This is a genomic window from Streptomyces lomondensis, from assembly GCF_014651035.1.
GTDB lineage: Bacteria > Actinomycetota > Actinomycetes > Streptomycetales > Streptomycetaceae > Streptomyces > Streptomyces lomondensis.
In genome coordinates, this window is record NZ_BMWC01000003.1 from 742,726 (window position 1) to 800,396 (window position 57,671).

Consider the following 57,671-nt stretch of genomic DNA (forward strand, 5'->3'; position numbering starts at 1 on the left):
CTCCTGGAGCTGGGCCGTCCAGGCCGCCGCCGAGGAACTGCGCCGGAGCCTCGTGCCGGGCGCCGACATCCCGCCGGAGGGCATCACCGCACGGTCGAACACGGCCGAGGCCATCGGCGCCCTCGCCCAGAAGGAACGGCACGCCTTCGGGGCGCAGTTCGCCGAGGTCGCCGTCGACCCGGCCACCGGCGAGGTCCGTGTGCGGCGCATGCTGGGCATCTTCGCGGCCGGCCGGATCGTCAACCCGCTCACCGCCCGCAACCAGCTCGTCGGCGGCATGGTCTGGGGCCTGTCCATGGCCCTGCACGAGGAAGCCGTCCGGGACCGGGCCAGCGGCGGCGTCTACGGCGCCGACCTCGCGGGCTACCACGTCGCCGCGCACGCCGACGTACCGCACATCGAGGCCGACTGGGTCGACGACCCCGACCCGGACGACCCGGTCGGCATCAAGGGCATCGGCGAGATCGGCATCGTGGGGGCCGCCGCGGCGGTCGCCAACGCCGTGTGGCACGCGACGGGCGTACGCCACCGGAACCTGCCGATCCGGCCCGACCGCGTCCTCATGGCGGGCGGCGATGCTTGATCTCGCCGGGCCCCTGCACGAGTGGATCGAGGAGGGCCGGGACTTCGCCGTCGCCACGGTCGTCGCCGTCGGTGGCAGCGCCCCGCGCCCTCCCGGCGCCGCCCTGGCCGTCGCCGCCGACGGCACGGCCGTCGGCTCGGTGTCCGGGGGCTGCGTGGAAGGCGCGGTGTACGACCTGTGCGTCCAGGCCCTGCGGGACGGCGAGACGCTGGTCGAGCGGTTCGGCTACAGCGACGAGGACGCCTTCGCGGTCGGGCTGACCTGCGGCGGGACGATCGACGTCATGATCACCCCGGGCATCCCGGGCACCGCGGGGCGTTCGGTCGCGGGGGCGGCGCTGTCGGCCGCCGCCCGTGGCGAACCGGTGGCCCTGGCCCGGGTGGTCCGGGGCCCCGCCCGCCTACTCGGCCGGGCTCTGCTCGTCCGCCCCGACGGCTCGCACGAAGGCGGTCTCGGCGGCGACCCGGGCCTGGACCGCACGGCGGTCGCCGAGGCCGGCGCCCTGCTGGACAGCGGCCGCACCGGCACGGTCGAGCTCTCCGAGGACGGCTCGCACTGCCCGGGCGGTCTCACCCTGCTCGTCGAGTCGGCCGTGCCACCGCCCCGCATGATCGTCTTCGGCGCGATCGACTTCGCGGCGGCTCTCGTCCGGGCGGGCAAGTTCCTCGGCCACCACGTCACCGTGTGCGACGCCCGCCCCGTCTTCGCCACCCGGGCCCGCTTCCCGGAGGCCGACGAGATCGTCGTGGACTGGCCCGACCGCTACCTGCGGCGCACCGAGACCGACGCGCGCACGGTGCTGTGCGTGCTCACCCACGACGCGAAGTTCGACATACCCCTGCTGACGGAAGCGCTGCGGCTGCCGGTCGCGTACGTCGGCGCCATGGGCTCCCGCCGCACCCACCAGGACCGCGAGCGGCGGCTGCGGGAAGCGGGCGTGACCGAGCGGGAGCTGTCCCGGCTCAGGTCGCCGATCGGCCTCGACCTGGGGGCCCGTACGCCCGAGGAGACCGCCGTGTCCATCGCGGCGGAGATCATCGCGGCACGGCACGGCGGGACTGGGACACCCCTCACCGGCTCGGACACACCGATCCACCGGGCCGGACGAGACGCGATGCCCCAGGCGTCCTGAACGCCACGCCCGGCGGGCCGGCCGCACCGGGCGGGCCGGCCGCACCGGGCGGGCCCGCCGCACTGGTCGCGCCCGGCGCACTCGGCGCGCCGGGCGCGCCAGCCGCCTGGCCCACCCGATCCACCGGTGGGCACCGGCGGCACCAAGTCCACCGGCAGTCGCACTCGGCCCACCGGCTACATCGAGACCCCACGGCCGCATCAGGCCCACCGGTGCCCGGCCGCGCAACTGCCCACGGCCGCATCCGGCCCACTGGCCCCATCGGCCCACCGACGGCACCACAACCACCGACGGCACCGGTGGGCACCAGGCCTACTGGCCGCACGCAGGCGCGCCAACCGCACCGCCGCACCTGGCCCACCGGCTACATGAGGCCCCCAGCCGCATCAGGCCCACCGGCAGAGCCCGGCCGCGCAACTGGCCCACGGCCGCATCCGGCCCACTGCCCGCGCATCGGCCCACCGGTGGCATCCGGCCCACCGGCCGCACCGGCCCACCGTTGGCATCCGGCCCACCGGCCGGGCTCGCCCGCCGCACCTGGCCCGCCAGCCGCACCCGGCCCGCCAGCCGCACCGGGCGCGCCCGCCACAATCGGCACGCCCGCCACGGCGACATGCCGGAGGGACCGCACCCATCACGGGCTGCGGTCCCTCCGTGGCATGGGCGGCTGTGGGTCAGGCCGCGGCCGGCTCCGCGGCCTGGCCGTGCAGGCGGGCGATGACCTCGGTCAGCTGCGCGGCGACCTCGGCGTCGTCGGCCGGGTGCGTCTCGGCGAAGCGGGTCATCGAGCCGGGGATGGACAGCTTGACGTCCTCCAGCACCTTGCCGCCGGCCACACCCACGGACTTGCGGGTCTCGTCGTGCGCCCAGACACCGCCGTACTGGCCGAACGCGGTGCCGACCACCGCGACCGGCTTGCCGGTGAGGGCGCCGGCGCCGTACGGGCGGGACAGCCAGTCGATGGCGTTCTTCAGGACGGCCGGGATGGTGCCGTTGTACTCCGGGGTGAACAGGATCAGGCCGTCCGCGGCGTTCGCGGCCTCGCGCAGCCGTGCCGCGGCGGCCGGAACACTGCCCTCGACGTCGATGTCCTCGTTGTAGAACGGAATCTCGGCCAGCCCCTCGAACAGCTCGACCTGGGCGCCCTCGGGGGCGAGCTTGACGGCCGCCTCGGCGAGCTGGCGGTTGTGCGAACCGGCGCGAAGGCTGCCGACGAGGGCAAGGATGCGAACAGACATGCTGACTCCTACGTATGAAGGACCGCAGTGGAAACACTGCCGTCACGATCCGGACCGGGGTCCGTTTAATGTTCTAGCATCCTAAGCGGACCACGGTCCAGTTTTCTTCCCGATGCTTTACGCTGGCTTCATGTCCGCCGCCCCGCCGCCCCTCCCGACGCCCCAGGAGCCCGTCGACCACCCCGAGCTGCTCCAGCTCGGCACCGCCCTGGAGGCCGACGAGCCGTGCCTGCGCGCCGACGCCGCGCGCAACCGGGCCCGGCTGCTGGAGGCCGCCGCGCGCCTGGTGGCGGAGCGCGGCGCGGAGGCCGTCACGATGGAGGCGGTGGCCGCCGCGGCCTGTGTCGGCAAGGGCACCGTCTTCCGCCGGTTCGGCGACCGCACCGGCCTGCTGACGGCGCTGCTCGACCACTCCGAGAAGAAGTTCCAGGCCGCGTTCCTCGGCGGCCCGCCGCCGCTCGGCCCGGGTGCGCCGCCCGTGGAGCGGCTGCGGGCGTTCGGCTGCGCGATGCTGCGCCGGTCGGCCGACGAGCTGGAGCTCCAGCTGGCGGCCGAGCCGGGCGCGAACCGCCGCTTCGTCGTCCCGGCCCGCCGCGTGCTGCGGCACCACGTGGAGATGCTCCTGCGCCAGGCGGTACCCGGCGCGGACTGCGAACTCCTCGCCCACACGCTGATGGGCCAGCTCGACCCCGCCCTGATCCACCACCTGACCCGGCAGTGCGGGATCCCGCTGTCCCGACTGGAGGTCGCGTGGACGGACCTGGTCGACCGGGTGACGGGGGCGCGCCCCGCCGCCTGAGGGTGCCCGCCGCTCGCCCCGCCGCCTGAGGCCGCCCGCGGCTCACCGTGAACGCTCACGGCTTCGTCACAACTCCCCCGCCGGAAGCGCGCATTGAGGCTTCTGCCAAGATGCCGTCGTCATGGTGCAGATACCGAAAACGCCCGCGCTCCCGTCCCCCGCGCCGTCGCGCTCCGTGCCCACGAGCGCCGATGTGGCCCGCCTGGCCGGCGTCTCGCGCGCGACCGTCTCCTACGTCCTCAACAACACCAGCGCCGTACGGATCAGCGAACCCACCCGCCGCCGGGTCCACGCGGCCGCGAAGGAACTCGGGTACGTACCGCACGCGGCGGCCCGCAGCCTGCGCGCCGGGCACAGCCGGATGGTCCTGATCCCCGCGCCGACCTTCCCCGTCGGCCCGCTCTACAGCCGGTTCCTCGCCGACCTCCAGGGCGCGCTCGGCGCCCTGGACTACACGGTCGTGCAGTACGGCACCGGCGGCCCGCACGGCGACGAGGCCGCCCGCGCCTGGGCCGAGCTGCGGCCCGTGGCCGTGCTGGTGCCCGGCTCCGGACTCGGCCCGCGCGGGGTGGCGGTGCTCAAGCGCTCCGGGGCCCGGGCCGTGGTCACCCTCGGCCCCGAGACCATCGAGGGCGCGCACGCCCTGCTCATGGACCACGACGTCGTCGGCCACAGCGCGGGCTCCCACCTCTACGACTGCGGCCGGCGCCGGATCGGCGTCGTCATCCCCCAGGAGCCCGGCCTCGAGGCGTTCTCCGCACCCCGGCTCGACGGCGTGCGCCAGTCCCTGCGGGGCACGGACGCCACCGTGACCGAACTGCCCCTGGCCCACGAGGAACAGGCCGCCGCCCGCCTCGCCGCCCGCTGGCGGACCCTCGGCCTGGACGCCGTGTTCACCTACAACGACGAGTACGCGATGCTGCTGATGCGGGCCCTTCAGGACGAGGGCATCCGCATCCCCGAGGAGACGGCCGTGATCGGCGCGGACGACCTGATGCTCGGCCGGCTGCTGCGGCCCCGGCTGAGCACGGTCCGCCTGGAGCTGCCCTCCGGCCGTGAACTCGCCGAACTGGTCGACCGCGCGGTGCGCAAGCCCGGCACGGAGCCCGAGACGCGCAAGGTGCTGGGCGCGACGGTGCTGCACCGCGAGTCGAGCTGACCCGTCCGCGGGCATTCCTCGCAGAATGGTCGTCATCGCGTGTCCCGGCATGCGGCGGGTGCGTGATCATCCGCTCGCGGCACGGCTAGGATGTTGCATGCTCAACAAAATGGGGGACGCGTCCGTACGGGGGCGCAGCACTGACCGCTGCGCAGACGTCGCGTCCGCCCTGTGACCGCCGAACCGGCCGCGCTCCCACGGGAGTTCCGCTCGTCCCGTACGCCGGTGACCGAATCGATCGGAGAGCCGTCATGCCGTTGCTCGACACCAGTATCTGGCAGTCCCGCGCCCTGACGGGGCCCGGGTACACCGTCACCGAGCCCGCCACCGGCCACGCCCTCGGTACCCTCGCCCTCGCCACCCCCGGGGACGTCGGGGCCGCCGCCGGGAGGGCCGCCGCGGCCCAGCGGGAGTGGGCGCGCGCCCCGCACTTCGCCCGCGCCGCCGTCCTCCGCAAGGCGGGCGACCTGTTCATCGAGCACGCCGACGAACTGCGCGCGTGGCTCGTCCGCGAGTCCGGTTCCGTGCCCGGCAAGGCCGACTTCGAACTGCACGTCGCCGCCCAGGAGTGCTACGAGGCCGCCGCCCTCGCCTCCCGCCCGGCCGGCCAGGTCCTGCCCAGCGAGGCCCCGCGCCTGTCGTACACGCGCCGCGTCCCGGCCGGCGTGGTGGGTGTGATCTCGCCGTTCAACGCCCCACTGATCCTGTCCATCCGCTCCGTCGCCCCCGCCCTGGCGCTGGGCAACGCGGTGCTGCTGAAGCCGGACCCGCGCACGGCCGTCTGCGGCGGGCTGTCCCTCGCCGCGGTCTTCGCCGCCGCGGGGCTGCCGCAGGACCTGCTGCATGTGCTGCCGGGCGGCCCGGACGCCGGACAGGCCCTGGTCGCCGACCCGCGCGTGCCGGTCATCTCCTTCACCGGCTCCACCGCCGCCGGACGGGCCGTCGGCGAGGCGGCCGGCCGTCACCTCAAGCGGGCCCACCTGGAACTCGGCGGCAACTCGGCCATGATCGTGCTGGAGGACGCCGACCTCGACGCGGTGATCTCCACCGCCGCCTGGGGCTCGTTCTTCCACCAGGGCCAGATCTGCATGACGACCGGACGCCACCTGGTGCACGCGTCCCTGTACGACGAGTACGTCGAGCGGCTCGCCGCCAAGGCCGACTCACTCGCCGTCGGCGACCCGTACCGCGACCAGGTCCACCTGGGCCCCATCATCGACTCCGGCCAGCTCGCCAAGATCAGCGGGCTGGTCGAGTCCAGCACGGCCGCGGGCGCCAAGCTCGCCGCGGGCGGCACGTACGACCGGCTGTTCTACCGGCCGACGGTCCTCGCCCACGTCGGCGACCACACCCCCGCCTACACGGAGGAGGTCTTCGGCCCGGTGGCGCCCGTGAGGTCCTTCACCACCGTCGACGAGGCGGCGGCCCTGGCCGCGCAGAGCCCGTACGGCCTGTCCCTGGGCATCGTCACCAGGGACCCGGCCCGCGGCCTGGACCTCGCCGAGCGCATCCCGACCGGCATCGTGCACATCAACGACCAGACCGTGAACGACGAGGCCGTGGCGCCGTTCGGCGGGGTCGCCGCCTCCGGCACCGGCGCACGCTTCGGCGGCGAGGCCAACCTGGAGGCCTTCACCGAACTGCGCTGGACGACGGTGCGCGGGGACGTGGCTCCCTACCCCTTCTAGGGGGCGGCCTCGGGGGGGCGTGTCACGCGCGTGATACGCCCCCGGGGCGGTCACTGGCCCGGCTGCGGCTGCTGGGCCTGCTGCTCCGCGATCGCCTTGCGGACCTCGTCCATGTCCAGGTTCCGGGCCTGCCCGATGACGTCCGTCAGCGCGGCCTCGGGCAGGGCGCCCGGCTGGGCGAACACGGCGACCTGGTCACGGACGATCATCAGCGTCGGGATCGACTGGATACCGAAGGCCGCGGCCAGCTCCGGCTGCGCCTCGGTGTCCACCTTGCCGAACACCAGGTCCGGGTTCTCCTCCGCCGCCTTCTCGTAGACCGGGGCGAACTGCCTGCACGGCCCGCACCAGGACGCCCAGAAGTCGATCAGGACGAACTCGTTGTCCGTGACCGTCTGGTCGAAGTTCTCCTTGGTGAGCTCCACGGTGCTGCTCATGGCGTCAATCCCTCTTCCTGGTGTGGGGTCAAGCCGTCGGCACAACACGGCCGACCGGACACGTATTCCGCGCCCCTACCCATGTGGCCAGGGTGCACACCACCCACCAGACTGACCCCATGACGGAAACGGAAACCAACGCGTACGACGTCGTGGTGCTCGGGGCCGGGCCCGTGGGGGAGAACGTCGCCGACCGCACCCGCGCGGCCGGACTGACCACCGCGGTCGTGGAGAGCGAGCTGGTCGGCGGCGAGTGCTCCTACTGGGCGTGCATGCCCAGCAAGGCCCTGCTGCGACCGGTCATCGCCCGCGCGGACGCCCGCCGCGTGCCCGGCCTGAGCCAGTCGGTGCAGGGCCCCCTCGACGCGTCCGCGGTCCTCGCCCACCGCGACTACTACACCTCCGACTGGAAGGACGACGGCCAGGTCGGGTGGCTGGATTCCATCGACGCCGACCTGTACCGCGGCCACGGGCGGCTCACCGGCCCCCGCACGGTGACGGTCACAGGGCCCGACGGCGCCGAGCGGGTCCTCACCGCGCGGCACGCCGTCGCCGTCTGCACGGGCAGCCGCGCCGCCCTGCCGAAACTGCCCGGACTGGACGAGGTCCGGCCCTGGACCAGCCGGGAGGCCACCAGCTCCAAGTCCGTGCCCGGCCGGCTGATCGTGGTCGGCGGGGGCGTGGTCGCCACCGAGATGGCCACCGTCTGGCAGGCCCTCGGCTCGAAGGTCACCATGCTGGTGCGCGGCAAGGGCCTGCTCGCCCGGATGGAGCCCTTCGCCGGGGAACTGGTCGCCGAGGCCCTCACCGAGGCGGGCGCGGACGTCCGTACCGGCACGTCGGTGGAGTCGGTCGCCCGCGAGAACGGCGCCGTCGTGGCCGTCACCGACAAGGGCGACCGTGTCGAGGCCGACGAGATCCTCTTCGCCACCGGCCGCGCCGCGCGCACCGACGACATCGGCCTGGAGACCATCGGGCTGGAACCCGGCTCCTGGCTCGACGTCGACGACAGCCTCCGCGTCACCGGCCACGACTGGCTGTACGCGGTCGGCGACGTCAACCAGCGCGCCCTGCTCACCCACCAGGGCAAGTACCAGGCCCGCATCGCGGGCGCCGCCATCGCCGCCCGGACCACCGGGGAGACCCTCCTCGCCCAGCCGTGGGGCGCCCACGCCGCGACCGCCGACCACGCCGCCGTCCCCCAGGTGGTGTTCACCGACCCGGAGGCGGCGGCCGTCGGCCTGTCCCTCGCCGAGGCCGAGCAGGCCGGGCACCGGGTGAAGGCCGTCGACGTCGACCTTTCCTCCGTCGCGGGAGCCGGCCTGTACGCCCACGGCTACAAGGGCCGCGCCCGTATGGTCGTCGACCTGGAGGACGAGATCCTGCGCGGCGTCACCCTCGTCGGCCCCGGCGTCGGCGAACTCATCCACTCCGCGACGATCGCCGTGGCCGGCCAGGTCCCGGTCAGCCGCCTGTGGCACGCCGTCCCCTCGTACCCGACGATCAGCGAGGTGTGGCTGCGGCTGCTGGAGGCGTACCGGGACAGCTGAGTCAGGTGGACGACACCAGCTCCAGGTACTCCTCGTCCCACAGGTCCTCGTCCGCGTCCGGGAGCAGCAGGACGCGGTCGGGGCGGAGCGCCTGGATGGCGCCCTCGTCGTGCGTGACCATGACGATCGCGCCCGGGTAGGTGCCCACCGCGGCCAGGACCTCGGCGCGGGAGGCCGGGTCCAGGTTGTTGGTGGGCTCGTCGAGGAGCAGGACGTTCGCGCCCGAGTGCACCAGCCCCGCGAGGGCGAGGCGGGTTTTCTCGCCGCCCGAGAGGACGCCGACGCGCTTGCCGGCGTCGTCTCCGCCGAACAGGAACGCGCCGAGGACCTGGCGGACCTCGCCGTCGGTGAGGTGCGGCGCGGCACCCGCCAGGTGCTCGCGCACCGTCGACTGCGGGTCCAGGGTGTCGTGTTCCTGCGCGAAGTAGCCGAGGCGCAGCCCGTGCCCGTGGACCACCCGGCCGCTGTCGGGCGCGTCCTGCCCGGCGAGGATGCGCAACAGGGTCGTCTTTCCGGCGCCGTTGGGCCCGAGCACCACCAGACGGCTGCCCCGGTCGACGGCGAGATCGACGCCCCGCAGCACCTGCCGCGCCGTACGACCTGGTCAGGCTGACGGCGCCGAGCGGGATCCGGCCGCAGGGCGCCGGCTCCGGCAGCCGGATCCTGGCCGTCTTCTCGGCGCGCCGGGCCGGTTCGAGGTCCGCGAGCATCCGGTCGGCGCGGCGCGCCATGTTCCGCGCGGCCACCGCGGTCGCCACCCGGGCCCGCATCTTGTCGGCCTGGGCGTGCAGCGCCGCCGCCTTGCGCTCGGCGTTCGCCCGCTCACGCGTCCGCCGCCGTTCCTCGGCGTCCCGCCGTTCGAGATACGCGTCCCAGCCGGTGTTGTGGATGTCGAGCGCGGCCCGCGCCGGGTCCAGGTGGAAGACCCGGTTGACGGTGGCGGCCAGCAGGGACGTGTCGTGACTGATCATCACCAGTCCGCCCTGATGGGTCGTCAGGAAGGTGCGCAACCAGGCGATCGAGGCCGCGTCGAGGTGGTTCGTCGGCTCGTCCAGCAGCAGGGTGCCGTGCCCGGCGAACAGGATGCGGGCGAGTTCCACGCGCCGGCGCTGGCCGCCGGACAGCGCGCTGAGCGGCCGGTCCGTCAGCTCCGTCGACAGGCCGAGACCGGCGGCGACCCGGGCGGCCTCCGCCTCGGCCGCGTAGCCGCCGCGCGCCTGGAACTCGGCCTCGGCACGCACATAGGCGTTCATCGAGCGCTCGGTCCCGTCGGCCATGGCGGCCTCTGCACGGCGCAGCGCCCGTACGGCCCGGTCGAGGCCCCGCGCGGACAGGATCCGGTCGGTGACGGTGACCGACTGGTCGGCCGCCCGCGAGTCCTGCGGGAGATGGCCGACGTCGCCGGTGCGCACGACGGTCCCGGCGGCGGGCCGCAGGGTGCCCGCCAGGGTGTGCAACAGAGTCGTCTTTCCCGCGCCGTTGCGGCCGACCAGGCCGATGCGGTCGCCGGGGGAGACGTGGAAGGAGACGCCGGACAGCAGCAGACGCGCGCCCACGCGCACGTCGACGTCACGAACGGTGATCATGAGAAAACGCTCCGAACAAGCAAGAGGACACACGGGTGGCGTGGAAGCGGGTCCTCGGCTAGGAAATTCGGGGCGTAGACATGGACGTCACGGTAACGGAGGCGCCTGGCCGGGCGCCTCCGAATTTCAGTCGCAGCTGGCGTTACGGCAGCTCGAAGCCGAGCGCCCGCGCGGCCTCCTCCGGCGTCGGCTGCGCCCAGCGCTCCGCCACCGCCTGGTGGGACGACAGGGAGCGCGACTCGGCCCGGTCCAGATACAGCACGCCGTCCAGATGGTCCGTCTCGTGCTGCACGATCCGCGCGGGCCAGCCCGTGAACACTTCGTCCAGCGCGCGCCCGTGCTCGTCCTGCCCGGTCAGCCGCACCTCGGCGGGCCGCGCCACCACCGCCTGCCACCCCGGCACACTCAGACAGCCCTCGAAGAACGCGGCCCGCGCGCCACCGACGGGCTCGTAGGCCGGATTGACCAGCACCCGGAACGGCTGCGGCACCCGCCCGCGTACGACACGCACCTCTTCCGGCACCGGCGCCGGATCCTCGAGCACCGCGATCCTGAGCTCCACACCGACCTGCGGCGCCGCCAGGCCGACCCCCGGCGCCGCGCGCATGGTGACCCGCAGGGCCTCGACGAACCGGGCCAGCAGCGCCGGGCCCAGCTGACCGTCGTACGGCTCGGTGCCGCGCCGCAGCACCGGGTCGCCGGCCTCGACGATGGGTAACGGGTAGTCGGCGGCGAGGAGTTCCTCGACCCGCTCGGCCAGGGGTGCGCGGTCGCTCGGAGTTCCCATCGCGTCAGGATGACACGGCACCCTCCCCCCTCACGTGACACAGGTCACACGCCCTCTGCGGGAACTGAACGGCCCTCCGCTCCGACTACTGGACCGCAACGGCCACGAAGACGTCCCCCGGAGAAGCCCGCCGATGACCACCGCTCCCTCGACCGCCACGGACGAGTCCCCGCGACCAGCCACGCCGGCACCGTCGAAGAACAACTGGGCCCCGCTGCGTCCACTCGTCCTCCGCCTGCACTTCTACGCCGGGGTGCTGGTGGCGCCGTTCCTCCTCGTCGCCGCCGTCACCGGCCTGCTGTACGCCGCCTCCTTCCAGGCCGAGAAGATCGTGTACGACCACGAGCTGACCGTCCCCGTCGGCGAGCGGAAGCTGCCGATCGCCGAGCAGGTGGCCGCCGCCCGCAAGGCCCACCCCGAGGGCACGGTCTCGGCCGTACGCCCCTCGCCCGAGGACGACGCGACGACCAGGGTGCTGCTGTCCGGCGTCCCGGGCGTCGACGAGAGCCACACCCTCGCCGTGTTCGTCGACCCGTACACGGCGAAGGTGCGGGGCGCCCTCGAACAGTACGGCGCGACCGGCGCGCTGCCCCTGCGCACCTGGATCGACGAGTTCCACCGGGACCTCCATCTCGGTGAACCGGGGCGGCTGTACAGCGAGTTGGCGGCCAGCTGGCTGTCGGTGATCACGGCCGGCGGGCTGGTGCTGTGGTTCTCCCGCCGCCGTGCCCTGCGCAAGGTGCGCGGGACGAACGGGCGGCGCCGCACGCTCGGACTGCACGGCAGCGTCGGCGTGTGGGCGGCGGCCGGGTTCTTCTTCCTCTCGGCGACCGGGCTGACCTGGTCGGCCTACGCCGGGGCCACCATCGACGAGCTGCGGACCTCGCTGGGCCAGGCGACCCCGTCGGTGTCGGCCGCGGCGGGCGGTGAACACGCCGGTCACGGCTCCGCCGCCGGGCAGGCGGGGGACGCCGCGCACGGCGTGGGCCTGGACAAGGTCCTGGCGGCGGCGCGGGCCGAGGGCCTCGGCGACCCGGTGGAGATCGTGCCGCCCGCCGACGCGAACTCGGCGTACGTCGTCAAGCAGGTCCAGCGCAGCTGGCCCGAGAAGCAGGACTCCGTTGCGATCGACCCGGCCAGTGGCGAGGTCATGGACGTCCTGCGGTTCGCCGACTACCCGGTGCTCGCGAAGCTCACCCGGTGGGGCATCGACCTGCACACGGGCAGCCTGTTCGGCCTGGCCAACCAGATCGCCCTGATGCTGCTCGCGCTCTGTCTGATCCTGCTGATCGTCTGGGGCTACCGCATGTGGTGGCAGCGCGGCCGGGGCACCGCCTTCGGTCGGCCGGTCCCGCGCGGCGCCTGGCAGCAGGTGCCGCCGCAGATCCTGGTACCGCTGCTGGCGGGGATCGCCGTACTCGGGTACTTCCTGCCCCTGTTCGGCATCCCGCTGGCGGCGTTCCTCGCCGTCGACATCCTGCTGGGCGAGATCGCCTACCGGCGGGGGCGGCGGTCGTACGGGACGGGTACCCCCGCGCAGTAGCAGCCCAGCCCAGCCCCCCTTCCGGACAGAGGTGCCCGGCTCCACGCGGAGCCTGGCACCTCGGGGCACAGGGCGGTCAGTCCTGCTCGAAGTCACCCGCGAGCGCCGAGGCGATCCGCAGGTGCGACTCCGCCTCCTCGTGCCGGTTCTGCCGCTGGAGCGTGCGGCCGAGCATCAGCCGGGCGTAGTGCTCGACCGGGTCACGCTCGACGATCGTCCGCAACTCGGCCTCCGCGCGCCGCAGTTGGGCGGAGTGGTAGTAGGAGCGCGCCAGCAGCAGTCGCGGCCCGGTCTGCTCGGGCACCTCATCGACCAGCCCGACCAGGACGCGCGCGGCGGCGGCGTAGTCCTTGGCGTCGAAGAACAGCTGCGCGCGCTCCCAGCGCTCCGCCGCTGTTCCGTGGGCGTAGTACGTGGCTTCGTAGGTCGTGTTCACTGGTGGCCTCCTTCGAGGCCGTCAACCGAACCTGTTGGTTCAATATTCCACTACTTCGCGAGGGCGGCCAGCTCGGCATCGGTGCGCTGGTTGATCAGGTGCAGCACCCGGCCGGCGACGGCCAGGTCCTCCGCCGGAATGCCGTCGTAGATCCGGGCCGTGATGGGCGCCGTCTCACCCGTCGTCGTGGCGTACAGCTCCCGCCCGGCGTCCGTGATCCGCACGCCCGACGCCTCGTCCGGGGTCAGCAGCCGCGCGGCGATCAGTTCGTCGATCACGCCGTGCGCCTGCGCCGCGCCGATCTTCAGCGCGCCGCTGACCCCGTCGACGAGCTGCTCGCGCTCGACCGGCCCGTCGGCGACGGCGGCCAGCCGGAGGGCGACGGACTGCGGGAAGGTGACGCCGTGCCGGGCCAGCACGTTCTCCAGGAGGGCGCGGCCGGCGTAGTGGGCCAGGGCGATGACGCGGGGGCCGAGCGGGCGTGCGGTGGTGGTCATGACTGCTCCGTCTCGTTCTCGCTGAAGGGGTCAAGAGGTGCGTCGAGCAAGGCCGTCAGGTCGCGCCTGAACTCCCGGGTGCGTGCGCTGTCGAGGCCGCCGAGCGGCTCCAGGAGCTGCTGCAGGAGCCTCTCGACGACCTTGATCGCCCGCCCGGTGACCTCGCGGCCCTGCGTGGTGAGCGCGAGCTGCACCGCGCGCGGGTCGCGCGGGTCCCGGGTGCGCTCCAGCAGACCGGCGGCCTCCAGTGTGCGGGCGAGCTTCGACACGTAGAGCGGCTCCAGTCCGGTGTGGTCGGCGAGGCGGCGCTGACTGGGGCGCTCGCCGTTGCGCTGCATGCCGTACAGCGAGGCCACCAGCGAGTACTGCGCGTGGGTGAGCCCCAGCGGCGCCACCGCACGGTCGACCGCGACCCGCCACTTCATCGAAAGCCGCCACACCAGGAAGCCGGGCGTCGCGCCCTCGGAACCTTTGCTCATGGCGGAAACAGTACATGGCTACTATGTACATGACTACTATTTTTCTCGGCACCCTGGTCACGGCCCGGCCGACGGGCGGGCCTCGGCCGGACTAGGTTGTGCGGCATGAGCAATCTTGAGCGCGAGGCGGTTCCCGCCCTGTGCGGTGGCCGCGGCTTCGTGGTGGCGGAGCCGGTGCGTGAACTCCTCAGCCCTCGCCAGGTCAGACTGGGCGAGTCCAGCGAGGTCCGCCGACTGCTGCCCAACCTCGGCCGCCGCATGGTCGGGGCCTGGTGCTTCGTCGACCACTACGGCCCCGACGACATCGCCGACGAGCCCGGCATGCAGGTGCCGCCGCACCCCCACATGGGTCTCCAGACGGTGAGCTGGCTGCACGAGGGCGAGGTACTGCACCGCGACTCCACCGGCAGCCTCCAGACGATCCGCCCGCGCGAACTGGGCCTGATGACCTCCGGCCGGGCGATCAGCCACTCCGAGGAGAGCCCCCGCTCGCACGCCCGTTTCCTGCACGGCGCGCAACTGTGGGTCGCCCTGCCCGACGGCCACCGCCACACCGAGCCGCGCTTCGAGCACCACGCCGACCTGCCGGTCGTCACGGCGCCCGGTATCAAGGCCACCCTGATCCTCGGCGACCTCGACGGCGCGACCTCGCCCGGCACGGCGTACACCCCGATCGTCGGCGCCGACCTGGCCCTGACCCGAGGCGCGGACGTACGCCTGCCCCTGGAACCGGACTTCGAGTACGCCGTCCTGTCCATGTCCGGCGAGGCCCACGTGGACGGCGTCCCGCTCCTGCCCGGCTCGATGCTCTACCTCGGCTGCGGCCGCGCTGAACTGCCCCTGCGCGCGGAGTCGGACGCGGGCCTGATGCTCCTGGGCGGCGAGCCGTTCGAGGAGGAACTGATCATGTTCTGGAACTGGATCGGACGGTCCCAGGAGGAGATCGAGCAGGCCCGCCAGGACTGGATGGAAGGCTCCCGGTTCGGGGAGGTGAAGGGGTACGACGGTGCTCCACTGCCCGCACCGGAACTGCCACCGGTGCCGTTGAAGCCGCGGGGAAGGGTGCGCTGACCTGCGGAAACGCTTGAGCATTGGTGGCCGCGGGTCGGAAGACGGTCGGGCCGTTCTCGCTGTCTTCCACCTGCTTGCCGGAAGGCGTCCAAACAGCCGGCTGGCTCAGGCCGGTGCGGTTGGCGATTCCACGGTGTGGCTGTCTGTGGGTGGCTGTGGCAGGACTCTTGCTGACCCAATGCTGACTTTGCTGACGCCTTGTCAGGCACGGATGCGAGGTCCTTTTCCCGGCTCAGCGCATGTGCAGGCGTTTGCAGGTTCGGTGGTGTCCGGACCGATGCTGACCCGGCTGGCGGTCGAGTCAGGCGTTGCGGAGGGACGGCGTCGCTCACACTGCCGCCTTGTTGCGATTCCAAAAGATTCCGATGTCACCGCTGTCTGTCGGCAGCGCCGCTCGTGTCCGATCCGAAAAGCGCTGCGCCGGAGAGGGGCCAGCAGGTTCTTCGTCTGTTGGTGGCACACCGTAGGCGCGGCTCTGACCAGCTCGAATCACGGGTCCGAGGCGCAGTTGGCGGACTCTGGTCCGCGTATGGTCCGGATCTTGGACGTGAGCTGGGTCGGGATCGGTCGGACAGAGGGGCATGGCAGGCGGTCCGTGATTCCGCAAGGTGAGAGACGACGTGATCTTCTTGAAGTCGTCTAGCGAGAGGACCTGACCTGCACCGATATCACTGAACCAGTCGCTGACCTGGGCTGATCCATCTTTCTGGATCTTTCAGATTCGTACAGGGCTACGCAGCCGATTCTCCCCACGCGCTCCCCAGAGCCGCCCATACTCCCCAGATTCTCCCCAGAGAACCTCCCCGCCAGTGGTCGAGAGGGCATGTCGGAAGGCGACTTTCCAGGTTACGAAGAGTGGTCAGGGCAGCAGGTGCATGGCCAGGGCGTGGAAGAACCCCCGCGCGCGCGGGGGTTGTCCGCGCGTCATCCGGTGCGGCCACAGTCTCCGGCCGTCGTCCCCGCCTGCGCGGGGGTTGTCCGTGGGCGCACTAAGAACTCCGAACAGAATGATCAGCGCCCGTTCTCCCCGGGAGCTGCCCTGCCGAGGACGTGTGCATGATGAGTCGGCACATACACACGGCCCAGGGGACATGACATGACCGAGCACGGTCCGATGGACCTCATCCACCTTGCTGATGAAGAGAAGAGCGTGATCGTTCGGGTGGCGGGGCCAACAACCGGAGTGCTCCCGTGGGACGGCTGCCTTGACGTCGACATCGTTGTGGCCAGCGAGTTCGCGAAGGGCCACCTCACAGAGGTGTGCCTGCTGCCCGAGGACCTGGACGATTGGGCAGAGGCGCTCGAACTGCTTGCCGAGGGCCAGCCGGTTCGCTGGATGGACGACGGTCGAAACCCGGAGATCCGAATCACGCCGGAGGGGCCGTACATCTCCCGCGGCGAGGTCCTCAACGCGATCGAGGTGGTGGTGAGGGACACCACGGCGTCCCTCACCTCGGTTTGCGTATTGGTGCGCCTGCCCGCCGACTGGGTCGATGCCCAGCGTCTGCGACTCGCCCAGGTCCGCGCCGCGTGGCCCTTCGGGCAGAGTTGAGGACGGGAGGCTCTCAGTTGCGGGTGGCGGCGTCACGGGCGATGAGGCGCCTCCAGCAGATGAGCACGCAACCGAGCGTGAGGAAGGCCTCGTGGATGTCGTCGCGTATCTCCCAGCGGATCCGCAGGCGGCGGAACCAGTGCAGGTGGGCGAACGCGCGCTCCACGACCCAGCGTTGGGTGCCCAGACCGGAGCCGTGCTCGGTGCCTCGGCGGGCTATGACCGGCTTCACGCCGAGGTCCCAGACGAGCCGGCGGTACTTGTCGTGGTCGCAACCGCGGTCCCCGAGTACGACGTCCGGGCGGCGCTTGGCGCGGGTGCCTTCGACGTTCTTCGGCAGCAGTTCGTGGCCGAGGGCTTCGCAGACGTCCTTGGCCCGTAGCGGCCCGGTCGCGTGGTTGAAGGCGGCGAGGATGCGGGGGTAGTCCGGGTGCTCGGGCAGGTCCGGCGTGTCGGCCGGGAGCCGATCGGCGAGGCCGGTGACGGTCGTGCGGGTGATCGCGAGGTGCTCCAGGTGCGTCTCGGCCTCCCGCAGCCGGGTCTGCAGGTCGTCGATCTGTGCGCGCAGGTCGTCGGCCAGGGTCCGGGTGGCGTCTTCCTGGAGGTCAAGGGCCTCGAGCAGGGGCTGGAGACGGTCCCGTCGTCCCGCCGGGCGGCGAAGGATCGCGTTGACGATCTCCCGCATGTCGTAGGCGCCCTGGTGGCCGCTGACCGAGCGGTGCCGGTCCTTCCATGCGGTGATCACCGGCTCGATCAACGCCCACTGCTCGTCCGATAAGTCGCTCGGGTACGGCTTGCGTTCACTCACCCGGTCACATCACCAGATCAACAAGCGCGGACCGGCAGATTCTGCCCCGCAGCCACACCATCAGGCGACAGCAGATCCACTCAAAGAGTCATGAACCCGCTAAGAGTGTGATTCACCCAAGCCGGGCGTCCCAAGACGGTTGAAGCCGGCGAGCCGCGGCGAGACGACGAAGGGGAAGGATTCGCCATCGGGGGTCTTGAGGGCCGCCACGATGTCATGGTCCGGTGCACCGAATATCTCGAAGTGCTGCACGGTGCAGTGCTCCATTACCTCGCGGATGTACGGATCCGAGAGCCGCCAGTGGGCGCGGATGGCATCGGAGTCCCGGTAGAGCTGGAAGCTGTGCGCCAGCATCCGCTCCTCGTCGATGAAGACCTCGACCATGAGCTGAGGGCCGTGCTCTTGAGCGAATGCCACCGCTTGCGCGATGGCGCGCCGGAAACCGTCGAGGTGACCGTCCGTGATGCGCATGGTATTGCGGAAGAGAATGGTGCTGCTCTTTGCGATCTCCATGCGCCGAGTGTTGCGCCTCAACCAAGGTTGAGGTCAAGGGTGCAGCTCAGCCGGGGAACGGCGACGACACTGAGGCTGCTGATGAAGCCCTGGCGGGCCGCCTCGCGCTCTTCTCCGGCACGGAGGACCGAACAGCACCTCCCACCCGAGCCCAGTGATGAACCGAACATTACGTTACAAACCGCCCTCTCAGAGGTCGCAGGGGCCAATTGCGCGACCTGCTCGCCACACGGCACTCGACCTGGCCGCCTTCTGCGGGCTGCCGACGAGCCGGCCCTGCAGGTGTCCCGAATCGCCCCCGCCGACGAGCAGGTCGAGTTTCTCAAGGCGAACGATTTATTTGCCATAAGACAACTTTTGAACCCGCATATCGGGACTGATGGGATTCGAAGTAGGTCATAAAAGGGGGAATGTGGTGCGCTCTGATCGAACGGCGCTGGCTGGAACTGGGTGGCAGTCCGGAGCGAGGGCTCGATTCCCGCCGGCCGTTCAGCCTTTCGGGCGATCCCTGGGGTCTCGACTGCCGTGCGATGAGGGCGGATTGTTCCGCAATCTACGGTCTTGTCATGCATGTGGAAGGTCAAACGGCCGGAAGGGGTGCGGCTGATTCCGCCTCGCATGTGGAGTCGCTTTGAGGGCAGGGCACGCAAGGTTTGTGTGCTTCTTGTGACAGGTTGTGGGGCCCCGGTGACCGTAGGGGTTCCCGGGTCTGACTTCCTGTGGGGGAATGCATGCATTCACGTGCTTCCGGCACGCCTGTCTGGCGCGCCGGCAGACCGGTGCGCTACGGATTAGTCGGCGCGCTGGCAACGCTGTCGCTGCTCGCTCCGGCCTCGCCGGTGTTCGCCGCGCCGTCGCCGGCGGATCCGGGCCCGACCTCGGTGTGGGGCAAGAAGACCGACTTCCAGGTTCCGCCGGTGAAGGTCGGCACGACCCAGCCCGTGCCTGGCGAGGCTGAGGCCGAACCGACGAAGGAGCAGGCCGCGTGGCGGGCGGAGCAGAAGGAACGTGCACGTACCGGTGAGATACCCGAGCCGCCGAAGACCGCGTCCGCGTCGGTGGCAGACGACGCTGCAGCTTCGGTGTACGTCCCGGAGGATCAGGGTGCGGTGCCCTGGCACAAGATCTCGGCCTTCCGGATCACCGACTCCCTGGTGGCGAGGATCAATCTCTCCACCGGCAACCTGATGCTCGCCGCCACCGACTTCGAGATCTCCGGCGTGGGACAGAAACTGCGTCTGGCGCGGACGTACAACTCCTTCGACGCGCCCTGGGGCAAGCTGTCCCAGCGGTGGTGGCAGGAGTACGAGCGCTACCTGCACCTCTTCACCGGCGAGGTCGTCCTTTACGACGCCACCGGCGCCACGGTCCGCTTCACGGAGAACGCCGACGGCACCTACACCACGCCCAAGGGCTACTCGAAGGACCTGAAGAAGAACGCCGACAGCACCTACACGCTGACCGACCGCAAGTCCGGCTCGAAGGACACCTACGACGAGCACGGCACGCTGACCAAGGTCACGGACAAGAACAAGGGTTCCATCACCGTCGACCAGCATGACGACGGAGCCGAGCACAAGGGCTTCAAGCTCACCGAGACCCGCTCCGGCCGCTGGATCGACCTGGTCAAGACGGACGCGAGCCAGTGGCAGGCCAAGGACCACACCGGCCGCACCGCGGTGTTCGACCTCAACGCGGCTGGTGACCTGGCGAAGACCACGGACACCGAGGGCAAGCCGACCGTCTTCGGCTACGACTCCTCCCGCCGCCTGACGAAGATCACGACACCGGAGGGACGGGTCACGGTCTTCACCTACGACGACCAGAACCGCGTGCGCTCCATGCTGCGGGCCACCGACTTCAACGGCTCCGGCCACACCGGCCCCACGTACGCCTACGCCTACTCGAACACCGACCCGTCGGCAGCCGGGACGACGACGGTCACCGACCCCGAGCAACACGCCACGAAGCACGAGCACAACGCGGACGGCGGCGTCACCAAGGTCACCGACGCACTCGGGCACACCCGCAAGAGCACCTTCGACGCCAACCACAACATCGACACGGCCGAGGACGCCATGGGCGTCGGGGGCGCGGCCGGGAACGTCACGGACTACGGCTGGGACTCCCGCAACACCCCACCTTCGCCGAACTGCCTACCGGGGCCACCGCGTCACTGACCGGATATCAGACCATCTCCGGCGCGGACCTGCCCGGCACGTTCACCAGCGCCGACGGTGAGAAGACCGACTACACCTACGACACGGCCGGCAACACCAAGTCCGTCGCCGTGACGGGCACCGGCGGCGGCAAGCGGACCTTCGACCACAACCCCGCCACACCGACCTGCAACGGCTTCGAAGGCCAAATCTGCAAGGTCACGACCACCATGTCGGCGACCAAGTCGGTCTCGACATCGTTCCTCTACGACACCAAGGGCAACCTGTTCAAGGTCACCCCGCCTGCCCCGCTGGGCACCACCACCTACACCTACGACGCGCTGGGCCGGCCGGAGACAGTCACTGACGGACGCGGCATCAAAACGGTCTACCAGTACGACAACCGGGACCGCATCGTCCTCGTCTCCTCCACCAACGCCACCGTGCGCTCCACTACGACGGCGACGGCAACCTCAGACAGCGCGACGACGGCACCGGCGTGACCAAGTACGAGTTCGACCCGCTGTCCAGGGAAACGGTCTGCACCCTGCAGAACGGCTCCCAGACCAAGCTCACCTACACCCCGGCCGGCAACGTCGACACCTACGAGGACCCGGCCGGCGTCACCGACTTCACCTGGAATGAGGTCAACAAACTCTCCGCGCTGAAGGACCCGACCGGCAAGACCACCACGTACAAGTACAACGCCAACGGCTTCCGGACCACGACGACCTACCCCGGCGGCACGGTCCAGGAGGTCACGCCGGACAACTCCAGCCGCCCCGAGAAGATCAAGGCGGCCTCCCCCAAGGGCACCCTGGTCGACCTCGCCTACTCCTACTCCGACGCCGGTACGGACGGCGCCAAGATCCGCACCCGCACCGACGCCGTCACCGGCCTGAAAACCACGTACACCTACGACAGCGCCGGCCGCTTCTCCTACGCCAAAGAGGAAAAGGGCACCACGCTGAACTCCTCCTGGCAGTACTGCTACGACCAGGCCGGCAACCTCACCAGTCAGGGCGTCGAGCAGGGTTGCCCGCGCGGCACCACGTACACGATCAACGACGCCCAGCAGATCACCGCCAAGAACGGCTCCACCGCCAACTGGTCCTACGACAAGATCGGCAACGAGACCGCCGGCGCCTCCACCCCCGAAGGCACCCGAACCGGGGAGACCTGGTCCGACTACAGCCAGCTGACGTCGATCACCGTCGCCGGCAAGACCTATGCCGGGCAGTACGGCTCCACCGACCAGAGCGAGCGCATCAAGCTCGGCGACACCTTCTTCCACAACGGCCCCCTCGGCCTGTCCGCCACGACCACGGCCGGCGTGGACAGGGGATTCAACCGGGAACCCGGGGGCACCTTGAACTCCATGACGACCGGGGGCAAGTCGTACTACTACCTCACCGACGCGATCGGCTCCGTCGTCGCGCTCGCCGACGAAACCGGCACCAAGGTCAACACCTACGCCTACAGCCCCCGCGGCGTCGAACGCGGCACCACCACCGAAAAGGTCTCCCAGCCCTACCGGTTCGCCGGCGGCTGTCAGGACCCAACCGGCCTGTACCACTTCTCGGCCCGCTACTACGACCCCAACATCGGCCGCTTCACCAGCCCCGACCCCTCCGGCCAGGAGAAGAACCCCTACCTCTAGGCGACCCCGTCAACCGCATCGACCCTTCAGGGCTGGCAGCTTGGCAGATCGGCGGCGAAATCTGTGCCGGTGTGTGTCTCGGCGGCGGCTATGCCGAAGACGACCAGGGTGAAGGAGGGGGATTCTTCAATATCGGCGTGGGCTCTCCTGGCGTCTCCGGCGGATACGAGGGAAGCACGGGCGACGCAAGCGCCGGTCCGTCGGCATACGGCAAGTGCCAAGCCGGCTTCGGCAGCATCGGGGGCCAACTGGCACAGGGCGGCGACTTCGCGCTGACCGGTGGCCTGGGCGGCCCCAGGGCCTCGACCCCCAAGTGCTCCGGTGGTCTGCAAGTCCAGTTCTGACAGACCCTCGCCGTGGGCGGCCACTGGCCGCCCACGGCCTTCGGCGAAAGGAAAAGAGAATGGACATCAGGACGCTCGCTGCGGAGGGCAAGGAGCCGGTAACCGGGCCGTTGCTGTATTTCCTCATCGGTGTCGCAGTGCTCTTCGCCGTGATCATCGCTGTACGGCTCCTGCGTAAGAGGTGAATTACTATTAGCGACTGTCATCGCGATGGCGAAGCAACGGGCGATGGGAGAAACCGATGAATGAGCGCACCCTGGTAGGAATCGGCGCGGTGATCGCCGGAATCGCGCTGATGCTCGGAAGTCAGGCCCTCGCCAGGCGCTCGATGAAGAACGAGAACGTCTTCGGTAGGGCCAATCGCGAAAAGCCCGCTATTGCCAGAGTCATGCCTGTGGTGGTCGGAGCCGGCATGACGCTGTGCGGAGTGCTCGTGCTCGCGGGTATCCTGGGAGTTCAGTAGCCGCCCTCCGCCGCATAACGCCGTCGGCCCTCTCGGGTAGGGGCACGTTCTGACCCATACCGGCAGCCTTTAGCAAGGTTTTCGGACTGGTCAAGCTCGACGTACTTCGTGACCGTCGTCCATCTGCCTCGCCTTGCCGTCTCTCACGTGAGACGGGGGGGCAGCGCAATGGCTTCAGGGTCATCGTCCGGTCCCTGCGTATCGTCGTCGCGGGGGCCGACGAGATGGGGCACGGGCGCGTCTCTCTCAGTAAGCTCCGGGCAGTGCGGGGATCCCCCTCACCCAGGGCTCCGTCGTTCTCGCGGTCTGCCCGAAAACGCCGGTGTGGCCCCGATACCCCAAGTTGGCGGTGGTGGGCGGTTCGTGAGGGGCGGCGGATACGCCTGCAGGCACGGCTTCCGGTGATCATGGACGAGTTCGCTGATCATCACAACGGAAGACCGTGGCTGCTGCGCCAACGTCACCCATCCCCGCTGGGTTGGACCAACTCGCGGGCCGTGATCCGGCGTGTCCCGACGAACTACCCGACCTGCTGGCCCGGCTGTCGCGCCTGCCCGACCCGCGCCGCCGCCGGGGCCGCCGTCACCCGATGCCATACGTCCTGGCCGTGGCCGCATGCGCGGTCCTGGCCGGAGCGAAATCCCTCACCGCGATCGCCGAGTGGGCCGCCGACGCCTCTGACCGGCTCCTTCTCCACTGCGGGGCCACGCTACGCGATCTGGACCGGCCCCTACCGGGCGCCCAGCGAGGCAACCGTGCGTCGGATACTGCAGCGCATCGACGGCGACGCGCTCGACGCGGCGATCGGCGGCTGGCTCACCGCTCGTGCTGCCGCCTCCCGCACGTCCGACCAGCACAGACACGCGCCGGCCCGCCCGGTGCGGCCAGCGGTTGCGGTGGACGGCAAATCCCTGCGCGGCGCGATGCGCGCCGACGGCCGCCGCATCCACCTGATCTCCGCTCTGCGTGACGACGGCATCGTGCTGGCCCAGCGCGAGGTCGACGCCAAGAGCAACGAGATCACCGCGTTCCGGCCACTGCTGGAGGGGCTGGACCTGACCGGCGCGGTGGTGACGTTCGACGCGCTGCTGACCCAGACCGATCACGCGAAGTTCCTGGTCGAGGAGAAAGGAGCGCACTACATCGCCGTGCTCAAGGGCAACCACCCGGGCCTGCACGCGCTGGTGAAGGACCTGCCGTGCAAGGAGGTTCCGCTGCTGGACCGCACCCGGGCCACCGCGCACGGCCGTGACGAGGTCCGCCGGCTCAAGGCTGTCACCGTGCCGGGGCTGCCGTTCCCGCACGCCGACCAGGCACTGCAGATCGTCCGTCGGCGGCGCACCTTGCGCACCGGGAAGGTGTCGCTCGAACGCGTCTACGCGATCACGACTCTGGCGGTGCACCAGGCGAACGCTGCTGACCTGGCGGAACGCGTTCGCGGGCACTGGGCAATTGAGAACCGTGAGCACCATGTCAGGGATGTGACGTTCGGGGAGGACGCCTCGCGGGTGCGGACCGGCGGTGCGCCGCGGGTGATGGCCTCCCTGCGGAATCTGGCCATCGGCGCGCTCCTCCTGGCCGGGTGGGACGACATCGCCGAGGGCCTGCGCCCTCACGGGTGAGATGGCCCCGGCCGCCGGCCACCCTCGGACTCACGTGATCATTCCGCATAGATCGCGAGAACGACGGAGCCCTGGCTGATGTGGATGCCGTGGGTGAGGCAGTTGGAGGCGAAGAAGTGCCGCAGGCCGTAGATGACCATCCCGTCGGGGATGTCGATCTGGCCGGCCTTCTTGATCCGCTGCCACTGGTTGGCGATGTGGTAATGCGGGAACGTGCGGGTCGGGTCGCTGGGGTGGCGTAGCAGGTAGCCGTCGACGGTGCCGTGCTTGTCGGCGTACCACTCGATGGTCTGCCTCACCCGCGCGGGCAGGGGCACGTCCCGGTATTCCCCCGGCCTGCGGTGTTTGAGCCGCTCGTACTGGCAGGTGGTGCGGTTGACCTGCTCGGTGATGCGGTAGACGTCATCGGCGACGATGTTGTCGCCGTCGACGGCGAACGCCTCGCCGTTGCGCATGCCGCAGCCGCTCATCAGATCAGCGACCAGCAGGAAACGGTCATCGTCGGCGGTGCGTATCTGGCGCAGCTGCTCGAGTGAGGGGATCACCACCCGCTTGGGGTCGTACTGCGGCGGCTTCACCCCGGCGACCGGGTTGACATCGAACAACCCCAGCCGGTTCGCATCCAGCAGGATCGCTTTCAGCTTGTCGAACGCGTTCGCCTGGGCCGCCAGCCCGATGCCGTTGCGTTCCATGGCCTGGATGAACCCTTCAACCACCTTGTGGTCGAAGGTGTTCATCCGCCGGCTGCCCAGCAGCGGCAGCAGGTGGATGTTCAGCAGCGACTCCAGATGCACCACCGAGGCCGGCCCCAGATCCCGCTGGGCGGCCTTCCACTCCTCGGCGTACTCCTCGAAACGCATCGCCCCGTACCTGGCGATCCGCTCCGCCTTTGCCTGACCCCGCGGCGCTGCCCTCTTCGCGTTGTAGATCGCCATCAAACGCTCGACGGCCTCGTCCTGGGTCGCGAACCCGGACTCCTCCAGCTGCTTCCCGGCCGCCGACCGGTACCGGACCTTGTACGGGTGAGGACAGAAGCCGCGAGGAAGGGCCCGTTGACCTGCGGGAATGGTGGATTGCTCGGCGACGGGTGGGCGACTCGCCGTTCTTCGCCTTCAGCGCTGGTTGGTGGCCAGCGAGCTCCACGCCAGGCCAACGGCATCCATCAACTCAGGACACGAACGCGTGCCGGCGCGCTAGACGCGGTCCGGCTCGTGGTGGCAGCAGGAGCCGCGCTGCAGGCTGCGGGCGGTGTCGAGCCAGGTGTTTCCGTGCGGTGGTGGCTGGTGGCGGGTGGGGCGGAGTGCGGTGAGGTCGGTTCGCTGGTGGGGGATTCCGTCATGGACGACCAGGCTGGTGTTGATGAGCGTGTCGAAGTCGGTGAAGGGGTCCCCGTCGACGATGACGAGGTCGGCGATCTTGCCCGGCTGGATGGTGCCGAGGTCGTGGACGCCGAAGAGCCGGGCGGGGATCGTGGTGGCGCTGTGCAGTGTCTGGCTGGGGGAGTAGCCGTGCGCGTGGAGCGCGCGCAGGGCCGGGTGCAGGGACAGGCCGACCGGGACGAGCGGGGAGTCGCTTCCGAGCGCGAGCCGGGCGCCGCGGGCGGACAGCCGCCGATAGTTGGCCATTTCGGTGGCCAGTTGATCCTGTTGCGCCGTCGTGGGCGGAGTCTTCGCGCGTTCCTTGATGGCGGCGATGTCCCACGGCGGCATCAGGGCGAGCACGCGTGGGTCGTCGGCCAGGGCGGGGTCGGCGCCGAGGAGGGCTTGTGCGGTGAACGGGGTGATGATCAGGGCGAACCGGTCGTCGGCGTACTGGGCGACCACGTCCTGACGGATGTGGCCCAGGAGGGTGACGGCGTGACCTTGGTCCAGGCGCTGGGTGGCCTGCAGGTGGGTGGTGAGATCTTGGCCTGCCGCACGGCCGGGTGCGCACAGGTGGCTGCGCAGGGCACTCCCAGCCGGTGCGCGGCCGCCGCTGCCTGGGCCATGACCTCGCCCGAGGCACGTACGTAGGTCTTGACGAAGTCGACGTCCTGCCGGCATGAATTCTGAGCTTTTCGTCCGGGCCGGCAGCGCGGTTGTGACGGGTGGTCAGCCGGGGTGTGGCAAGGCTGCGTGTCGTGCCCGGTACGGCGTCATGGCCCAGAGTGACCAGGCGCATCTGTCCGCAGGACAGATACAGCAGGGTGCGTGAGTCACCGGCCCAGCTGGGGTGGTCGGCGGGCTCCTCGGTCAGGCGCCGGGCCGCTCCTGCGGGGGTGCCGTCCGCGGTCACGGGCAGAGCCCACAGCACTGATTCGGCGACCAGGGCCATCCACCGGCCGTCGGGTGACCATACGGGTCCGGCGGCGACGCGGTCGGACAGTGACTGGTGTGGGGCGGGCAGGTGGCGCCGCTCGCTGCCGGTGAGGGTGTCGATGACCCGGATGAGGTGATAGCCCTCGCGGAAACGGTGGTTGAGCCGGTTGCGGTCGCAGAAGGCGACGCACCTGCCGTCCGCAGACCAGGAGGGGGTGCCGGGCGGGCCGTCCGTGGCCAGTGGCGCGGCCAGCAGGCGTTCCTGCCCGGTGGTGAGGTCCCGCACGAGTAGGTTCCCGGCGATGTCGTTGCAGGCCAGTCGGGTGCCGTCGGGGGAGAGGGCCGGCTGCAGCCGGCCGGCGGCCACCAGCTCGTCACGGCCACCGTGTACATACAGGCGGCGTACGGCGACCAGCCCGTCGCGATCGGTGCAGTACAGCAGGCTCTGGCCGTCCGGCGCCCAGGCGGGCACCTGCACATAGTGCTCCGGCGCCGCCTGGAGGACCTTGCGGGGCGCGCCACCGACGGGTGTCGTCCAGAGCGCGTTGAGGGCGACGAACGCCGCGTGCCGGCCGTCCGGCGACAGGACCGGTCGGTGAATGCCCCGGACCGGCGCGCCGCGCCCGGGGCCGGTGCGGGGCTTGGGCTGCCAGGTGGGGCGGGGCATGGTCGTGCGAGCGGTGAAGGGAACGTCCTTGACGGTCTGTGTGCCGAGTGTGCGAATACGGATGGTGCCGTCGGCCACGTACAGCAGTTGGTCGTCGGTCAGCCAGCAGGACGGGGCGGCCGCCAGGTCCTCGTCCTTGGACACAACGTGGCCGTCCACCATCAGTGCCGTCCGTGCCGCCGGCAGGGAGGGCGAGTTGCTGGTGCCCGTCAGGTGCAGGTAAGCGACCCGGCCCGAGGGCGACACGGAGGGGCCCAGCAGGCGGCCCTGCGCGACGGTGTGCAGCACGCTCACGTCACCTCCGGCCAGGGGGATGCGGATCAGTGCCAGGCCGCCGTCGCCGCCGCCGTCCTGCCGGTGGGCGGCGCGTACACAGACCAGCGATTTCCCGTCGGGCCACCAGGCGGGGTCGATGTCGTCGAACGCTCCACCGGTCACCTGCGTCAGGTGACCGGTGACCAGGTCCAGGGTCCACACTCCGTAGGCGCTGCCGTGCACCGCGCTGCCCCCGCGCTCGGAGGAGAAGGCCAGCGTGCGCCCGTCCGGCGACCAGGCGACCGACCGGTCGTCCCACGGTCCGTCGGTCAGCCGGCGCAGCCCGGTGCCGTCGCTGCGCAGCGACCACAGGTGGAAGCCTCCGCCGCGATAACCGCACACGGCGATCGTCTCGCCGTCCGGCGAAAGAGCCGGACGCGTTGCCTCCAGCGACCAGTCTGTCAACTGCCGGGCGACGCCCCCTTCAGGCGGGATGCTGAAAAGCAGGCCTTGGACCTCGGCGATCATCTGCTGGTCGGGGCGGCGGCCGGCCGTGACCGAGCCCCCGGTGATCTCACGGTAGGTCAGCGCCGTTGCCGCATCAGTGCCGGGGGCTGCCAGTGCATCGAGCGGTGCGATGCCGGAGGTGAGGCCGGCTGTCAGGCCGGCGGTGGAGTTGAGGAAGCCGCGGCGGCTGATGAAGTGGGCACTCATGACGGTTCGCCTCCTCGGACGATCGAGCCTTGCCTCGCGCCGCGCGCGCCGGCCCGGCTCCTGCCTGTAGTCGAGGCGAGGGCGGACCAGATGGAATCCGGGCGCAGGGGCAGGGTGCTGACGCGGATGCCGAGGGCGTCATGCACGGCGTTGGCGAGCGCCGGGGCGATGGGGTTGATGGCCAGTTCGGCGAGGGGCTTGGGGGCCGTCGTGCTGTCGCGGTCGATGAACTGGACATGGGTGGGAGGAAAATCACCGAAAAGCGGGATGGTGTAAGAACGCAGGTCACGCGTGGTGATGTGCCCGTCAGGACCCGTGGTCAGTTCTTCGCCGAGCGTGCAGCCGAGGCCTTGGACGACGGCTCCTTCGACTTGGGCGCGGCTTTGCTCGGTGTGGACGATGCCTCCGGCGTCGGCGATGTGCACGCTGTCGAGGACGCTGATGATGCCGGTGTCCGGGTCCACGCCGATGCGGAACCACTGGGCGCTGACGGACAGGGACAGCTCCGCGTCGTCCGCCGCGGCGGTGGCCTCGGCTTGCAGGCACAGTCCGGCCGACTGGGCGTAGCAGTGAAGGTCGGTGAGGGGCACGCTTGTTCCGGCGCAATGAACGGTGTCATCGGTGAGGCGGCAGGCGCCGGACGGGGTTCCGGTGAAGGCGGCTGCTGTGCCGGTGAGGAGCCCGGCGAGTTCTTGGCAAGCGCGGGTGACGGCCTGCCCGGTGAGCGCCATGGCGGTCGAGGCGAAGCCTCCGGTGTCGCGCTCGAGGAAATCGGTGTCGGCCTGGTGCAACCGGATGCGTGCCGGGCTGGTTCCCAGCGTCCGGGCGGCGATCCGGCACAGGGCGGTGCCGGCGCCGCTGCCGAACTCCGGGGCCCCGGTGATGAGGTCGTAGCGGCCGTCGGCAGCCAGTGATGCCTTCGCCTGGGCGAGGTGGCCGTCGGCCGGCACGCTGTGGTGGGCGGCGACGGCCAGGCCCTCACCGACGCGGCACCCCGGTGCGGCGGGCCGCGCACGCTTGAGACGGCGGTCCTCACGTACCCGCCGCAGGGCGGCGAGCACGTCGTGCAGGGCGGTTCCCATGCGGGCGGGCTGCTCGCCCACACCAGGAAACACCGCCCTGTCTGCGGGGCCCAGGCAGGCCCGCTCACGCATGGTCAGCGGGTCCAGGCCGAGGCGGTGAGCGATGTCGTCGAGAGCGGATTCCACGGCGAAAACGATCTGCGCGGCGCCGTACCCGCGGAACGCGCCGGAGGGGACGTTGTGGGTGCGCACGCTGTAGCCGTGAACGGCCGTGTTCGGGCACCGGTAGGGAGCAAGCCCCTCCGCGCAGCCGGTCTCCAGCACGCTGGGCCCGTGATTGCCGTAGGCGCCGGTGTCGGCGATCACATGGACTTTCATCGCTGTGAGCGTGCCGTCACGGCGGCTGCCGATGGTGACCCTGGTCTTGAAGGGATGCCGGGTGGTGGTCGCGGTGAGTTCGTCGGTGCGCGACAGTTCCAGCTGCACCGGGCGCCCCGTGCGCAGGCAGGCGAGGGTCGTGATGTCCTCGGTCAGGACGTCCTGCTTGCCGCCGAACGCACCACCGACGCGGCCCGCGGTGACCCGTACCTGCTGAGGGTCGAGGCCGAAGATGTCGCACAGGCGTCGGCGCACCAGATGCGGGGCTTGCGTGGAGGTGTGCACCCGCAGCCGTCCCTCGCGATCCCTCCAGACCCGGGACCCGTGGCATTCCAGAGTGGTGTGCTGGACCCGCTGGGTGGTGAAGGTGCGGTCGTAGACGGTGTCGGCCTCGGCCAGCCCGCGGTCGACGTCGCCCGTGGACCGGTGCAGGTGGGCGATCACATTGGGCCCGTCGCCCACCCGCACAGCACCAGGACGCATCGCTTCCTCGGCAGTGGCGACGGCGGGGAGCACCTGGTAGGTGACGCGGACCAGACGGCCGGCTTCCTGGGCCGGCGCGGGGTGGTCGGCGATGACGGCGGCGACGCGCTGGCCGACGTGGCGTACCACATCGTCAAGGACCCGCAGGTCGAGCGGGTCGTCCTCGGTCCGTTCGTGCAGTGCCGTGGAGAATCGGGTCACCGGGGCGTGGCGATGGGTGAGGACGGCGTGCACACCTGGCACGGCGAGCGCCGCACGGGTGTCGATGTCCAGGATGCGGGCGTGCCGGTGCGGGGAGCGCACCAGCGCCAGGTGCAGCATGCCCTCCGGCTCGGGTTCGTCGAGGGTGAAGCACGCGGCGCCGGTCACGACATCGCGCGTGGCCGGGTCCGCTGAGCCGGGATCGCAGTGAGGAACGGATGGTGGCGAACCGTGTTCGCATGTGGCCTCCACCGCGCGGCTGATCGACTGGTAACCGGTGCAGCGGCACAGGTTGCCTTTCAACGCCTGTGGCAGATCGCCCAGTTGGGGCCGGTTCAGGGCGGCGACGGTCATGACGAATCCCGGCGTGCAGTAGCCGCACTGGAACCCCTGGGCCCGTGCGAACGCCTCCTGAACCGGATGCAGGAGACCGCCCGTGCTCAGGCCCTCGACGGTGGTCACCGTGCGGCCGTCGATGCGGTGGGCGGGATACAGACAGCTGTGCACGGCCATGCCGTCCACGTGCACGGTGCACGCCCCGCAGTCACCGCTGTCGCAGCCCTTCTTCACCCCTGTCCAGCCCTGCTCGCGCAGGTACGTGCGCAGACACTGCCCCGCCCGGGGCGGCTGCTCGCTGTCCTGGCCATTGATACACACGGTGAAAGGCATCGGGCCTTACCTCTCCTCCGCCAGGGTGCTGCGGACCTCTTCAGCCAGATGCACGGCCAGGTGCCGCCGCCAACGCGGTCGCCCATGGACATCGTCGAGGAGAAGTTGGCAGGGGAGCGCCGGCAACAGGCGCCCCCGCAGCTCGCCGGGGCAGGGCGTGCACGGGAAGGAAACGGTCACCGGGCGGCTCGTGGCGGCGGTGACGGTGACGGTCAGCCGCCCCTCCGGCCGACCCCGGATACCGGTGACCAGGGCCACCGACCTGCCCCAAACGTGGGTTGCGACTCTGCGCATCAGACTGCGCGCGGCCAGTGCGCCGGCGGGCAGCGTGAGCGAGCGCAGCAGCTCACCAGGCCCCAGCACGGTGGACCCGTTCCCCGTGACGAAGTCCCGGACAGGCACGGCACGTTCTGTTCCGTCCAGGCCACGCACCCGGCAGGTGCCGTCCAGCGCTACGGCCATGGAGATCATGGGGCCGGCCGGGAGGGCGGCGCAGAGGTTGCCGCCCACCGTCGCGGTGTTCCACACCTTGAAGGACGACGAGAACGCCCGGCAGCAGCCGGCGATCAGCGCTCGCCCCGACGGCCACGGCGCGCCGGGCGTCTCGGCGAATGCCAGCAAGTCGGTGATGGTGCAGGTGGCCGCCACCTCGATCCCGGCCTCCGTCACGGTCAGTGGCGGCCAGTCAAGAGTGGTCAGATCACGCAGCCGCCGCAGTCCGGGCCGAGGTTCGGCGAACAGGGCCGTACCGCCGGCGAGCCATGCATCTCCCTGCCGCCAGGGCAACGCGATCTGCCCGTCGACAACCTCACGTACTGCGGTCAGATCCAAGGCACACTCCCTTCGTGCGCATCGTCAGCCCAGTAGTGGCCAGACCCTCGGTGACGGACGGTCCACCGACCTGGCCGGGCATGACGATGGTGAGCTCGTGGACGTGGCGCGTGCCTGGCTCCGCTGACCACCGGCCAGCGCCGGGGTGGCGACGGTGCGCACGCGGCAGCGCGGCCGCGCTGCGGTGACGCGACCACCCTTTGCGACCCGTCATCCGGCCGGACCCCGCCCGGCCGGCTTCGGCTCCAGCCACGTCATGGTGAAGCCCAAAGGCCACCCGGGGACATCAGCTGACCTGAACGGGGTGAATGGGCAACGGTCACCCACACAGTGGCAAGGGGTTGCCGCCCCCGCACGTGACTCGCTCATCATGCTCCCTGCACCATCTCCCGGCCGGCACTCGATCCCGGTGCACAGCTAGGCTCCCCTGCAGCGATCCCCGGCAAAGGGGGCCGAACGGGTGACGCGGGGGAACGCCCGGCGGTGACACGAACGCTGACGGCCGCCGCCCGTCATCATCGCGTCCATGGAGACGCCCTACGCCTGCTACCTGCAACTTCCCGATCTCCTCGGCCTACAGGAGCCCCGCACCCCGGATGAGCAGTCCTCACGTCACAGCCGTCGTAAACGCCCGGTCCGCCTGATGCCGATCAGGGGCACGAGTCGCAGTCGGCTGACGCACTATGGGCGCTGCGGACGGCCGTCATCCGCGGCGATGTTGACGATTTGCTCGGGGTGCATCTCGACGAGGCCGTAGAGCAGGTCCACCCGGCGCCGTACCGGAGCACCAGCCGGTCATCGGTCGTCTCGGCGACGGAGGTCCTCTCGCGGCTGCCTGTCACCTGGGTGACCTGAGCGAGACTGTCGCGGATCTTCAGTTCCACCATCGGAGCGGCCGCGAACGATTCCACGAGGTACGTCGCGGCCCTCCATCAACAGCGTCTTATTCCTGATCGCGCGACGCACGACCTTGCCCTTACCACGGTCCGAAGCGTGCGGGTTCGTGAAATCCTGGATGAGGAAACGCATGAACCCGCACACCTTTCCAAGGGCATGGGGGCTCGGCGTGTGGGTTGCGGGAGTTGGGGCTGTGCCCCGCTGTTCCTGGCCAGGCGTGCTGGAGTGACGGTTCAGCGGGCCCAGCTGCCGCTTTAGCCGTCCTGGCGTGCGGGGACGAAGTTCGCGTACTCCTCGATGCGGGTGATCAGTCCTGCGTCGTCGAAGCCGAAATAGACCGCGGCATGGACCTCGCCGCGCATGCCGTTCTTCGTAGCTACGTGAACCACGTGCTGCTGGAGGACTTCGCCGGGCTGGGAGAGCTGGCGGATGATGTCGTAGCGCATCGATTTGATGGAGCCGATCTGCCCCTTCATCCCTTCGATGTTCTTCTCGATCGTCTCCTCGCCCTTGCCGTCGTTGTGCCAGACGGCGGCTGTCTCGGCGCACAGGGCGCGGGCAGCCTCCCAGTCACGCTTTTCCAGCGCGCGGAGGTAGGTGACGGCCTTGTCCTTGAGGTTCTGGCTCATGATCGTCTTCCTTCTGTGAGAGCTGTGGGCAGGAGCGGGTCAGTTCTGCCCGGCGGTGTGGTGGATGAGGGTGCGCTCGCCGGCCTCGACGCGCATCGGCAGGTGGTTGCCGGGCGGGGAGAGGGGGCAGACGAAGACGTCCGGGTTGAGGTGGTGGTGAGAGAGTGTGGCCTGGTTGAAGTCGACGGTCAGCGTGCTGCCGGGCTCCAGCAGGGGGAGCACGAGCCAGCGGCCGATCTCGGGCGTTTCAGCTCCGTTGGTCTCGTCGGTGAAGATCGCCAGGCGCTGGCCGGGGAAGTCCTGCAGGACGGCCATCACGTACTCGCTGCCGTTGATGGTCACGACCAGGTCGACGGGGGCCAGGATGGCTTCGGTGCTGCGCGGGGTGGTCAGTCGCCCCACTTCGATGCGGCGGCCCTCGGGCGCCGCCCGGAACTGGCCTTCGAACACCCAGGAGGGGTCGTAGGGAAAGGCATCGATGCCGCTGAGGCCGGAGCGTTCGACGGCGTTGTGGTCCATGACGACCAGGCCGTAGGAGCCGTCGGCGCCGGCGGCGAAGCCGACCATGTTGTCGGGGAATTCCAGCGAGCAGCCGCTAGGGACCTCCGCGGTGCCGTCGACTGTTGTTCCGTCGATCGTTACGCCGTCTGCGGCGGTGGCCGTCACGGTCAAGGCTCCGGCTGCGTTCGTGCTCCACTGGCCTGGGACGCCGGGCAGTGCGTGGAGGTCGCGATCGGTGATCTTGCCGTTGGCGACGACTTTGGCCTTCCCGTTCTCTCCGGCGACTTCTTCCCACCGGCCTTGGCGCCAGGCTTCGTACTCGGCGGGGACTCCGTTCGACGTGTCGGTGTGGGCGGTTGCGTGCTTGCGCGAGGGGGGCTGAGTAGCCATGGAGGTGCACCTTTCCGGGACTGCACCCGAACCTACGAGTCGCATGCCTGGAAGGCATGACTGGTTGCGCATGAGGCAAGGTATTGAGTGCGTGTGCTGCCCGGCGGGCAATCAGAGCGGCTTGGATCAGACGCGGCGCGCAGCCCAGGCGGTGCGCTCTGTACGCACTTTCACAACAGACCGCCGGGCGCGAGCCGGTCGCGAACGTTGCAGTGTGCGATCGGGGTCCTCGATGTCCACGGCGATGGTGCGGTCACCTTCGACCGTGAATCCGGCAGCGATCAGCATCGGCCCTCAGTCGGCCCCGCGGTGGGGCACGTGCTCGGCATGGAAGCGGTCGGTCTCGGCATGGCACTTTCTACCGAGGACCTCGCCGCGCTCGACCAGCTCCTGGACACCGGAAGCCCGCACAGCGTCCTGCGGCGCGGTGACTGGCCCGACTTCGGCTCAACGGACCTGGCATGGGCGTCGGCCTCGATGCACCACATGACCCGGGTCATCGAGGTCGGCTTGCACGGTGCGTATGCGCTCTTCCATGCCGCGGGCGCACGCCTTTGCGCTCAGGTGCTGGAGGTGTCCGGCGGACGCGTCGACAGCGGTGACGTGTGCTTCGGGGAGGCGGACGAGCAGGGCGAAGGTGCCCGCGCCCGTGCCGCACCCAGATCCACGATCTGGCGCGTGCCGGCGTTCAGCGGCAGCCAGGCAGCGGTGGAGGCAATGTCCTCAGCGAGGGCTTCGGCGTCCAGGTCGAGAATCTCCGCCTGGCCGTCGGTGCTGTGCTCTTGGTGCCGGCCCTGCTGGGCATCATGGTGGGGGATGTCCGGGTGCACGTGCGGTCATTCACAGACGCCTTGAGCGTCTCAGTCGCCGGCGCCGGCGCTCTCGCGCTGGTGGCCGCGGCGGGCGTCGCGGTCGAAGATGCCCAGGATCTCGCAGGGTCCGCCCGCGGTGCCGATCGCATGCGGCAGCATGGTGGGGAACTCGGCGGCCTGGTTGGTCTCGATGCGGAAGCGGCGGTGGCCGAGCATGAGGATCGCGGTGCCGGACAGGACGACGAGCCATTCGCGTCCCGGGTGGGCGCGCATGCGCGCCGGATTCTCGGGCGGCGGTTCGGTCATGCGCTGGCGCACCACGCTCATGCCGGGGTCGCCCTTTATGGACCAGCGCATCAGGCCGTGGGCGCCGTCGATCATCGGGCTGGTGACGACGTCTTCGGCGGCGGTCGCCACGAGCTGGTCCAGCGAGGTGTCCAGAGCACGGGCGAGGGTGACCAGCTGATCCAGCGCGAGGCGGCGCTGACCGTTCTCGATCCGGCTCAGTGAGGACTGGCTGAGGTTGGCGCGGTTGGCCAGTTCCTCCAGGGACCAGCCCTGGGCGACCCGCAGGGCGCGGATGCGTTTTCGAACGAGGCTGTCCAGCTCCCCATCTTCTTGCGTCATGGGCAACATCGTATGCCTTTGACGCAAGGCATCACCGTGCGCACAACCGGTCCAAGGCCGACTGGCTCTCGTCGTCCGCGGCGCGGTAGATCACCAAGAGCTGGTCCGGATCTTGAAGTGGCGTCAGCGTTTCGAAATGCACCGTGATCACACCGACGTCAGGATGCCGCATCACCTTGCGTCCGCGGCCGTTGATCTTGACGTCTCGCTCGGCCCACAATCGCGCGAATTCCTCGTCACGAGTGATGCATTCGGCGATGAGGGCGGTCAACGCCTGGTCCTCCGGACGCGTGGCCCACGCAGCGCGCAGGTGGGCGATCCCCTCCCGTACGACGCGTTCGCGGTCGACGTAGAACTCCCGTATCTCCGGGTGCAGCAGGCACAGCCACATCGCATTGCGCTGCGACGGCGGCAGGGTGCCGAAATCCAGCAGCAGCCTCGCCATTTCGCTGTTCCAGGCCAGGATGTCGTAGCGGTGGTTCATCAGCATGGTCGGCAGCGGCGACAGGTCGGCGACCATCTGGGCCAGCGGCGGCGCCGCAGTGGTGGCGAGCTTGTCGGTGTCGCGGGGGCGCTGCTGGGCCAAGCCGAAGAGGTAGGCGCGTTCGTCGGGGGTCAGGCGCAGCGCCCTGGCCAGCGCCTCCACCACGTCCGCTGAGGGCCGCAGCCCGCGCGCCTGTTCCAGTCGCACGATGTAGTCGGTGCTGACCCCGGCCAGTTCGGCGACTTCTTCGCGACGCAGTCCCGGGGTCCGCCGGGCCTGCCGACGCGCCGGCAGGCCGAAATCCCCTGGGTCCAGGCTTTCGCGCCGGGTCCGCAGGAATGCGGCCAGTTCCTGTGTCACGTCCACGGTGCGGGTGATCATGGCTGGTCCAACAGCTTGGGTAGGACTGGTGTTCCCAGGAACTTCCTTCCCTTACCTCCGGCTCGCGGTGGTCGCAGGCTGGTGCTCGACGACGATCACGAGCACAGGAGGACATGATGTCGCTCACCCTCGACACCTACCGGCTGCTGGGCCGCTCCGGGCTGCGGGTCTCACCACTGGCCCTGGGCACGGCGACCTTCGGCACCGAGTGGGGCTGGGGCGCCGAGCAGGACGATGCGCGCAAGCTGTTCGACCTCTACGTCGAGCGCGGCGGCAACTTCATCGACACGGCCAGCACGTACACGAACGGCAGCTCCGAGCGCATGCTGGGCGAATTCACCCGCGACCACCGCGAGAGCCTGGTGCTGGCGACGAAGTACACGACGTTGCGCCGGCCCGGCGACCCGAACTCCGGGGGCGCTCACCGCAAGAGCCTGTTCGCGTCGGTGGAGACCAGCCTGCGGCAGCTGAACACGGACTACATCGATCTGCTCTTCCTGCACGTGTGGGACTTCACGACGCCGGTCGAGGAGATCCTGCGCGGCATGGACGATCTGGTCCGGCAGGGCAAGGTTCTGTACGTGGCGATGTCCAACGCTCCGGCCTGGGAGGTCTCGCGCATGCAGGCGATCGCCGACCTGCGCGGCTGGTCGCCGCTGGTCGCGCTGCAGATCGACTACAGCCTCATCAACCGGGGCGGAGAACGCGACCTGATCCCGATGGCACGGGCGATGGGACTGGGGGTGACCCCGTACTCACCGCTGGGCGGCGGCGTGCTCTCCGGCAAGTACAGCCGCGCCGACCTGACCGCGACGAGCGCCGACTCCGGTGAAAGCAACCGCAAGAGCTTCAACGCCGGCTTGGGCATGGTCACCGAACGCACCCTCGCCATCGCCGACGTCGTGCGGGAGATCGCCGAGGAGGTGGGGCACACCCCCGCCCAGGTCGCCCTGGCCTGGACCCTGCAGAACCCGGGCGTGACGGCACCCGTCATCGGCGCTCGCACCCCCGAGCAGCTGGTGGGAAATCTGGGCGCCCTGGAGGTCGACTTCACCGCCGATCAGCTCGCCCGCCTCGACAAGGTCAGTGCGATCGACCTCGGCTACCCGCACGACCTGCTCGCCAGTGACCACATCCGCACTGTGACCGCAGGCGACCTGAAGATCGAAACCCGCCGCTGATACCCGCCGAGCGGGTCACCGGTCCGGGCGGACGTGCCGATCGCGACATCGGCGGGTACCCCGGGCCGTCGACCTGGCCAACCTTCAGCAGGCGGGCGCTGTGCAGTTGCCGGCGCAGGTGCTCGCGCTGGTAGCGGGTCAAGTCCGTGTCCTGATCGGCGCGCTGGTGGGGGATGCGGAGCAAGGAGGAGGCGCCGTCCTCGGGGCTGTACGTGGGCCTGCCGATGCTCTCCGGTGGAGTTGGTGCCCTTCTCTCCTTCCTTTTGCCCCTGCGGGTGCCGTGGACACAACTGCCTTCAACTGAAGCGCGACAGGCGGGATTCGCCAACGGTGTCGGAGACCTGGCGGGGGTGCGCCGACCGTGCCGCGCTTGGACCGGACGTTGCGCGAGGCACCGATGGCTGCGTGTTGTGTGCTGTCAGTCCAGCCCAGGGCACTCTCTGACCAGGGGGCGGCGCCCGAAGGTGGCAGCTTCCCGCGGGTCCCGCGGGGGCTTCGGGGGCGAGTGACAGAGGTGGAGTTCATGGGCGGAGCAGGCAGGAGACGCGGCGTGAACCGGGTTAGTGCGGGCGGGGGTGGCAGTGCTGGCGGCGCTGCTCCTGGCGTGGGTGGCGGGCGCGTCGCCGCCGGCGGCGTCATGGAGCGAGGGGCGCTGGATGAACACGGGGGAGAGCACCCGCACCCCGTCGGCCCCGGCCTACACCACCGACGGCAACCCAGTGGCGGCTGGTGGGCGGCAGCGACAATGGCACCCACCGTGACGGTGCTTGACCCGGTGGGCCTCAACATAGGAATCTTCATCACCCGCACGAACGGTCACGTCGCCGGCATTGGGATGGACGTCAACTTGAGCGAGCACCGGTTGTTTACTTCCGGGTGGGGTGAGGTCGCCTACGGCCTCTTCGTCTCCCCTCGGGAGTGACCAGCCGCTACAACCCGCTCAACGGCCACACAGAGCCCGACGGCGCCATCATCGAGAAGCGCCTGTGACCACCCACTGGACCCCACCGCCGAGTCAGACAGGCGCTCAGCCTTTACCCGCCCTTGAGACCACCGACTGAACTGAGCGTGGTACCTGGTCGGTCAAAGCCGCGACCCAGAGCGTCCAGTCTCTCCCCCGACGGATGACTCTTCCTCTTGAAGCGGCTCACTTTGAGGGCGGAGCTACCGCGAAGATCGATCCCGTGGTCGACCCCGCATACACCACATCGTGAAGCACCACGGGTTCCGGGTGCCGGGTTTGGAACCTCACGGCACTCGTGTTGGGGTCGCGTCGCGCTGCGCTCCTCCACACGGTCTGCCCCGTTGCTGCGTCGAGGCAGGTGATCCTCCCGTCACTGGCCAGGCTGTACAGCCTGCCGCCGGCAAGCACCGGACGGGCGGGAGACTCGCTTTCCGTTTCAACGGTCCAGTTCCGTCTGCCCGTTCGTAGGTTGTACGAGGCGAGGGTGCCGTTCGCGCGGCTGAGGTAGAGGGTGTTGCCTTGCGCGCGGGCAGTGCCCTCCAAGGCGCCCCGGAGGAGAATACGTTCTGTGTTTCCGTCTGCCCTGGTGACGCGGGTAACGCTATGGCCGTCGAGCAGAAGGGACACCGAGCTGTTGTCGGCCGTGAGCGGCATGCCAGGGTCCTCGTCGAATGAGGCCAGAACCTTCCTGGTGCGCAATGTGGCGGCATCAAGGTCAGCGACGGACGTGATGAAGCCTTCCTGCCCGTACTTCAGCAGATACAGCGCACCGCTCTCGCTTCCGAAGACCTGGTAGTTGGCACCTGCGGGAAAAGTTCTGGACGCGACCAGCCTTCCCGTCCGTGCGTCCCTGCGGTCGATCCGGGTTGCATGCCCGTCCAGGTGAGCCATCGTGACGGTCGCCCTTTGCATGCTGAAACTCGGCCCTGACACTCGAGACGACCACAGCAGGTCACCAGTGTTCACGTCGAAGGCTTTGAGCTGTTCCTTGCCCGTTCCGTCGATCCGATTGTCGTTGACCAGGACCGTCTTTCCGGTGAACCCCACGACAGAGCCCGCTTGTAGGGACGGGCCTGTGTACCGCTTGCTCCATATGACCCGTCCAGAGGAGACGTCGACCCGTTCGGCCACCACATCGACCTCAGTGCACACAAGAACATTCCCGGTACCGGCGCAAGAGGGGAGATCTTCGAGGCCCTCGCCGCGGCGCCCCGCTTTGGTAGTCGGCTTCTTCTCCCACAAGGCCCACCCCTTGGGCCGCAGAGCCGCCGCTGGTTCGACGGCGCGAGCAGCTTGTGTCGACGAGGGCTTGGCCGATGGCGATGCATCACCACGGGGTCCTCCCGCATCCCTCCACTGCATCACCGGCACCACCACTGTGGCCGCGATCGCGGCCGCGGCGGCGAGCAGGTAGGTGCGCGTCCGGGGCCTTCGCCGGGGACCGTTTGCGAAGCCTTCCGGCACCGCCATCTTCTCGGGCTTCTCTGGTTTTGCTGTCTCTACTCCCTTTTCCTGCAGCAGAGCAAGCAGTTCGGCGGTGGAGGGCCGGCCGGTGGCGTCTTTGCGCAGGCACTTCTCGATGACGGGACGCAGGGCCGCCGGGACCCCCGCGAGGTCCGGATTGTCCTGCGCAATTTTCATGGCGACCGCTATAGGCGGGGCGGCCGTGTCGCCGTCGAACGGCCCCCGGCCCGTAGCCGCATACGTGAGGACTCCGCCCAGTGCGAACACGTCTGCGGCCGCGCCTACTTCGCGCGGCGTGCTCAGCTGTTCCGGTGCCATGAAGGACACAGTTCCGAGAATCCTGCCGGTCCGCGTCAGCCGTTCCGCGCTCAACACCCGGGCGATACCGAAGTCGATGACACGGGGGCCGTCCTCTGTCAGCAGCACATTGCTCGGCTTCAGATCGCGGTGCACCAGACCGGCCCTGTGGATGTCACGCAGGGCCTCGGCGAGCCCCGCGCCCAGCCGCCACACGACGTCTTCGCCGAATGCACCGTTCTTGCGTACCCGTTCCGACAGCGTCGGTGCGTCGAAGTACTGCGTCGCCATCCATGGGGGATCGGCATCAGCATCGGCGCCCAGCACCGGTGCCGTGAACGCACCGCTGACCTGTCGCGCCGCCTCGATCTCTTGCCGGAACCGGGCGCGATAATCGGCGTCGTCTGCCAACTCCCCGCGGATGACCTTGAGGGCGACCCGTCGGCCCGACGGCGACATGGCCAGGTAGACGACCCCCATGCCGCCCGCGCCGATGCGACGCTCGATGCGGTACTCCCCGACCACCGACGGCGTCTTCTCATCCAGCCAGCTCAAGAGCCCCCCTACAATTCGCGCGGTACGGACGCTAGCGCATTCTGATGCCGGCACCGTCGCGCATACCTGCCCCGGTTGACCCGGTGCCGAGGACTTCATCCCGAGGTTCACCGCGATGAGCGGCCCCCGAGCCGGCAGGCGTCGGCCACCGGAACGGCCAGTCCCCGTGCATGCGCCACCATGGCCGGAACAGCGGGCCCGGCAGCCCCGCAAGCACCGCCAGCCGCAGCAGTCCGGGCGTGCCGGAGCGCAGATAGATCCACCCGCGAGGCCGCGCGTTACGCCGATCGCCTCCGCCGAGGCGTCGTCAGCCGCGTGACCGGCTGCCCGGGCGTGCGGCCTGCGCCCTGAGCACTCCGAGCCATCGGCCCTACCTCGTCCGTGCGCCGTCCAGCGGCGCGACACAGACAAGACTGCCCCACTGCGGGCCGGCGGCGCACCTGGGCGGACAAGGACATCGGGCGGACCGGTATGTGACGCACGGATCGTCGTCCCGGTGCATCGAGAGAAGCTGTCATGGGCATGCATTTGGGGGTTTGATCCCTCCCCCACGAGGAGTGAGCGCGTGATGAGCGCCCCCACCACGGCACCCATCCCCACCCCCACGGCCCCCGGCGGACTGCCTCTGATCGGGCACGGACTCCGCCTCGTCCGCGACCCCCTGCCGTTCATCACCTCGCTGCGCGAATACGGCAGTGTGGTGCGCATACGCATCGGCCCCACACCCGCCTACGTGGTCACGGACCCCGCACTGACCCGGCAGGTCCTGGTGACCGACGCCGCCCACTTCCCCAAGGGCGGCAGGTACTACGATGCGCTGCGGGTCTTCCTCGGTGATGGAGTCGCGACCGTCGCCGACGGCGACACTCATCTGCGCAACCGCCGTCTGATGCAGCCCATGTTCAGCAGGGCGCATATCGCCGAGCGCGGCAACGCCATGATCGATCAGGTGCGGACGATGGTCGGCGCCTGGCCCGCGGCCGAGCCGCGCGACATGTTCGCCGGCATGAACGAGATCACCCTGGCTACGTTCCTCGTCGCCGTGTTCGGCGCGGACCTGCCCGCACACCTGGAGGGCGAGTTCACCGCCCTCATGCCCGAGATCATGAAAGGGACGATTCGGCAGGTCATTCTTCCGCCCTGGATCACGCGGCTGCCGCTGCCCGCCAACCGCACGCACGCCGACCGTGTCGCCCGCCTGCGCGCCCTCATAGACCAGGCCATCGACCATCACATCGGCGTCACCGCACCCGGATCCGCTTCGGCGGACAGTGCGTCCGGCGCCGAGGCATGCCCGCATGCGTCCGCGGCGCGCCGGGAGCAGAGGGGTCTGTTCGAGACCCTGCTCGGTGTTGAAGACCAACTCGGCCGCCGGCAACTCCAGGACGAGGCCATCACCCTCCTGGCCGGCGCGATCGAGACCACCGGCACCACACTCGCCTGGGCGCTGTACGAGATCGCCGGCAATCCCGCCGTCGAACGACGTCTTCGCGAGGAACTGGCCTCGGTGTGCGAGGACCGGCCGCTGCGCTACGACGACATCGACCAACTCCCTTACGCCCGACAGGTTCTGCAGGAGGCCATCAGAAAATACGGACCGTCCTGGATGGTGACGCGGACCGCCGCCCGCGACATCGTCCTCGGCGGACACCTCATACCCGAGGGCGCCGATGTCGTGTGGAGTCCCTATCTGCACCAGCACGACTCCTCCCGTTTCCCCGACCCGGACACCTTCGATCCGGACCGTTGGGAGGCAGACCGCGTCGCGGCCACCCGAGGGTCCTTTCTCGCCTTCGGCGACGGCCGCCGCAAGTGCATCGGAGAGAACTTAGCGTGGGTTGAGCTGCACATCATCCTCGCGACCGTCCTCCAAATCTGGCCCCGGTTCAAGGTGACCTCCCGTCCACCGCGTGCCCAGGCCGTCATCACAGTAAAACCCGACGCCTTGGCCATGGAGTTCCATTCGGACTCGGCCGGCTGACGGGTCGGTCGAGCAGCCCGCATGCGCGGGGCTGCCCGCCGTTTGCCAACGCCGGGCAGCGGCCGTTGACCTGCGGGGTGACAGGTTGAGTCGCGACTCACTACAAGGCATCCCGGAAGGGCTGCGGCCAGCGTCGAGTGCGCGTCTGATCGATCATGGCGAGGGCGGTGCTTCCTGTGCTGGGCCTCGTCAGGATGGTGAGACGTCCGGATGCAGCAATACGCCTTCACTGGGCCGACCCCCCAGATGCGACGCTCGTACCTGTAGCCGGGGCGGAGTTTGGTCGGGCACTCGAGATGTGGCGCTCGACCAGGCAATCGGCTGAGCCGGAGCCACGGTGAGCCAGCCGTCGCAGGGGCGGCCGGTGGCCAGGGGTCGACAAACCGTGCCAGCGGTGATCCGGCACGACGCAATGGCCTGCCCAGATGACTCGACCGTCACGGATGCCGTGAGAGAAGCCACATGGAATGGGACGCGAGTCGCCCAGTGGGTGACCCCGCCCTCGACAACAGCCACCGAACGTGAGATTGGATGGCCGCCTCGCACCAGGGAGTCTCACCATGGCTGCATAAGTGCCACCGATGTGCCATCGCGGCTGAGACTGTGCCACGAATTCTGAGGTCCTACGGCTCGATGTGTGGAATCTCAGAACGCGCGTCACCGGACATTCAGCAAGACCGCCGTCGTCATCACCGCGAAGTCCGCCGGGCGCAGGGTCTTCGGCCTCGCCGCCGCAGGCGCCCGTCTCGCTCGACCGCTTGCGCGTCAGTCCGGCAGCCAGTGCAGTTCGTGCGCCAGGGTTTTGGCGACGGCACGGATGCGGCGGTGTAGTGGCGACTGCTCGCGTGGGAGGACCAGGTGGATCGTCAGGCTGGGCGCGCCTCGCAGTGGTCGCCAGGTGAGACCGGCCGGTTGTACCGTGGCCGCGGCTTCTCCGGCAGGGGCGAGGGTGACCCCGTCGCGCAGGTCGCGCTGAGACATGTCGAAAGAGACGGCGGGCGTGTGGAATCGGGGCTGTGGTCGGGTGTCCCGGAACAGTGCGGACATCTGATCGTGGATCACGGGGTTGGCCGCACGGTCCGGGAGTCTCAGCGGATACGCGGCCGCGTCGGCGATCTCGATCTCCGGGTGTCCGGCCAGCGGATGGTGCTGCGCCAGCTGGACCCCGATGCGCGCACGCCGCAGCAGGAACCGGCGCACGCCACGGCCCGGCTGTTCACCGCGGGTGATCCCGGCATCGATGCGGCCGTCGGCGACCGCGGGGGAGATCTCCGGTGTCGCCATCGGAACCGCGCCGACCTCGAGTCCGCTGTTGCCGCGAATCAGCCGGTCCACCAGGGCCGGTACCGTCTCGGCCCCGGTGCTGAGGCTGTATCCGATGCGCAGCGTGCCCAGTTCACCGGCCGCCGCACTCCGGGCGGTGTCCCATGCTCGGTCCAGCGCCGCCAGCGCGGGCGGCGCGGACTCCGCCAAAGCCGCACCGGCCGTGGTCAATACGACGCTACGCGTGTTGCGGACCAGCAGGGCCGTACCGAGTTCCGCCTCCAATCGGCGCATCCGGGCGCTGAGTGCGGGCTGTGCGATACCGATCCGTGCGGCCGCGCGGGTGAAGTTCAACTCCTGCGCCAGCACCAGGAAGTACCGCAGGCTCACCGTATCCGGTGCCACGTGCCCTCCCTGCCGATTGATAACGATCCGTTCTGACCCTATCCCGTACCGGTCTTTCCCTCGACCGCGCATCAAGCCCTAACCTGCGCATACGGCGATTCAACTGACCGCAGTACCCGTCGCCGGGATCGATCGATCTGAGTGTCAATTCGAAGTCGGACGTGTCCGGCCGAACACAGGAGGTTTCCATGGCCAAGGGCTACTGGGTCAGTGTCTATCCCGCCATTTCCGACCCTGAGAGGCTGACTGCCTACAACGAGTTGGCCGGTCCGGCTGTCCAGGCTGGGGGCGGGCGCGTCCTGTCCCTCCTTGGCGGTCGAGTCGTCGCCCACGAGGCCGGAATCACGCAACGCGTCGTTCTGATCGAGTTCGACAGCTTTGAACAGGCCGTCGCGGCATACGAGAGCGAGGCATACCAGAAGGCGCTGGTGGCCCTCCCCGACGGCGTCGAGCGCGACTTCCGCATCGTCGAAGGCATCGACTGACCGGCGGGCCCAGCCACCGCTGGGCATCCGTCACCTGATACGCACACGGTGCTGAACGACGACTTACGAGACGAGTTCGAAGCGATGCCCCACGTCCCAGTTCGTCGTCGACGTCCTCGACGGCCTGATCCCTGTCGGGCGGATCGAAGAAACGACGCGACGTCCGGGCCAGCTGGACTGTCTCGCTGACCTCGTCGACGAAACTGTTGGTGGTGGCCTTGCCGATCTTGTTGGTGCTGACGTGGGTGAACCACATCTTGCCGTCCACCCCGGCATCCGCAGGCGGCGCGATCGGCTCGGTCCTCGTTCCTTGAGCCGCCGACGGCCGGACCCCGCGAGTGCGCCGACGACATCGCGTTCCGAACTCGGCCGTACGTCTCGGCTCCGCTGAACCGTCCGGCGGGTCGCGGCCGGGTCGCTGACGTCGCGCCGCCAAGACCACCTGCCGCGCAGGAGAGGGCCCGGACCGCGACGGGGGGACGCGGGCCGGGCCGTTCGACGGGCGGCCGGGGCGAGCCGGGGGAGGCACGTGCCGGCGGCCTGCCAGAAATGCTAGGGCGGCGCGCAGAATTGAGAACCCCTATGAATTCCTATGTACCCCCTGTCTCAGGAATGGAGGACAGGGGTCCCATATTGAAGGGTCGTCGACTGTCGCCGCGAGTTCTCGTCGAGGGGGGTTATAGGGGGTGATTGAGGGGGGTGGGTGATGATTTTCCTGCGGTAGCTTCGGGCTCACTGAAGTGAATCCGTGAGGAAGTGTGGAGACTATGAGCGGTCGTTCACCGCAGACGTTTGAATTTCCCGCCTGGCCCCAGTTCGACGAAACCGAGCGGACAGGGCTGCAGCGCGCGCTTGACCAGGGCCAGTGGTGGCGCATCGGGGGGAGCGAGGTCGACACCTTCGAGCGGGAGTTCGCCGAGTACCACGGCGCTCCCTACGCGCTCGCGGTGACCAACGGCACGCACGCTCTGGAGCTTGCGCTGCAGGTGCTCGGAGTCGGCCCGGGGACCGAAGTCATCGTCCCCGCCTTCACGTTCATCTCGTCCTCGCAGGCGGCGCAGCGGCTGGGGGCCGTCGCCGTCCCCGTCGACGTCGACCTGGACACCTACTGCCTCGACCCGGTTGCCGTCGAGGCGGCCCTCACACCCCGGACCCGGGCCATCATGCCGGTGCACATGGCCGGGCACTTCGCCGACATGGACGCCCTGCAGAAGCTGTCGGCCGACTCCGGCGTGCCGCTGATCCAGGACGCCGCGCACGCCCATGGCGCGCAGTGGCGCGGCCAGAAGGTCGGCGAGCTCGGCTCCGTCGCCGCCTTCAGCTTCCAGAACGGCAAGCTGATGACCGCGGGCGAGGGCGGCGCGGTGCTCTTCCCCGACGCCGAGCAGTACGAGGCCGCGTTCCTGCGGCACAGTTGCGGCCGGCCGCGCACCGACCGCAAGTACTTCCACGGCACATCCGGGTCGAACTTCCGCCTGAACGAGTTCTCGGCGTCGGTGCTGCGCGCCCAACTGGGCCGGCTGGACGGCCAGATCGACACCCGTGAGCAGCGGTGGCCGCTCCTTGAGAGTCTGCTCGCCGAGGTACCGGGCGTCGTGCCGCAGTCCAGGGACGAGCGCAACGACCGCAATCCGCACTACATGGCCATGTTCCGGGTCCCCGAGCTCGGCGAGGAGCGGCGCAACGCCCTGGTGGACGCCCTGATCGAACGAGGCCTGCCGGCCTTCGTCGGCTTCCGCGCCGTCTACCGCAGCGACGGGTTCTGGGAGACCTGCGCCCCGGACCTCTCGGTGGACGAGCTGGCCCGCCGGTGCCCGAACTCCGAGGCTCTGACGCGGGACTCCATCTGGCTGCACCACCGCACCCTGCTCGGTACCGAACAGCAGATGCACGACATCGCGTCCGTGATCGCCGAGACCGTGGCCGCGGCATGAGCGAGCGGCCGACCGGTGTGCCGACGGGCGGGAGACCCGTACGCACGGTGGTGGTCGGTCTCGGCTGGGCGGGCCGGTCGATCTGGCTGCCCAGGCTCGTCCGGCACCCGTCCTACGAAGTCACCGCCGTAGTGGACCCGGCAGCCGAAGGCCCCGAGCACCAAGGGGTCCCGCTGCACACGGACGTCGTGGAGCTCGCCCCGGACTCCGTGGACCTCGCGGTCGTCGCGGTGCCCAACCACCTGCACGCCGACATCGCGGAGAAGCTGCTGGCCAAGGGCATATCCGTCTTCGTGGAGAAGCCGGTGTGCATCACCTCCGAGGAGGCGGACCGGCTGGCCGCCGCCGAACGCGAGGGCGGCGCCGTCCTGCTGGCCGGCAGTGCGGCCCGCTTCCGCGCCGACATCGGCGCCCTGTACGAACACGTCCGCTCTGTGGGGCGCATCCGGCACATCGACGCGTCCTGGGTCAGGGCGCGCGGAGTGCCGGACGCGGGCGGCTGGTTCACCCAGGCCCAGCTCTCGGGCGGCGGCGCGCTGGTGGACCTCGGCTGGCACCTGCTCGACACCGTCTCGCCGCTGCTCGGCGCCACCGCGGTCGAGCAGGTCTCCGGCACGGTCTCCGGCGACTTCGTCAACAGCGGCAGCGCGCGGGCCCGTTGGCGCGGCGACGAGGAGCCTCACGGCGCACCGGAGGCTGCCGCCGATGTCGAGGACACGGCACGCGGATTCCTCGTCACGGAGGACGGTGTCTCGGTCTCGCTGCGCGCCAGCTGGGCCTCGCACGAGCCGCGCGACCTGACGCTCATCCGCGTGGAGGGCAGCGCGGGCACCACGACACTGCGCTGCACCTTCGGCTTCAGCCCGAACCGCCACGACGGATCGGCCCTCACGCACACCCGCGACGGAGAGAGCACCGAGGTGCCCGTCGTGCAGGACCCCATCGGCGCCGAGTACGACCGGCAACTCGACGCGCTCCCGGCCGAGCTGGCGGACCCGGACAGCAGGGGGCGGGCCGTCGCCGAGGCCCGCAGGACCATCGGCGTCATCGAGCGCCTCTACGCGTCGGCCCGCGGACGCGCCGCCCGGCGGCACGCGACAACGAGGGAGCACGGCATGGACCCGCGCATCACCGGCCTCACCCAGGGCACCCCGACCGAGACCACCGCCGCCCGGGAACACCCCAAGAGCATCGTGGTCTTCGACCTCGACGGGGTCATCGTGGACAGCACCGAGGTGATGCGCAAGGCGTTCTCGATCGCCTACGCGGAGGTCGTGGGGGAGGGCCCGGCGCCGTTCGAGGAGTACAACCGCCACCTGGGCCGCTACTTCCCCGACATCATGCGGATCATGGACCTCCCGCTGGAGATGGAGGGCCCCTTCGTCCGCGAGAGCTACCGCATGGCCCACCTGGTACCCATGTTCGACGGGGTTCTAGAGCTGCTGCGCACCCTGCGCGAGCGGGGCTTCCGGCTCGCCGTGGCCACGGGCAAGAGTGGCCCCCGGGCCCGTTCGCTGCTCCAACAGCTCGGCGTCCTCGACCTGTTCGACTACGTCATCGGCTCCGACGAGATCGCCCGCCCCAAGCCGGCACCGGACATCGTGCTGCACGCCCTCGACCTGCTCGGCGCCGAGGCGCACAGCGCGATGATGATCGGCGACGCCGTGACCGACCTGGCCAGTGCCCGCGGCGCCGGCGTGACGGCCGTCGCGGCCCTGTGGGGCGAGAGCGACGCGGCCGCCCTGCTGGCCGCCGGGCCCGACGCCGTGCTGCGCGAGCCCGCCGATCTGCTCGCTCTGTGCCCGGCGGTCGCCGCCCACTGACCGCACCGCCTGCAAGGCCCGGCCGTCCACGACGGCCGGGCTTTCGCATTGTTCACGGCGAACAGTGCGGCCGCAGGGGAGAAATGCGGGTACCGCGGTTGTGCCGAATGCGCGGACCAAGGAAATGCACCGCGCCGGGAGGTTCCACCGGGGTCCTGAGAACTCTTTCTTCGCGGTACGGGAGAAACATAGGGATGACCTAGGGGGAGGACAGGGGTACTGAACAGCGCGCCGTGCCGCGACACTGATCGACGACCGGCCCTGCGCCGTGAGCCGGCGGCGGAAACGGGCCGCGCGAGGTACCCCGCTCAACCGACGGATGTGGTGACATGCTGCGTACTGAACTGATCCGGCCGCTGCCCGAACTCCTGCGGGCACACGCCGATCGGTTCGGGGGCAAGGTCGCCTTCCGGGACGCCCGCAGGAGCGTGACCTACGGCGAGCTGGAACAGCGCACCGGACGCCTGGCGGGCCACCTCGCCGGACTGCGGCTGCAGCCCGGGGACCGTGCGGCCATCTACCTCGGCAACTGCGTGGAGATGGTGGAGAGTTACCTCGCCATCACCCGGGCCAGCGCGATCGGCTCGCCGTTCAACCCCCGTGCCACCGATGCCGAACTGGCCCACCTCCTCGACGACAGCGGCGCCCGCGTCGTCATCACCGACGCCGCCCACCTCCCGCAGCTCGCCCGCGTCCTGGAGGACCGCCGCGACCTGCGCGTCGTGGTCATCGGCAGCCGCGGCGTACCCGCCGACGCGCCGGGGGGAACCCTCGCCTTCGAGACGCTGGCCACCACCGAACCCGCCACCGGGCCGCGGGACGACCTCGGACTCGACGACCTGGCCTGGATGCTCTACACCTCGGGCACCACCGGCCGGCCCAAGGGCGTGCTGTCCACACAGCGCAACTGCCTGTGGTCCGTGGCCGCCTGCTACGCCCCCGTCCCCGGGCTGTCCGCCGACGACCGCGTGCTGTGGCCGCTGCCGCTCTTCCACAGCCTGTCCCACATCGCCTGCGTGCTGGGCGTCACCGCGGTCGGCGCGAGCGCGAGGATCATCGACGGGTTCGAGGCGCAGGAGGTCCTCGACGCGCTCCGGGAGGACTCCGCCACCTTCCTGGCCGGAGTGCCCACCATGTACCACTACTTGGTCCGGGCCGCCCGCCAACAGGGCTTCACCGCACCGGAGTTGCGGATGTGCCTGGTCGGTGGCGCGATCACCACGGCGGAGCTGCGCCGTTCCTTCGAAGAGACGTTCGGCGCTCCGCTGCTCGACGCGTACGGCAGCACGGAGACCTGCGGCTCCATCACGATCAACTGGCCCAGCGGCGCCCGCGTCGAGGGCTCCTGCGGCCTGCCCGTTCCCGGCCTCGGCGTGCGCCTGGTGGACCCGGAGACGGGCCTGGACGTGGGCAGCGGGACCGAGGGCGAGGTCTGGGTGAGCGGCCCCAGCGTGATGGCCGGGTACCACAACCAGCCCGAGGCCACCGCCCAGGCGATCCAGGACGGCTGGTACCGCACCGGCGACCTGGCCCGCCGCGACGCCGCCGGGTACTTCACGGTGACCGGCCGCATCAAGGAACTGATCATTCGGGGCGGCGAGAACATCCACCCCGGCGAGGTCGAGTCGGTGCTGCGGCGGGTGCCGGGCGTGGCCGACGTCGCCGTCGTCGGCAAACCGCACGAGACGCTCGGCGAAGTACCGGTGGCCTGCATCGTCCCCGGCCCCGAAGGGCTCGATCCGCAGGCCCTGTTCGCCGCCTGCCGGGAACACCTCTCGTACTTCAAGGTGCCCGAGGAGCTCTACGAGATCGCCGAGGTGCCCCGCACCGCGTCCGGCAAGATCACCCGGCATGTCCTGCTCGAACAGCCCGCCAGACTGCGCGCGTCCGGCACCAGCCACTACGAGTCGCTGTTCCGCCTCGACTGGATCCCCCTGCCCTCGGTCCACCCGCCGGCCGGGCCCGCGGGAAGCTGGGCGCTGGTCGGCCCGGACCCCGAGCACCTCACCGCCGAACTCCGCACCCGCGGCCTGGAAGTGACCGCCTACCCCGACCCGGCGGCCCTGCGCACCGCGGTGACGGCAGGCGCGCCCGCCCCGGACGTCACCGTGCTCGCCGCGGCACGGGACGCCGGGCACGACGGAGTGCGGCAGCACGCCCGCGACCTGGAGGACTGGCTCCGCGACGAGCGGTTCGCCGACGGCACACTGCTCCTGACGACCAGCCGAGCGGTCGCCGCCGCGCCCGACGAGGACATCACCGACCTGTGGCAGAGCGCCCTGTGGGGCCACGCGCGGTGCCTCCAGACGGAACACCCCGGCCGCCTCGTCCTGGCCGACCTCGACGGCGGCGACGACGGGACCGCCGCCGCACTGCCGCTCGCGCTCTCCCACGAGGAGCCGCAGTTCGCGGTGCGCTCCGGAGTCGTCCTGCTGCCCAGGCTCGCCCGCGCGGCGACCCTCGCGGCCGGCGAGCGCGAACCCGCCCTCGACCCCCGAGGCACCGTACTGATCAGCGAGGCCGACGGCGCGGCCGCCGCCGAGGCCGGCCGCCACCTGGTCATCGGCCACGGCGTACGCCATGTGCTGCTGGTCAGCAAGGGAGGGGAGGCGGACAGTGCCGCGGCCGACCTCAAGGCCCAGCTGACCCGCGCCGGCGCCCGGGTCACCCTGGAGGCCTGCGACCTCACCGACCGCGCCGCGCTCGCGGACGTACTGGCACGCGGCAAACGGCCCCTCACCGCGGTGTTCCACACCTGGGGCCGCCAGGACCCGCAGACCACCGGCTTCCTGCCCGCCGCCGCTGCGGGCGCCCTCAACCTGCACGAGCTGACCGCCGACGACCACCCCGCCGCCTTCGTGCTCTTCTCCTCGGCGGCCGGCCTGCTCGGCGCGGCCGGGCAGGCCGAACACGGCGCGGCGGCCGCCTTCCTCGACGCCCTGGCCCAGCACCGCCGCGCGGCCGGGCAACCCGCGCTCTCCCTGGCGTGGGGCCCCGGCGACGGACTCGGCGCCGACGGCGCCCCGGCGCCCCGCGCCGGCATCGGCAGGCTCTCCGCGCACGACTGCCGGGCCATGCTCGACGCGGCAAGGAGCGCCGACCACGCCGTCCTGGTGGCGCTGCGCACCGTCCCCGAGGCGCTGCGCGCCGACGAGATACCCGCGCTGCTCCGCGACATCATCGAGGTGGTCGAGCGCTCGGCCCCCCGCGGCAGCGCTGACGGCGCCGCCCTGCGCCAGGCGCTCACCGCCCTGCCGGACGCCGAACGCGACCGCGTGCTCCTCGACCTCGTACGCACCCACGCCGGGCAGGTCCTCGACCTGCCCGGCGGCCGGACCATCGGCGCCGACCGGGCGTTCAAGGAGCACGGCTGCACGTCCGTGGGCGCCGTCCAGCTGCGCGGCAGGCTGGCCGAGGCGACCGGCCTGCGCCTCGCGGCCACCGTGGCCTTCGACCACCCCACCCCGGCCGCTCTCGCCCGCCACCTGCGCGACGTCCTCATGGACGACACCGCCGTACCGGCCCCCGTCCCCGTGCTCACGGCGGCCGCCGACGACGACCCCGTCGCCATCGTGGCCATGGGCTGCCGGCTGCCGGGCGGCGTCACCTCTCCCGAACAGCTGTGGCAGCTCGTGGAGCAGGGCCTCGACGCGGTCACCGAGTTCCCCGCCGACCGCGGCTGGGACATCGCCTCCCTCTACGACCCCGACCCCGACCGGCCGGGCACGACGTACGTCCGCGAGGGTGGATTCCTCCACGACGCCGGCGACTTCGACGCCGCCTTCTTCGGGATCTCGCCGCGCGAGGCGCTCGCCATGGACCCGCAGCAGCGGCTGCTCCTGGAGACCTCCTGGGAGGTCTTCGAGCGGGCCGGCATCGATCCGACGTCACTGCGCGGCCAGCAGGTCGGCGTCTTCTCCGGTCTGATGCACCACGACTACGGAACCAGCGCCGCGCACGCCCCGCAGGGCACCGAGGGCTACCTCGGGATCGGCACCGCGGGCAGCGTCGTCTCCGGCCGCGTCGCCTACACCCTGGGCCTCGAAGGCCCCGCGATCACCGTCGACACCGCGTGCTCCTCCTCCCTGGTGGCCCTGCACCTGGCGGCGCAGGCGCTGCGCGCGGGCGAGTGCACCATGGCACTGGCCGGCGGCGCGGCCGTCATGGCCGAGCCCGGCTCGTTCGTCGAGTTCTCCCGGCAGCGCGCGCTCGCCCCGGACAGCAGGTGCAAGGCGTTCGCCGAGGCCGCGGACGGCACCTCCTGGTCCGAGGGCGTCGGCGTACTCCTCCTGGAACGGCTGTCGGACGCACGGCGCAACGGCCATCAGGTCCTCGCACTGCTGCGGGGCTCCGCGATCAACCAGGACGGCGCGAGCAACGGCCTGACCGCACCCAGCGGACCCGCCCAACAGCGTGTGATCCGGCAGGCGTTGGGCCAGGCCCGGCTCACCTCCGACCAGGTCGACGCCGTCGAGGCGCACGGCACGGGAACCACCCTGGGCGACCCCATCGAGGCCCAGGCGCTCCTCGCCACCTACGGCCAGGGCCGGCCCGCGGACCGCCCGCTCTGGCTCGGCTCGCTGAAGTCCAACATCGGGCACACGCAAGCCGCCGCGGGCGTGGCCGGCGTCGTCAAGATGGTCATGGCGATGCGGCACGGTGTGCTGCCGCAGACCCTGCACGTCGACGAGCCCTCCTCGTACGTCGACTGGACGGCGGGCGCGGTCGAACTGCTCACCGAGGCACGCGCCTGGCCGGAGACGGGACGGCCCCGCAGGGCCGCGGTCTCCTCCTTCGGAGTGAGCGGTACCAACGCCCACGTCATCCTCGAGCACGTCCCCGCGCCCGCCCCGGACGGTGACGGTGAGCGGGCGGGCGGCGAAGGCCCCCTGCCGCTGCCGGTGTCCGCGCGTGGGCACCAGGCGCTGCGGGCCCAGGCGGCCCGCCTCGACGCCCATCTGGCCGCCCGGCCCGAGCAGGAACTCACCGACGTGGCCCAGGCGTTGGCGACCACCCGCGCAGCCCTGGAGCAGCGGGCCGTCGTCGTGGCCGCCGACCGGGAAGAGGCCCGGCACGGCCTCACCGCCCTGGCCGAAGGCACCGCCGCGCCGAGCGTGCTCACCGGCAGCGCGAACCTCGAAGGCAAGGTGGTGTTCGTCCTGCCGGGCCAGGGCTCCCAGTGGGCCGGCATGGGCGCCGAACTCCTCGACTCCTCACCGGTGTTCGCCCAGGCCATGGCGGAGTGCGCCGACGCGCTCGCACCGCACGTCGACTGGTCGCTCCTCGACGTCGTCCGGCAGGCCCCCGGGGCGCCCACCCTCGACCGCTGCGACGTCGTCCAGCCCGCGTCCTTCGCCGTCATGGTCTCCCTCGCCCGGATGTGGCGCTCCCACGGCGTCGAACCGGACGCCGTGGTCGGCCACTCCCAGGGCGAGATCGCCGCCGCCTGCGTGGCGGGGGCGCTGTCCCTGCCGGACGCGGCCCGAGTGGTGGCGCTGCGCAGCAGGGCCATCGCCCAGCACCTGGCGGGCCACGGCGGCATGATGCCGGTCGCGCTCTCCCCCGACGAGGCCGCCCGGCGCCTTGCCGCCACCGCGTACGGGGAACAGATCGCCACGGCCGCGGTCAACGGCCCCTCCTCGGTCGTCCTCGCCGGCTCCCTCGACGCGCTGGACGCCCTCGCCGCCGAACTCGCCGAGGACGGGGTGCGGGCGCGCCGCATCCCCGTGGACTACGCCTCGCACTCGGCGCACGTCGAACAGATCGAGGACGAACTCGTCCGGGTCCTGCGGCCGATCGCCCCGCGCTCCTCGGACATCCCGTTCTACTCCACCGTCGACAACCGCTGGCTGGACACCCGCGAACTCGACGGGCGGTACTGGTACCGCAACCTCCGCCAGACCGTCCGCTTCGAGGAAGCGACCCGCGCGCTGCTGGCGCAGGGTTTCGGGTTCTTCCTGGAAGTCAGCTCGCACCCGGTGCTGACCCCCGCGGTCCAGGAGACCGTCGAGCGCGCGGGCGCCGACGCACTGGCCTGCGGCACACTGCGCCGCGGCGAAGGCGGCCTGCGGCGCTTCCTCACCTCACTCGCCGCCACGTGGGTTCGCGGCCTTCCGGTGCCCTGGTCGCCGTCCCCGCACGGCACCGGCGCGCGCCGCGTGGAACTGCCCACCTACGCGTTCCAGCACCGCCGTTACTGGCTCGAAGCGGCCCCCGAATCCGGCGCCACGGCGACCGCGGACCCCGCCGAAGCGGCGTTCTGGGAAGCCGTCGACAGCGCCGACCCGCGGGCCCTCGCCACAGCCCTGCGGGCGGACGGTCGGGACACGGGCGCCGACCTGAGCGCGGTCACCGCCGCGCTGCCGGTGCTCTCCGACTGGCGCAGACGGCACCGGGAGCGGTCCGCCGCCGACGCGTGGCGCTACCGCGTGACCTGGCGGCGGCTGGCCGGCGACACCGCGGGAACCCTCACGGGCCGTTGGCTCGCCGTCGTCCCCGCCACCGGCGGGCCGGACACCGACACGCTGCTCGACGGCCTGACGGCCCTGGGCGCGGAGTTCGAGCGGATCGACGTGGACCCGCGCCACGCCGAAACCGGCCGACTCGCCGACCTCATCGGGCAACACCTCGCCGGAAAGGGCGACTTCGACGGCGTACTGTCCCTCCTCGCACTCGACGAACGCCCCATGCCCGAGGCCCCCGGCCACACCGCGGGCCTGGCGGGCACGGCCGCGCTGGTGCGGGCCCTCGCCGACACGGACAGCGGCGCCCCTCTGTGGGCGCTCACCCGCGGCGCCGTCACCACCGGCCCCGGCGGCCCGGCGATCAGCCCGGCACAGGCCATGGTCTGGGGCCTCGGCAGGGTCGCCGCCCTGGAGCGGCCGCACACCTGGGGCGGCCTCGTGGACCTGCCGCAGACCCTCGACGAGCGGACCTTAAGCAGACTGGCCGGAGCGCTCGCCCGGCGCGACGGCGAGGACCAGCTGGCCGTACGGCCGACCGGCGTCTTCGCACGGCGCCTGACACCCGCACCCCTCGGCGACGCCTCCCCCGCCCGCCGATGGCAACCGCACGGCACCGTGCTGGTCACCGGCGGCACCGGCGGCATCGGCGCCGAAGCGGCACGCCGGCTCGCCGAGGCCGGCGCCGAACACCTGATCCTGACCAGCAGACGCGGCCCGCACGCACCGGGCGCCGAGGAACTGGCCGCCGAACTCCGCGCCCGGGGAACACGCGTGACGGTCGCCGCCTGCGAGGCCACCGACCGCGACACCCTCGAGGACCTCCTGACGAACGCCCCCGGCGTGCACCCCCTCACCGCGGTGGTGCACGCCGCGGGGGTGGGCCAGGACAGCCCCCTGGACGCCACCGACGCCCAGGAGTTCACCCGGGTCCTGGCCGGCAAGGCCGCGGGCGCGGCACTGCTCGACGAACTCCTCGGCGACACCCCCCTCGACGCGTTCGTCCTCATGTCGTCCGGCGCGGGCGTATGGGGAGCGGGCGGCCAGGGCGCCTACGCCGCGGCCAACGCCTACCTCGACGCCCTCGCCGAACGGCGCCGCGCCGCAGGCCGGACCGCCACGGCCGTGGCCTGGGGCTCGTGGGGAGGCGGCATCGGACTCGGCGCCGAGGCGGGTACCGCCGAACGACTGCGGCGGCTCGGCCTGCTCGGCATGCCCCCGCACAGCGCCCTCGCCGCACTGGTGCGCGCCGTCGAGCACGACGACACCTGCGTGGCCGTGGCGGACATGGACTGGGTGCGGTTCCACGCCGCGTTCACCGTGAGCCGCCCGAGCCCCCTCCTCCAGGACCTTCCCGACGTACGCGCCGCACAGGCCGCGCCGGCGACGCCCGACGGGGACGGACAGCGGCCCGCCACCGGCCTGGCGGCCCGGCTCGCCGCGCTGACCGGGCCGGAGCGCGACCGGGCCGTGCTCGACCTGGTCCGCGCCGAAGCCGCCGCCGTGCTCGGCCACACCGGCGCGGACGCCGTCGACGCCGCCCGCGCCTTCCGCGACCAGGGCTTCGACTCCATGACCGCCGTCGAACTGCGCAACCGCCTGGCCGAGGCGGCCGGACTGACACTGCCGTCGACGCTGGTCTTCGACCACCCGACGCCCACGGCCCTCGCGGACCGGCTGCGCGCAATGCTGCTCGGGACCGGTCCTGAGCAGCCGCCCGTGCCGGGCCCGGTCGCCGCGGGCCCCGACGACGACCCGATCGTCATCGTCGGCATGAGCGCCAGACTGCCGGGCGGCGTCGCCTCCCCGGAAGACCTGTGGAAACTCGTCGACGCCGGCGGCGACGCGGTGGCCGCGTTCCCCACCGACCGCGGCTGGAACGTCGACGACCTCTACGACCCCGACCCCGCCAAGACCGGCAAGTCGTACGTCCGGCACGGAAGTTTCCTCTACGACGCGGGCGATTTCGACGCCGCCTTCTTCGGGATCTCGCCGCGCGAGGCGCTCGCGATGGACCCCCAGCAGCGGCTGCTCCTGGAGACCGCGTGGGAGGTCCTGGAACGGGCGGGCATCGACCCGCAGTCCCTGCACGGCAGCAGAACCGGCGTGTTCGTCGGCGCCATGCATCAGGACTACGGCGCCGGACAGAGCCCCGACCGGCGCGGCGTCGAGGGGTACTTCGTCACCGGCAACGCGGCGAGCGTGCTCTCCGGACGCGTGGCGTACACCTTCGGCCTCGAAGGCCCCGCCGTCACCGTGGACACGGCCTGCTCCTCGTCCCTCGTCTCCCTGCACATGGCCTGCCAGGCCCTGCGGTCGGGCGAGTGCGACCTGGCCATGGCCGGCGGCGTGACGGTGATGGCGACGCCGGACGGCTTCGTCGAGTTCTCCCGGCAGCAGGGGCTGTCCACCGACGGCAGGTGCCGTGCCTTCGCCGCCTCGGCCGACGGCACCGGCTGGGCCGAGGGAGCGGGCCTGCTGCTCGTCGAGCGGCTGTCCGACGCCCGCCGCAAC

The 57,671-nt window shown here is 70.8% G+C and carries 39 protein-coding genes and 3 pseudogenes (2 of these 42 only partly in view); 21 read left to right on the forward strand and 21 right to left on the reverse strand.

Features of this window, described 5'->3' with window-relative positions:
• Positions 1 to 583 carry the final stretch of a xanthine dehydrogenase family protein molybdopterin-binding subunit gene (locus tag IE255_RS14865; protein WP_190050701.1) on the forward strand. The gene continues 1,532 nt to the left of window position 1, outside the view, so only the last 583 of its 2,115 coding nucleotides appear in the window; its start codon lies off the left edge, out of view; its stop codon occupies positions 581 to 583.
• Positions 576 to 1,715, forward strand: coding sequence for an XdhC family protein (locus IE255_RS14870; RefSeq protein WP_190050702.1), 1,140 nt, complete (start codon positions 576 to 578; stop codon positions 1,713 to 1,715). The genes IE255_RS14865 and IE255_RS14870 overlap by 8 nt, the downstream gene beginning before the upstream one ends.
• A gap of 674 nt (positions 1,716 to 2,389) precedes the next feature.
• Here the strand turns inward: IE255_RS14870 and IE255_RS14875 are convergent.
• Entirely contained in the window at positions 2,390 to 2,953 is a 564-nt protein-coding gene (locus IE255_RS14875) for an NAD(P)H-dependent oxidoreductase (RefSeq protein ID WP_190050703.1), read from the reverse strand.
• 130 nt (positions 2,954 to 3,083) lie between these two features.
• Between IE255_RS14875 and IE255_RS14880 the strand changes: the two genes are divergently transcribed.
• The 3 genes from IE255_RS14880 (at position 3,084) to IE255_RS14890 (ending at position 6,599) form a co-directional block, all read left to right on the forward strand.
• Complete coding sequence (locus IE255_RS14880; RefSeq protein ID WP_190050704.1) at positions 3,084 to 3,752, forward strand: TetR/AcrR family transcriptional regulator; 669 nt, start codon at positions 3,084 to 3,086, stop codon at positions 3,750 to 3,752.
• Between the two features lie 121 nt (positions 3,753 to 3,873).
• Complete coding sequence (locus IE255_RS14885) at positions 3,874 to 4,911, forward strand: LacI family DNA-binding transcriptional regulator (protein ID WP_190050705.1); 1,038 nt, start codon at positions 3,874 to 3,876, stop codon at positions 4,909 to 4,911.
• Between the two features lie 251 nt (positions 4,912 to 5,162).
• Entirely contained in the window at positions 5,163 to 6,599 is a 1,437-nt protein-coding gene (locus IE255_RS14890) for a benzaldehyde dehydrogenase (protein WP_190050706.1), read from the forward strand.
• Between the two features lie 50 nt (positions 6,600 to 6,649).
• Here IE255_RS14890 and trxA read toward each other — a convergent pair whose 3' ends face one another.
• The gene (trxA, locus tag IE255_RS14895; protein WP_190050707.1) at positions 6,650 to 7,036 is read right to left on the reverse strand and encodes a thioredoxin; all 387 of its coding nucleotides are present in this window, start codon (positions 7,034 to 7,036) and stop codon (positions 6,650 to 6,652) included.
• A 119-nt stretch (positions 7,037 to 7,155) separates the two neighbouring features.
• Here trxA and IE255_RS14900 point away from each other — a divergent pair, with 119 nt between their 5' ends.
• Positions 7,156 to 8,586 (forward strand): dihydrolipoyl dehydrogenase family protein, encoded by a 1,431-nt coding sequence (locus IE255_RS14900; RefSeq protein ID WP_190050708.1) that lies wholly within the window; start codon positions 7,156 to 7,158, stop codon positions 8,584 to 8,586.
• Position 8,587: 1 nt separating this feature from the next.
• Here the strand turns inward: IE255_RS14900 and IE255_RS14905 are convergent.
• Together IE255_RS14905 and IE255_RS14910 are read right to left on the reverse strand one after the other, a co-directional pair.
• A pseudogene (locus IE255_RS14905) lies at positions 8,588 to 10,172 on the reverse strand (ABC-F family ATP-binding cassette domain-containing protein).
• Positions 10,173 to 10,314: 142 nt separating this feature from the next.
• The gene (locus IE255_RS14910) at positions 10,315 to 10,959 is read right to left on the reverse strand and encodes a peptide deformylase (protein WP_190050709.1); all 645 of its coding nucleotides are present in this window, start codon (positions 10,957 to 10,959) and stop codon (positions 10,315 to 10,317) included.
• Positions 10,960 to 11,092: 133 nt separating this feature from the next.
• On the opposite strand from IE255_RS14910, the gene IE255_RS14915 reads away from it, so the two are divergent.
• Complete coding sequence (locus IE255_RS14915) at positions 11,093 to 12,502, forward strand: PepSY-associated TM helix domain-containing protein (RefSeq protein WP_190050710.1); 1,410 nt, start codon at positions 11,093 to 11,095, stop codon at positions 12,500 to 12,502.
• Positions 12,503 to 12,578: 76 nt separating this feature from the next.
• Here IE255_RS14915 and IE255_RS14920 read toward each other — a convergent pair whose 3' ends face one another.
• Genes IE255_RS14920 through IE255_RS14930 form a run of 3 tightly spaced genes read right to left on the reverse strand, consistent with a single transcriptional unit; the run spans position 12,579 to position 13,914 of the window.
• Entirely contained in the window at positions 12,579 to 12,938 is a 360-nt protein-coding gene (locus IE255_RS14920) for a tetratricopeptide repeat protein (protein ID WP_190050711.1), read from the reverse strand.
• 50 nt (positions 12,939 to 12,988) lie between these two features.
• Positions 12,989 to 13,435, reverse strand: coding sequence for a winged helix DNA-binding protein (locus IE255_RS14925; RefSeq protein ID WP_190050712.1), 447 nt, complete (start codon positions 13,433 to 13,435; stop codon positions 12,989 to 12,991).
• Positions 13,432 to 13,914, reverse strand: coding sequence for a MarR family winged helix-turn-helix transcriptional regulator (locus tag IE255_RS14930; protein WP_190050713.1), 483 nt, complete (start codon positions 13,912 to 13,914; stop codon positions 13,432 to 13,434). Before IE255_RS14930 ends, IE255_RS14925 begins: the two co-directional genes overlap by 4 nt.
• Positions 13,915 to 14,019: 105 nt before the next feature.
• On the opposite strand from IE255_RS14930, the gene IE255_RS14935 reads away from it, so the two are divergent.
• Both IE255_RS14935 and IE255_RS14940 read left to right on the forward strand, forming a co-directional pair.
• Positions 14,020 to 14,985, forward strand: a complete 966-nt coding sequence (locus tag IE255_RS14935) for a pirin family protein (RefSeq protein ID WP_190050714.1) — start codon at positions 14,020 to 14,022, stop codon at positions 14,983 to 14,985.
• Between the two features lie 1,096 nt (positions 14,986 to 16,081).
• Positions 16,082 to 16,537: a DUF5959 family protein gene (locus IE255_RS14940; protein ID WP_190050715.1), complete on the forward strand. Its 456-nt coding sequence runs from the start codon at positions 16,082 to 16,084 to the stop codon at positions 16,535 to 16,537.
• 13 nt (positions 16,538 to 16,550) lie between these two features.
• On the opposite strand, the gene IE255_RS39175 is transcribed toward IE255_RS14940, so the two are convergent.
• Together IE255_RS39175 and IE255_RS14950 are read right to left on the reverse strand one after the other, a co-directional pair.
• Positions 16,551 to 17,345: a hypothetical protein gene (locus IE255_RS39175; protein ID WP_229906400.1), complete on the reverse strand. Its 795-nt coding sequence runs from the start codon at positions 17,343 to 17,345 to the stop codon at positions 16,551 to 16,553.
• A gap of 99 nt (positions 17,346 to 17,444) precedes the next feature.
• Positions 17,445 to 17,858 (reverse strand): hypothetical protein, encoded by a 414-nt coding sequence (locus tag IE255_RS14950; RefSeq protein ID WP_190050716.1) that lies wholly within the window; start codon positions 17,856 to 17,858, stop codon positions 17,445 to 17,447.
• 917 nt (positions 17,859 to 18,775) lie between these two features.
• Here IE255_RS14950 and IE255_RS14955 point away from each other — a divergent pair.
• From IE255_RS14955 to IE255_RS14965, 5 genes and pseudogenes are all read left to right on the forward strand, one after another.
• Positions 18,776 to 22,021, forward strand: a pseudogene (locus IE255_RS14955) (RHS repeat-associated core domain-containing protein).
• Positions 22,022 to 22,080: 59 nt separating this feature from the next.
• Positions 22,081 to 22,206: a hypothetical protein gene (locus tag IE255_RS39900; protein ID WP_267974922.1), complete on the forward strand. Its 126-nt coding sequence runs from the start codon at positions 22,081 to 22,083 to the stop codon at positions 22,204 to 22,206.
• Between the two features lie 56 nt (positions 22,207 to 22,262).
• On the forward strand, positions 22,263 to 22,484 hold the full coding sequence (locus tag IE255_RS14960; RefSeq protein ID WP_190050717.1) for a hypothetical protein: 222 nt from the start codon (positions 22,263 to 22,265) through the stop codon (positions 22,482 to 22,484).
• 589 nt (positions 22,485 to 23,073) lie between these two features.
• Positions 23,074 to 23,124: pseudogene (locus IE255_RS39180) on the forward strand (hypothetical protein); the annotation flags it as partial.
• 115 nt (positions 23,125 to 23,239) lie between these two features.
• Positions 23,240 to 24,106 (forward strand): ISAs1 family transposase, encoded by an 867-nt coding sequence (locus tag IE255_RS14965; RefSeq protein ID WP_229906401.1) that lies wholly within the window; start codon positions 23,240 to 23,242, stop codon positions 24,104 to 24,106.
• Between the two features lie 38 nt (positions 24,107 to 24,144).
• Here IE255_RS14965 and IE255_RS14970 read toward each other — a convergent pair whose 3' ends face one another.
• The 10 genes from IE255_RS14970 to IE255_RS15010 form a co-directional block, all read right to left on the reverse strand.
• The gene (locus IE255_RS14970; protein WP_229906402.1) at positions 24,145 to 24,966 is read right to left on the reverse strand and encodes a tyrosine-type recombinase/integrase; all 822 of its coding nucleotides are present in this window, start codon (positions 24,964 to 24,966) and stop codon (positions 24,145 to 24,147) included.
• Positions 24,967 to 25,299: 333 nt separating this feature from the next.
• The gene (locus tag IE255_RS39185; protein WP_229906403.1) at positions 25,300 to 25,929 is read right to left on the reverse strand and encodes an amidohydrolase family protein; all 630 of its coding nucleotides are present in this window, start codon (positions 25,927 to 25,929) and stop codon (positions 25,300 to 25,302) included.
• A gap of 2,106 nt (positions 25,930 to 28,035) precedes the next feature.
• Positions 28,036 to 30,792, reverse strand: a complete 2,757-nt coding sequence (locus tag IE255_RS14980) for a molybdopterin-dependent oxidoreductase (protein WP_190050718.1) — start codon at positions 30,790 to 30,792, stop codon at positions 28,036 to 28,038.
• 6 nt (positions 30,793 to 30,798) lie between these two features.
• Entirely contained in the window at positions 30,799 to 31,623 is an 825-nt protein-coding gene (locus IE255_RS14985) for an FAD binding domain-containing protein (RefSeq protein ID WP_190050719.1), read from the reverse strand.
• A gap of 1,151 nt (positions 31,624 to 32,774) precedes the next feature.
• Positions 32,775 to 33,149 (reverse strand): nuclear transport factor 2 family protein, encoded by a 375-nt coding sequence (locus tag IE255_RS14990; RefSeq protein WP_190050720.1) that lies wholly within the window; start codon positions 33,147 to 33,149, stop codon positions 32,775 to 32,777.
• Positions 33,150 to 33,188: 39 nt separating this feature from the next.
• Complete coding sequence (locus IE255_RS14995; protein WP_190050721.1) at positions 33,189 to 34,040, reverse strand: DUF1684 domain-containing protein; 852 nt, start codon at positions 34,038 to 34,040, stop codon at positions 33,189 to 33,191.
• 447 nt (positions 34,041 to 34,487) lie between these two features.
• On the reverse strand, positions 34,488 to 34,670 hold the full coding sequence (locus tag IE255_RS40125) for a class I SAM-dependent methyltransferase (protein ID WP_308280894.1): 183 nt from the start codon (positions 34,668 to 34,670) through the stop codon (positions 34,488 to 34,490).
• Positions 34,601 to 34,870: a hypothetical protein gene (locus IE255_RS40130; protein ID WP_308280890.1), complete on the reverse strand. Its 270-nt coding sequence runs from the start codon at positions 34,868 to 34,870 to the stop codon at positions 34,601 to 34,603. The genes IE255_RS40125 and IE255_RS40130 overlap by 70 nt, the downstream gene beginning before the upstream one ends.
• A 30-nt stretch (positions 34,871 to 34,900) precedes the next feature.
• The gene (locus IE255_RS15005; RefSeq protein ID WP_190050722.1) at positions 34,901 to 35,488 is read right to left on the reverse strand and encodes a helix-turn-helix domain-containing protein; all 588 of its coding nucleotides are present in this window, start codon (positions 35,486 to 35,488) and stop codon (positions 34,901 to 34,903) included.
• 22 nt (positions 35,489 to 35,510) lie between these two features.
• Complete coding sequence (locus IE255_RS15010; RefSeq protein ID WP_190050723.1) at positions 35,511 to 36,344, reverse strand: helix-turn-helix transcriptional regulator; 834 nt, start codon at positions 36,342 to 36,344, stop codon at positions 35,511 to 35,513.
• A 116-nt stretch (positions 36,345 to 36,460) separates the two neighbouring features.
• Here IE255_RS15010 and IE255_RS15015 point away from each other — a divergent pair, with 116 nt between their 5' ends.
• On the forward strand, positions 36,461 to 37,525 hold the full coding sequence (locus tag IE255_RS15015) for an aldo/keto reductase (RefSeq protein WP_190050772.1): 1,065 nt from the start codon (positions 36,461 to 36,463) through the stop codon (positions 37,523 to 37,525).
• 757 nt (positions 37,526 to 38,282) lie between these two features.
• A complete protein-coding gene (locus IE255_RS15020; protein WP_190050724.1) occupies positions 38,283 to 38,447 on the forward strand; it encodes a hypothetical protein in 165 nt (54 codons plus the stop codon).
• Between the two features lie 225 nt (positions 38,448 to 38,672).
• Here IE255_RS15020 and IE255_RS15025 read toward each other — a convergent pair whose 3' ends face one another.
• Positions 38,673 to 40,805, reverse strand: coding sequence for a serine/threonine-protein kinase (locus IE255_RS15025; protein WP_229906404.1), 2,133 nt, complete (start codon positions 40,803 to 40,805; stop codon positions 38,673 to 38,675).
• 568 nt (positions 40,806 to 41,373) lie between these two features.
• Between IE255_RS15025 and IE255_RS15030 the strand changes: the two genes are divergently transcribed.
• Positions 41,374 to 42,786, forward strand: coding sequence for a cytochrome P450 (locus IE255_RS15030; RefSeq protein ID WP_190050725.1), 1,413 nt, complete (start codon positions 41,374 to 41,376; stop codon positions 42,784 to 42,786).
• 765 nt (positions 42,787 to 43,551) lie between these two features.
• On the opposite strand, the gene IE255_RS15035 is transcribed toward IE255_RS15030, so the two are convergent.
• A complete protein-coding gene (locus IE255_RS15035; RefSeq protein WP_190050726.1) occupies positions 43,552 to 44,454 on the reverse strand; it encodes a LysR family transcriptional regulator in 903 nt (300 codons plus the stop codon).
• 188 nt (positions 44,455 to 44,642) lie between these two features.
• Here IE255_RS15035 and IE255_RS15040 point away from each other — a divergent pair, with 188 nt between their 5' ends.
• The 4 genes from IE255_RS15040 to IE255_RS15060 form a co-directional block, all read left to right on the forward strand.
• The gene (locus IE255_RS15040) at positions 44,643 to 44,939 is read left to right on the forward strand and encodes a DUF1330 domain-containing protein (RefSeq protein ID WP_190050727.1); all 297 of its coding nucleotides are present in this window, start codon (positions 44,643 to 44,645) and stop codon (positions 44,937 to 44,939) included.
• Positions 44,940 to 45,706: 767 nt separating this feature from the next.
• Positions 45,707 to 46,873 (forward strand): DegT/DnrJ/EryC1/StrS family aminotransferase, encoded by a 1,167-nt coding sequence (locus tag IE255_RS15045; RefSeq protein ID WP_190050728.1) that lies wholly within the window; start codon positions 45,707 to 45,709, stop codon positions 46,871 to 46,873.
• A complete protein-coding gene (locus tag IE255_RS40135; protein ID WP_308280889.1) occupies positions 46,870 to 48,696 on the forward strand; it encodes an HAD-IA family hydrolase in 1,827 nt (608 codons plus the stop codon). Before IE255_RS15045 ends, IE255_RS40135 begins: the two co-directional genes overlap by 4 nt.
• Before the next feature lie 329 nt (positions 48,697 to 49,025).
• Positions 49,026 to 57,671: the 5' portion of a type I polyketide synthase gene (locus IE255_RS15060; protein ID WP_190050729.1), read on the forward strand. 4,614 nt of this gene lie beyond the right edge of the window; 8,646 of the gene's 13,260 nt are visible here — the first part of the coding sequence; its start codon is at positions 49,026 to 49,028; the stop codon falls past the right edge of the window.

Coding starts and splice junctions, on each gene's coding strand:
- IE255_RS14870 (WP_190050702.1), top strand. CDS start 576: ATGCTTGATCTCGCCGGGCCCCTGCACGAGTGGATCGAGGAGGGCCGG.
- IE255_RS14875 (WP_190050703.1), bottom strand. CDS start 2,953: ATGTCTGTTCGCATCCTTGCCCTCGTCGGCAGCCTTCGCGCCGGTTCG.
- IE255_RS14880 (WP_190050704.1), top strand. CDS start 3,084: ATGTCCGCCGCCCCGCCGCCCCTCCCGACGCCCCAGGAGCCCGTCGAC.
- IE255_RS14885 (WP_190050705.1), top strand. CDS start 3,874: ATGGTGCAGATACCGAAAACGCCCGCGCTCCCGTCCCCCGCGCCGTCG.
- IE255_RS14890 (WP_190050706.1), top strand. CDS start 5,163: ATGCCGTTGCTCGACACCAGTATCTGGCAGTCCCGCGCCCTGACGGGG.
- trxA (WP_190050707.1), bottom strand. CDS start 7,036: ATGAGCAGCACCGTGGAGCTCACCAAGGAGAACTTCGACCAGACGGTC.
- IE255_RS14900 (WP_190050708.1), top strand. CDS start 7,156: ATGACGGAAACGGAAACCAACGCGTACGACGTCGTGGTGCTCGGGGCC.
- IE255_RS14910 (WP_190050709.1), bottom strand. CDS start 10,959: ATGGGAACTCCGAGCGACCGCGCACCCCTGGCCGAGCGGGTCGAGGAA.
- IE255_RS14915 (WP_190050710.1), top strand. CDS start 11,093: ATGACCACCGCTCCCTCGACCGCCACGGACGAGTCCCCGCGACCAGCC.
- IE255_RS14925 (WP_190050712.1), bottom strand. CDS start 13,435: ATGACCACCACCGCACGCCCGCTCGGCCCCCGCGTCATCGCCCTGGCC.
- IE255_RS14930 (WP_190050713.1), bottom strand. CDS start 13,914: ATGAGCAAAGGTTCCGAGGGCGCGACGCCCGGCTTCCTGGTGTGGCGG.
- IE255_RS14935 (WP_190050714.1), top strand. CDS start 14,020: ATGAGCAATCTTGAGCGCGAGGCGGTTCCCGCCCTGTGCGGTGGCCGC.
- IE255_RS14940 (WP_190050715.1), top strand. CDS start 16,082: ATGACCGAGCACGGTCCGATGGACCTCATCCACCTTGCTGATGAAGAG.
- IE255_RS14950 (WP_190050716.1), bottom strand. CDS start 17,858: ATGGAGATCGCAAAGAGCAGCACCATTCTCTTCCGCAATACCATGCGC.
- IE255_RS39900 (WP_267974922.1), top strand. CDS start 22,081: ATGGACATCAGGACGCTCGCTGCGGAGGGCAAGGAGCCGGTAACCGGG.
- IE255_RS14960 (WP_190050717.1), top strand. CDS start 22,263: ATGAATGAGCGCACCCTGGTAGGAATCGGCGCGGTGATCGCCGGAATC.
- IE255_RS14970 (WP_229906402.1), bottom strand. CDS start 24,966: ATGCGTTTCGAGGAGTACGCCGAGGAGTGGAAGGCCGCCCAGCGGGAT.
- IE255_RS14980 (WP_190050718.1), bottom strand. CDS start 30,792: ATGCCTTTCACCGTGTGTATCAATGGCCAGGACAGCGAGCAGCCGCCC.
- IE255_RS14990 (WP_190050720.1), bottom strand. CDS start 33,149: ATGAGCCAGAACCTCAAGGACAAGGCCGTCACCTACCTCCGCGCGCTG.
- IE255_RS14995 (WP_190050721.1), bottom strand. CDS start 34,040: ATGGCTACTCAGCCCCCCTCGCGCAAGCACGCAACCGCCCACACCGAC.
- IE255_RS15005 (WP_190050722.1), bottom strand. CDS start 35,488: ATGTTGCCCATGACGCAAGAAGATGGGGAGCTGGACAGCCTCGTTCGA.
- IE255_RS15010 (WP_190050723.1), bottom strand. CDS start 36,344: ATGATCACCCGCACCGTGGACGTGACACAGGAACTGGCCGCATTCCTG.
- IE255_RS15015 (WP_190050772.1), top strand. CDS start 36,461: ATGTCGCTCACCCTCGACACCTACCGGCTGCTGGGCCGCTCCGGGCTG.
- IE255_RS15030 (WP_190050725.1), top strand. CDS start 41,374: ATGAGCGCCCCCACCACGGCACCCATCCCCACCCCCACGGCCCCCGGC.
- IE255_RS15040 (WP_190050727.1), top strand. CDS start 44,643: ATGGCCAAGGGCTACTGGGTCAGTGTCTATCCCGCCATTTCCGACCCT.
- IE255_RS15045 (WP_190050728.1), top strand. CDS start 45,707: ATGAGCGGTCGTTCACCGCAGACGTTTGAATTTCCCGCCTGGCCCCAG.
- IE255_RS40135 (WP_308280889.1), top strand. CDS start 46,870: ATGAGCGAGCGGCCGACCGGTGTGCCGACGGGCGGGAGACCCGTACGC.